A 45032-nucleotide genomic window follows, 5' to 3' on the forward strand; every position below is an offset into this window, starting at 1 on the left:
GTTGAGCTTGTTGAGCTTGTTGAGCTTGTTGAGCTTGTTGAGCTTGTTGAGCTTGTTGAGCTTGTTGAGCTTGTTGAGCTTGTTGAGCTTGTTGAGCTTGAACCATGGTTTTCATAATTTCATCAGCTGGTGCACTTAGTTCGTGTGCTTTTTTGCTGTCATATTTGGTGGCAAGTTCTTTTAAAATTGCGTAAGACAAATAACTCGTAAATGCTGGATTCTCAGATTTAGCCTTGGATGGAAGTAGAGAAACGCAAGCGGCATGAAATAAACCATGTTGTACGTATGTTGCATTGTATGCAGGATCTTTAGCTTTATCAGGATCACCTAAATAACCAATTTTGAAGCCAATTTCAGATGCAGCACAGGCATTGGTCACTTCAGAAGAGGGATTGCGATAGTCAGCATTTTTTTTGAAATATAGCACTTCTGCGATCGACATCATTTCATCTTGAATTTCTTTGAGTCGGCCATCTAAGTTTGGGACTGCAAAATAATTTTTTAACTTAAATAGTGTTACAGTGCCTTCGAGCCATTTTTGGGGTTGTTCTGTATAATTCAAATTTGTATAACAGGCAGAAGTTTGCAGGGCGGCTTCAACAAATTCTTTGTTTTTTCTTGGATTTTTCATATCTTGATCAGCCCCTAAATATCCCATTTTGTAGGCTTTTTCATAGGTATTACATGCAGGCGTGATAAGTGTCTTTTTTTGATATGTTTTTGCTTTTTTTAGCAGCTCTATTTGATTCTTTATCGTTGGTTCAAGTTCAGATGCATAAGTGGAAGCAGTTACAAATAAAGCGGTGTAACACAATAACTTTTTATACATCATCAGTCCTTAGGCAAAAAAATTCCATAATGTAATGACTTTACTGATGCTGTTTAAATAGTTCAATGACTCAATAAAAGAAAATCATTGTAAAAGATGACCAATTTCAATCTATTGTTCAAAATTGAGATCATGATGGAATTATCAAAAAAGCCCCCGAGATGGGAGCTTAGCTTTATCCTGAAATATACTGTTGAAGTTGTTCGATCAACACTTTTTGGTCTTCCATCGCGGCTTTAACTAAGTCACCAATAGATACAATTCCGACGAGTCTATCGTCTTCTAATACTGGCAGATGGCGAATATGACGTTCTGTCATTAAATCTAAACACTCATCTACGGTGTTGGTTTTACTTACAGATAAAACCGTACCAGTCATAATTTCTGAGACTGTAGTTAAGTCAGATGTACGTTGCATAAGTGCAATTTTACGCGTGTAATCCCGTTCAGATAAAATTCCAACAAGTCTTTCATCCTGTACGACAACAACGGCACCAATACCTTTTGTTGCCATTAATGTGATTGCTTCTAAAACCGTAGCATCAGGTGTGATGGTAGAGATTTCTGAATTGTTTTTATTTTGTAGAACTTGAGCTACTGTTGTCATAAAGTTTCCTCTTATTGGTTATTCGTCCATGTATAAGTTAATAACTGAAATCTTAAATCTTTACAATTGTTTTAGTAGAATTTTCTGCTAAATAGATGGGCTCAAATGATTTTGAAAAAATAGCATCTGCATGTGTGGAATAGTGAGCTTAAAGTGGCGATCTCGATGATTGCAGAGTGCAGGTGTGACTTTTAGTCGCGTTAGGGTTGGGAGTAATGAATTTTTAAAATCATCAGGCGTTATTTTTCGAGGCTGATAGTGCGGCCAGTGAATTTTTGCATAATGTAAAGCCTGCACTGAATTGAGCCAGAAGGGGAATATGTATTCTTGATTGATTGATCGGATGGCCCAACCTTGATGTTCTGGATTGTACAGTCCCCACAGTACTCCACAATACATCATGGTTTTAAGGATATTAACTTTGAGTAAAAAATGCTTTGAATTTGGTTGCAACTGTACAAAGGTGTTCATGATCGTTCAATGATTCAATACCAATGATGATAAGTTCAGTCTAATGTTTTTTTCTTAAAGTTTAGTTGCATTAATTTAAAGTTTGGTAAGCAAATATGTAATGAAAAAGCTAAAAAAACGCCACGAATGTGACGTTTATTTATGCTTGCATTGTGGCCATGTTTTGCCAATACTGTGCTTTCAAAGAATCACGTTCTACACGGAAACCTTGAAGATAGAGTTCAGCTAGAAACATCGCTGCTTTACCGTGACCCGCACGTGCTGCATTCTCAAGTTCTGAAACTGCGTCTGTAAAATTCATTTCAAATTGAATGGTATTTACAGCATTCGAATACATATGTTCGAGGTCTTGTTGAGAGAATTGTTTAATCATATAAAACTCCTTATTCTAATTATGATTAGTACTACAGTTATAAAGACCTAAATTAGGTCAAAATGGAATATAACAAAGTAATATTAAACTAATATTACAATTTGCGTTAATTGTCAAATAAATTTTCAAGATAAATCTTTTAAAAAATACTTACAGGATTAAACTTTTATCATTTTATATTGGGTTTATGATAAAACTGTAAATAACTATAAAGGAGAATGACTTATGACTAATACCATTGATGGTTTCACATTTGGCAATCCACCAGAGCCATCCGATATTATTGCGCTTGCACATCATCATAAAAAACAACTTGATGAAGCAATTTTTCATCAAGAAATCCATTTAGGTCACTACTGTTTAGAGCAGCGTAAACGTGTGCATGATTATACGCAGACGCTTGATCCTGCAGCAAAAGCTGAATTTTATCGCTACTATGACGGCGAATTAAAACGTATCGCCGTCATTGACGAAGAACACCCTGATGATGCTGAAGGTGGTTTAAGTGTTTTCACTATTTTTATCGTACTCGCGGTGATCGCTGCTATCTTATATTTTGGTGTTGTGCAGAATGTTGTCTCTTAAAGGTGAATAAGCGCCATTTTTTGCATAATGGTTCTTGTTTAAATCAACGTTAACACTATATTTTTAAAGCATCTCGGATTACACTTAAGCTAATCCGAGGTTGTACATGCTCCATTTAAAAAAAATTTCGTCTGATCTTTTCTCACAATTAAATATTGAGCAGATTCAAAATGCTTTCATCATAGGCATTGTACTTTTTATTCTTATTGTCTCTAGTATTGCACTGAATCGTCCAATTAATTCAGCTCACTTTGAACAAGTTCAAGCGCTCGCGGCTCAAAATCGTTTAGAGCGAACGCATGAAATGGCAACTTTGTTACTTGCAAAACCTAAGATTAAAAATATTGAATTTTATCGTTTGCTGAATGCTTATCATATCGAGAATGCTCATATAAAAATTTATCCAGCGATTGAAAAGTTGGATTAGTTTTCAATCTTATTCAACTTGAGCCCAAGATTTTGATTCAGTATTTCTTCGATCTCCTTGGCAGTGACACGGTCAGAGACAGCAATAACAGTCATTTGATCGGGGTGTAAATGTTTTTGTATTGCATTTTGAATATCTTGGCGAGTTAATTTTCGAATCTGCTCCTGATACTCATTTAGATAATTGGAATTAAGTCCGTAAAATCCAATTGATGCGATTTGGGCATTAATATTTGCATTGCTATTTAAAGTCATTGGAAAAGACCGAAGAATACTTTCTTTATTTTCTTTAAGTAAAGAGTCAGTAATCGGCTGTTTTTTGAAGTCAATGAATACTTGATGTGCGAGCTTTAAGCTTTCAAGCAATTGGTCTTGTTGTGTCGCATATCCAAAACTAAAAACGCCAGGTACTTGTGGTGTAGTCAGCGTACTCGATGCACTATAAGTGAGTCCTCGTTTAACTCGTAACTCTTTTGATAAGATTGAATTAAAACTCCCACCACCAAACATTCTGTTGGCAACTTCCAAAGCGGCACGATCTGGATGTGCTCGTTCTAAAGATAAATGACCCAATAATGCATGTGCTTGTAGACTTTCGCGTTTTAGTACTGAAATTTTAAAACCTGATTCACTTACGGGAGTTGGAAGGTCAGGCTGCCTTTGCCCTTGCGGTAAATTGATACTAATCAGTTCCGAGATCTGTTGAGCTTGATCTTGAGTGAGTTGTCCTGTGATTGCTATATTGGAATTTTGAGCGACAAGCAATCGATCCCTAAATTCTTTGAGTAATTCAGGCGTAATTTTTTTTAAACTACCGACTGTCCCAGCTGTTGGTTGAGCATATGGATGATCCCCATACAGCATACGGTACAGTTGTATTGACATTAGTCTGGATGGATTCTCTTGAAGTTGTTTTTGCCCAATTTGAGTATTACTGAGCGCGAGATTAATGCCTGATTGTTTAAAGGTGGCATGCTTGATTAAATGCAGTAGTAAGTTCAGTGCAGGGTCAAATTTTTCAGGATCATTTAACACTCTTAGTCGAACAACAAACATATCACGATAGGCGTTGAAAGAATATTTGGCGCCTAATCCCTCAAATGTGGTGGTAATCTGTTTGGCACTGAGCTGATCTGTTCCTTCAAGCATAAGGCGAGCTGCCATATTGGATATACCGTAAAGTCCTTGACCAATGACTTCATCTCGTGCAGATCCAGCATTAAATGTAATTTGAATGTCGACCATTGGCAGATCATTCGTTTCGACAAATAAGGTTCGTACATTTAAAGAGTTTTTAAGTTCTTGAACAAAAGGCGCTTTATAATTTTGGGAAGATTTTGTGATCTCTTTTAAGCTTAACAAGTTTTTAATCGAGCTTAGACCACTGGGATCTTCTTCGATGATCTGTTCAATTGGTTCCGCTTCTATAAGTTCCTCCGCATGCGACAGTGAACTCAAAATGGCACTAAACAACACACTCGTTAAAAATAGAGAAGACAAATAATTCATAAAACACCTAGTTATTGTTTTTCTGTTCAGGATAAAGATGTAAAACGCTCAAATTGTCACGATTAAAATAAATATTGGCAATGCGTTGTAAATCATAAGGTGTGACTTTATCGAAGTAATCAGGGAGTTGATCAATCATGCGATAGTCTAGATCATTGATGCTGAGCAAACCAATGAGTCGAGCTTGCCCAATAACATCATCTTGGCTAAACACTAAATTGGAAATGAAATTCGCCTTGACCCGATTGAGTTCTTTTTCATTGACCAATTCTGATTTGAATAAATCTAGTTCCTGCTGTATGCGTTTTTGCGCTTGCTCAAGACTAATACCTTCAGCTGGTATGGCAGAGATTAAAAATAGGCTATCCCCACGATTATATGGATCATAACTCACATTAATTGAAGTCAGAATTCGCTTATCTCGGATCAGTCTCTCTTGTAGACGTGCTGAAATTCCGCCGTCCAATAGATTTTGAATAATGGTTAAAGCGTAGGCGTCTTGAGGGTTTTTTGCTGTTTTAATGGAATTGACATTCCAAGCCATAAACAAGTTGGGAACATGTACAGCCTGATATTGCTGCATGAAGCGATATCCAATTCTTGAAAATTCAAGCACATCATTTCGCTCAGGAACTGATTTTTTGGGAATCTTATTAAAATATTTTTTGACATCTCGAATGGTTTGTTCAGGATCTACATCCCCAATAATGACCAATGTTGCATTATTCGGCGCGTACCAAGTTTCGTACCATTGCTTTAAATCATTCAATTGAATGTTATTCAGATTTTTCATTAAGCCAATCACTGGTTGGCGATAGTGACTGGTCGGGTATGCTATCCATTTAAATCTTTCAAAAGCAAGGTTTCGAGGATTGTCCTCTGTTCGTTGCCGTCGTTCAGCCATTACAACTTTAATTTCGGGTTCGAAATCTTCTTGGCGCAGAACTAAATTTTGCATTCGATCTGCTTCTAACTCTAATGCCAGTGGAAGATATTTTTTAGGATAGAATTGATAGTAATTGGTGTAATTTGTGGATGTGAATGCATTGACACTACCACCATAAATTCGACTAAGGCGTGTAAATTCATCATTCGGTACTTTTTTAGTGCCTTTGAACATCATATGTTCTAGAACGTGTGAAATACCGAGTAAATTCCCTGACTCGTCACTACTGCCGACGGCATACCAAATTTGGCTAATTACTACAGGTGCGCGGTGATCTTCTCTAATAATGACTCTTAAACCATTATCCAGTGTTGTTTCGACGGTGTTTCGAGAGAGTTGAGCAGTTTGCTGATTTGCAAATGTCATCATCGGTGCTGATGTAATCGCAGCAATGATGATTGTTTGTTTGAAAATGAGTTGCAGAGAGAATTTGAGCCGGCTGAGAGACACAATTAATCCGAATAATGACTTTAAAATTATTCTTGATGATGTCGTATATTTATTCAAGATTGAACTGTTGCAATTTGGTTGATCGTTTTAAAAGTAATTGCAGATCGTGAATTTAAAGCAATCTATGCTAAACTCCATTCTTTTAATCGCAATGCTTTTCAAGGAATCGGCATGCAAGAACAGCAAAATAAATTCTTGATTGATGCGGATATTGGTGATGACGATGTCACCTTACCGAGCCTCCCGGCCGTTAATGTGCCTATTATCGAAAACAATGAAGTAGAAAAGCTGGAAACGGTGCCGGCCGTTGAAGAAACAAAACCGAAAGGTGGTTTCTTCAGTCGTATGAAAGAAGGCTTATCAAAATCTCGTAAAAATTTAGCTGATGGAATGATGAATATTCTAGTCGGTGGTAAAGAGATTGATGATGAGCTGCTCGAAGAAGTTGAAGAGCAATTATTGGTCGCAGATATTGGGGTAGAGGCGACGAAAACAATTATTGCCAATTTGACTGAAAGAACTGCGCGTGGCGATTTGATCTACTCTCATTCTCTCTATAAAGCTCTTCAAGAAGAATTAGTTGCTTTATTAGCACCACGTGTCAAACCGTTACATATCGATCCGAATAAAAATCCCTATGTGATTTTGGTTGTAGGTGTAAATGGTGTAGGTAAGACAACCACGATTGGTAAACTCGCAAAACGATTGCAAGGCGAAGGTAAAAAAGTCATGCTCGCGGCAGGCGATACTTTCCGTGCTGCGGCGACTGAACAGCTACAAATTTGGGGTGAACGTAACGATATTCATGTCGTTGCACAAGGTCATGGTGCAGACAGTGCTTCTGTAATTTTTGATGCTTTTGAAAGTGCACGAGCGAAAGGGATCGATGTATTGATTGCAGATACCGCAGGGCGTTTGCATAACAAAGGTCACTTGATGGAAGAGCTCAAAAAAGTAAAACGCGTTATGCAAAAAATTGATGCGACTGCACCGCACGAAGTGATGCTTGTTGTGGATGCTGGCACAGGACAGAACGCGATTAACCAAGTTGAAATGTTTGATGAAGCTGTAGGTTTAACGGGTCTTACTATTACTAAATTGGATGGTACGGCAAAGGGTGGTGTGCTATTTAATATTGCGAGCCGTACACATGTGCCAATCCGATTTATTGGTGTAGGTGAAAAGATTGATGATTTGAGACCGTTCTCAGCAAAATCATTTGTCGCTGCATTATTCGATAACGAAAAATAATTATTCTTGGGTTAATTTAAAAAGCTCCTTATACGGAGCTTTTTTTATAAATACTTAAAATTCATAAAGTTATTCAAATATGAGAAAGCCGAATTTTTTGACTCAATACATTAAATATGCAATTTGTTCCAAAAATAGAACACTTTGTTATAAAGATAAGGCTGAAAAGGTTTCGTAATATGAATAAGATAGCATCATCGTTAGCACACAATGAATGTTAAAAATAAGGAATAAGTTATGTCTTTTCTAAATCAAATTAAAAATCGCCGTACCATCTATTCAATTGGTAAGAATGTTTCTTTAGACAATACTCAGATTGGAGAAACCATTAAAGAAGCGGTACGTCAAAGTCCATCGTCATTTAACTCACAGACATCACGTGTTGTAACACTTTTTGGTGAGTCACATGACAAATTTTGGAATATCGTTTTAGAAACTTTACGTAAAATTGTTCCTGCAGAAGCATTTGAGGGAACTCAAAATAAGATCAATAGCTTTAAAGCGGGTCATGCAACTGTATTGTTTTATGAAGATCAAGATACGGTGAAAGGTTTACAAGAGCAATTCCCACTTTATGCTGAGAATTTCCCAATCTGGTCTGAACATTCAACAGCTATTGCTCAATTTGCGGTTTGGACTGCATTGTCAGAAAAAAATATTGGAGCATCATTACAACATTACAATCCAATTGTGGATGAAGAAGTGTCTTCAACATTTGAAATTCCAGCTTCTTGGAAACTTCGTGCTCAGCTTGTGCTCGGTTCAATCGAAGCGCCCGCTGGAGATAAAACGTTTATTGATGACGAGATTCGTTTTAAAACTTTTAATTAATCCAAATCATATAAAGGCACTTCGGTGCCTTTTTTTATGACGAGTTCTGTCATTAAATTGTCATCGCTTGGTAGCATAGTAGTCATATCTAACAATCTAATATTGAGTTATTTATGAAATTAAAAATTGCGTCTGCATTGATATTTACGGGTTTGAGCAGTCAAATTTTTGCAGGGGCGACCTTGGTGGTTCCAGAGGAACTGGTCGTAATTTCAGTGAATAATCAAGAGGTTAAATCAGGACTATTTAAATCAAAAAAACAATACCAAATTGATGTGAATCAACCTTTGGTGAATGTTCGATATAATCAATACTTTGAACTACCTTTAAATAATCATGAGATCGTAAAGTCGGATATTCTTACTTTGAAATTGCCAACCCTAGAGGATAATAAGTCATACAAATTGGATTTAATTCATCCACCACGAGATTTGGACCAAGCAAAAACATTCGCCAAAAATCCTCAATTGGCAATTTATAATCAAAATAATCAACTCATTTCAAATAATCTGATTGTTCAAATGACCTCGCAAAGTTTGCTAGGCGGTACGATCAATCAGATATTGCATAATGAGCCACAAGCTAGCCCAATGATCAAGTCAAGTTCACCATCAATAAATAATCAAACAGTGGAACAAGCTGACATTAAAAATACAAATTCAAATACTCATGATGGTCAGACGTTGATTGAAGTATGGAAAAATTCTTCAAAGCAGGAACGTCAAAAATTTATGACTTGGCTTGCAACGCAATAAAACATTTAATATTTCAAAACAGATATAAAAAAGCCCTCATAGAGGGCTTTTTTATAAATTAAGTGAACAGCCAAGTATAGTAACCATAAATCATCAATGGCCATGCTACAAATGGACTAAATAAATACTTCCATATCCAATAACGTGGTATAAACCCTACGCCATGGATAAATCCACCAGATATTCCAATCATAATCAGCATCATGGCACGATGACTGTAATTACCACTTGCATCCAACATCAGACTTGGGTGGATGAGTAATATGGTAGCGAGAGGCAATGCCATCAGAAATGAAATGATCATTGCAAATGAGTATTTACGTTTTTCAGAATTTGACATCGCAAGCTCACTCATCTCATTCACCATCTAAGTCTTGATGTTGTTCCATGTAAATGGCGGCAAGTACACTCGCGAAACATGCCATTAACACACCTAGTATCCATGCGAAGTACCACATAATTTTCTCCTAACAGTGATTCGGTTTTAATACAGACTATGCGTGTGGTCTTGAATATGTTTCTTGGTAATCACACCCCACATTTTGTAGTAACACCAAGTGGTGTATGCCAAGATCAGTGGAACAAAAATACATGCAGCAACAGTCATTACTGAAAGCGTCATTTGGCTAGATACTGCATCCCACATCGTCAAGCTAATGTTTGGATGAATACTAGATGGCATCAGGAATGGGAATAGGGCAAAACCAGCAGTGAGAATTGTGCCAATCACAGCGAACGATGTACCCACAAAGCTAAGTCCCGCTTTATTTTTAGACGATGCTAAAAACACAATTATTCCTCCGATAATTGCCATCACCGGTGCCAATATTGTGATTGGATAAATAGAATAATTGTTCATCCAGCCATGATTGGCATTAGTGAGTACTTCTTTAGCAAGTGGATTAGCTACACCATTCGTATCATAAGGTGTTACAAGCGTGTAGCCTTCGATATTGCCGAAATACAACCATGCACCAGCACCGAGAAAACAGATGAGAAAAAGAATACTCATATATCGTGTAGCTTGAGCAGATCGTGTTCTTAATGCACCTTCAGTGCGTAGCATTAACCATGCACCACCATGCGCAGCAAGCATCGTCAAACTGACCAATCCACAGACCAAGGCAAATGGATTTAAAAGTGCAAAGAAGCTTCCTGTGTAAGTTGAACGAACAGTTTCATCAAGTGTAAAGGGGATGCCAAGGAACATATTGCCAAATGCAACACCAAAAACGAGTGCTGGTACTGCGCCGCCAATACATAAGCCCCAATCCCAAGCATTACGCCATTTAGTATTTTCGAGCTTAGAGCGATAGTCAAAACCAACAGGTCTAAGGAATAAAGCAAATAATACGAGTAACAGCGCCCAGTACATACCCGAGAAAGCTGTTGCATATACCATTGGCCAAGCTGCGAAAAGTGCACCACCCGCCGTAATAAACCAAACTTGGTTTCCATCCCAATGTGGTGCAATCGTGTTGATAGCAGCACGACGCTCTTCATCATCTTTACCGACGAACGGCATCAGTGCCATAGAGCCCATATCAAATCCATCAGTCAAAGCAAACCCAATAAGGAGGACGCCGACCAATACCCACCAAATGATTTTGAGAAGTTCATATTCAATCATGTTAAATCTCCTCAGTTGACTTATTGGCTGCTGCTAGTTTTTCGAAATGATACTTTCCAGTATGTAAAGAGCTTGGTCCTAGTCTTGAGAATTTGATCATTAAATACATTTCTATGATGAGCAGCACTGTATAGAAAGCAGCGAGTGCTAAAATTGAACCCCATACATCCGCTGAACTAATACTTGATGCAGATAGGTGTGTTGGTAAAACTTCACCAATAGTCCATGGTTGACGACCAACTTCAGCAACGTACCAACCTGTTTGAGCTGCAATCCATGGAAGTGGAAGGGCGATCAGTGCAAACTTGAGCAACCAAGTTTTATTTTCAGCATTACGTTTCATGACAGCGTACGTTGCAAGAATGAACAACAAGAGCATCAAGAAACCTGACGCCACCATCGCTCTAAATGCCCAAAATAAACTTGGAACATGAGGGATAGTATCTAAAGCTGCAGATTTAATTTGTTGTTCAGTAGCATCAACCACAGTTGGTGTGTATTTCTTCAACAATAGACCATAACCCAAATCTTTTTGAGTCTCGTCAAATGCAGCTTTGAGTTCTGGTGATTGATCTCCAGCACGAAGTTGTTCAAGCTGTGCATAAGCGACCATACCATTACGGATACGTTGCTCATGTTGTGCGATTAAATCTTTGATCCCTGTGACTTGTTCAGTTGTAGAGCGAGTCGCAATTAAACCCATGACATATGGAATTTTCACAGCATAGTCTGTTGTTTGCGTCTCGGGATTGGGGATACCAAATAATGTGAATGCAGCTGGTGCTGGATGTGTATCCCATTCTGCTTCAATTGCAGCGAGTTTGGTTTTCTGAACATCACCTAATTCATATCCTGATTCATCACCCAGTAAAATTACGGATAATGTCGAAGCAAGACCGAAAATAGCAGCAATGGCAAATGAACGACGGGCAAAGGCCAAATCACGTTTTTTAAGTAAGTAATAACTTGAAATTGCCAATACAAAAATTGCACCAGTCACATAACCCGCAGAAACAGTATGGACAAATTTAACTTGTGCCACTGGGTTAAATATTAGTGCGGCAAAATCTACCAGTTCCATACGCATGGTTTCATAGTTAAATGCGGCCCCGACAGGGTTTTGCATCCAACCATTTGCAACCAAGATCCAAAGTGCTGACATATTAGAGCCTAAAGCCACTAACCATGTCACACATAAATGTTGGACTTTAGAAAGACGTTCCCAGCCGAAAAAGAATAAACCAATAAAAGTAGATTCTAAAAAGAAGGCCATTAATCCTTCGATTGCTAATGGCGCTCCGAAAATGTCACCTACATAATGTGAGTAGTAAGCCCAGTTTGTACCAAACTGGAATTCCATCGTTAGTCCAGTGGTTACCCCTAAAGCAAAGTTGATCCCGAATAACTTACCCCAAAACTTGGTCATGTCTCGGTAAATCTCTTTACCTGTAATGACGTAGGTGGTCTCCATGATGGCAAGGATAAATGCCAAACCTAGAGTGAGGGGTACAAATATAAAGTGATACATTGCGGTCATTGCAAATTGAAACCGCGATAGATCGACCACGCTTTCAGAAATCATCAACGTGTCTCCTTCATTTTAAGTTCGCTGCCCGTAATTCGTTCAGCGACTTGATGGTCAAAGTTTTTGGGAATGGTAGGTGCATCAAACCAGATATTTTTAATCACGATAAGAATGATTACTTTGATAATTAGAATCAGAGTAATCTCTTTGATTAAATTTTTATTTAAACTTGAAGGTTTAATCACCATATTTAAATGCATTATTTGAATCTATTTTAATTATTATTATCTTTTTTTTATTTAAAATAAATACTTTATAGTTATAAATATTTTTAGTATAAAAAATATAATAAAAACAGTTGTTTATAATTTTATTTTAAATAAAATTAAATCCGACTAAAATGGTTATATTTAAAAATAAAATAGACTAAATTACTTGGTATTAATATTTTAATTCCAACTAAAATAATAGGATTGTTGTTTTAAAGCTTATTAAATTGGTTGGTTTTAAATCTGATTAAAATGGTTGGTTATAAAGATTTTATTAATTTTATATAATCGTTGAGTTGATTGGATTTAAATTTAATAGGCGTCAAAAATACCTTGAATGAACTATTTTCAAATCAAATGCATATAATTGAAGTGGGGTGTTAATAGCTCATTAATGCTGATCAACATTGAAAAGTTGATTTGTTTTTGCAATTTTTTTAGCAATAAAATGAGATCTTTTTGCACGGATCAGGAGGATTTGAGATTGAAATTCAAGTTCCCCAAACTCTGGTTCAACTTGTACATAATGTAATTGACCGAATTCATCGCGAACGCGTGCTTGAGCAGAGAAGCCAGGTCGTGCATTACCACTGGAAACAGTTGCTAGTCGACCAAGCAAATTTGAGTGCTCGGATTTGTACTTGGGTTTGATCACTTGATCCAAACAATGAATCATAAATACCGTAAAGAAGATTGCGATAATTAAAGCGGGTAATAAAACATAGTACCAAGCTAGAAAGGTTTTCTGGCTTGCAAATACAATGAGCTGAAGAAAATATCCAGCAAAACTAAAATTGATCAGAAAAAAAACAAGAATGAGAACTTTGGAAAATTTAACTTGAAGCAAAGGAAGGCGAATAAGCCAATAAGGTGTTAATTTTTTTATAAATTGACTAGGTCTTAAGCCAACAAAATAGCCTAAGGTTTCAGCCATGCTGAGCATTAGCAATGCAAACACGCACATATGAAATGGCATTAAATCAATTTCCATTAAAAATGCCAGCATGTCATTCACCTCATGACTTAAGATTCTAAGTAAATTCCACCATCAGAATGAACTTTAATCTCGACTTTTTCTAAAGATTCACCTTGGCATGGGCCTGAAATGCACACACCAGTTTCTACATCAAATAAAGCACCATGAGTAGAGCATTCAATGAACTCTTGATCACGATCTAAGAATTGATTTTCAAGAAACTCGAGCTCAACTTGCAAATGTGGGCATACATTTTGATACGCATAGAAGCAACCATCTCGTTGCGTAATGAAAATGTTGTCACCATTTTCAGTTTCAAAAGATCGAGATTCTCTTTCAGGAATGTCTTCAGTCATGCAAATTTTATTCATTTTATGCGACTTCTATTTGAAATTCTTTAAGAAGTTTAGCGTAATCAGCTACGTCTAAACGTGGACCAAATTGAGCAACCACTTGGCTTGAGATTAAAATAGCCAATTCAGTCGCTGTTTGTAAATCTTTACCAGCATTTAATGCATATAAAAATGCACCAGAGAAAGCATCACCAGCACCGTTCGTGTCTAAAGCAACAACTTTACGTCCTTTCACTTGAAGTTCAGTTGATTCCGTTGCTACAAGAGCGCCGTCTGCTCCAAGCGTAATAATGACGGTAGAGCTTAATTTTTTAAGTGCAGCAAGAGCATTTTGTAAGTCATCAGTTTGTGTATACATCAATGCTTCTTGTTCATTACAGAATAGAACATCTACACCATCATCTAATAATTCGTCCAAGCCTGTACGCGCGTACTGCACCATAGCAGGATCAGAGAGCGTTAACGCAATTTTAACATTATTTGCTTTCGCAATTGCACGCGCTTGCTTCACGGCAGCTCGTGCCGTATCACTCGTAGAAAGGTAACCCTCTATATATAACCATTTAGCGGTTTTTAGCGCTTCAAAATCAATTTGTTCATTACTGAGTTCAGCTGTAATACCTAAGAAAGTATGCATGGTACGTTCTGAATCAGGACTGACCAAAACCATGCAAGTCCCAGTTACGCCTTCACTGATCGAACGTTCAGAGGTTTGTATTCCTGCATCATTTAGACCTTTTAAGTACAACGCTCCAAGATCATCATTGCCAACACGGCATCCATAAAACGCTTGACCACCTAAGGCACTAAAAGCCACTGTTGAGTTAGCTGCAGATCCCCCAGAGGCTTGACCTTTATATTCTTGAGAATTTTTTAAGCTTTGAAATAAACGGGCTTGAGTTTCCCCATCTGTAAGCTGCATAGTACCTTTTTGCAAATTTTGCTCTAAAAGAAATTCATCAGATACTTTGAATTCTTGGTCAATGAGGGCATTGCCAATCGCAAAAAGGTCAACTTTAGCCATGTCTAAATTCACATCACGAAAAAAGAAAACGATTTTACACCAATGCGATTGAATTCAGTAGCGTATTGCTTGATTTTCAAGCTTTAACCCGCATTTAATCGAAATGAATTATTTAATTCCGATATAGTTCTATTGATTTAGTTTTAATCTGACTATTTTACTCGGAAAATAGTTAGAGTTTGTTGTATAAATGATGAATTGTATTGAACTATCAGTATAATGATCTTTGTTAAAATTTATGTAAATTAAGGAGCACACATGACCGTAGATGTTACTGAAACCATTCAAAACACCGTTCATCCCGCGTTTCAGTTGGTACGTCAACATCATGTAGCCGCACTCGATATATTAGTTTCAGAATACCGTCATAAAGAAACTGACGCTGTGCATTTTCATCTAGCAACTGAACATGATGAAAATGTTTTTTTAGTTGCTTTCCGTACACAACCGATGGATTCAAAAGGCGAAGCACACATTCTTGAGCATACTGCATTATGTGGTTCTGAAAAATTTCCTGTACGTGATCCATTCTTTTTAATGATCCGTCGTTCTCTAAATACGTTTATGAACGCATTTACAGCTGCCGATTGGACAGCTTATCCATTTGCGACACAGAATAAAAAAGATTTCCAAAACTTACTTTCCGTCTATTTGGATGCAGCATTTGCAGCCAATTTAAACCCTTTGGATTTCGCTCAAGAAGGTATCCGAATTGAGTTGGAAAATGGTGAGCCTGTTTACAAGGGTGTGGTTTTTAATGAAATGAAAGGTGCAATGAGTTCGCCTTCAGATCAGTTATATCACCAACTTGCTCATCATTTATTCCCTAAAACGACTTACCACTATAATTCAGGTGGTGATCCTAAGGATATTCCTGATTTAACTTACGAAGAGTTAGTCAGTTTCTATAAGTCACATTATCATCCAAGTAACGCTATTTTCATGACTTTTGGTAATCAATCTGCCTATGAGTTACAAGAGCAGTTTGAAACTTTAGCGTTATCTAAGTTTAAGAAAGGTCAAACCTTATATTCGACACCAGAAGAGCGTCTAGAAGCACCTATTGAGGTGACAGAGACTTACGCGGTAGATGCTGAAGATTTGAAAGATAAAACCTACCATGTACTGGCATGGTTACTTCCTGAATCTAGTGATATTCAACTTCGTTTAGGCTTACGTTTGGCTGAAGGGATCTTATTGGAAGATTCTGCTTCACCATTACGTCACTATTTAGAAACGTGTGGTTATGCTCAATCTACAGGACCAATTTTAGGTCTTGATGATTCTAACTATGAAATGACTTTCTACTGTGGTATTCAAGGTTCAAATCCTGAACATGCAGAAACATTCAAAAACGGTGTGTTGAATGTGCTGAACGAGGTTGCCTCGAAGCCTGTAGATCAGTCATTGGTTGATGCGATTTTGCATCAAATTGAATTACACCAACGAGAAATTGGTGGAGATGGCACGCCTTATGGTCTAAGCCTCATCCTCAATGGTTTAAGCAGTGCAATTCATCATAATGATCCAATACATGTTTGGGACGTAGATTCGACCATTGAGCAAGTGAAAGAGCAGTTGAAAGACCCGATGTGGTTGCCTAATCTGATCAAGACCCATTTGATTGATAATCCGCATCGTGTACAGATGACGCTTGTACCAGATGCGAATAAGTCGAAATTAGAGGCTGAAGCAGAAAAACAGCGTTTAGCTGATATAGGCGCACGCTTAACAGATGATGAAAAAGCGGAAATTGTACGCCAGACTGAGGCATTAAATGAAAGACAGGCAACTCCTGATAACTTAGATTTATTGCCGAAAGTTGGTTTAGACGATATTCCTGCCGAACTTCCAGTCGTTCAAGGTCAATTGAGAGAAATCATTTCTAATAACTTAGATACACCCTTGAACTTATACCATGCTGGTACTAACGGAATTTATTATCAACAAGTGATTATTCAAATTCCTGATCAAGTCGTGAAATCACCTTACTTTAACTTACTCTCCGTGCTCATGGGGGAGGTTGGTGCAGGTCAATATAATTATTTAGAATTACAGCAATTACAAACAGCGGTAAGTGGTGGCCTTGGTATGGGGGCATCTCTACGTAGTAAAGTTGATGATAAAGGTAAAATTAGCGCATTTTTAACGCTGACAACCAAATCGCTTGCCCACAAACTAGATACGATTCAATTGTTAAAACTGGCATTTGAGAAACTGCGTTTTGATGAAAAGGACCGTATTATTGAACTTTTACAACAGCGTAAGACGCGTTGGGCATCCCGTTTGTCTGGTTCTGGACATAGCTATGCCATGCAGATTGCTTCTCGTAATATGAGTGCATTGGCATTGCGTGATTATAATAATACCGGCTTAGGTGCGCTTAATTGGCTGAGCGAGCTTGTTCAAAGCATTGAAACAGATGAACAAGCATATGCGAACCTCATTCAAGAGTTGCAAAATATTCACCGTTTGTTGTTACTCGCGCCTAAACAGTTCCTACTGGTCTGTGAAGAGCAACAGTCTGAACGTTTAATTGAAGAAATTCAAAATGTTTGGGATAAACTTGAAGTGAAGCGTGAGCCAGTGCGTCTTGCTGAAGTTAATTTTGAACAAACGCAAAATGACGAAGCATGGCTGATTCAATCCAATGTCCAATTCTGTGCTTCTGCTTATCCAGCAGTTGAAGTTTCTCATCCGGATGCAGCACCGTTAATGGTGCTTGCGGGTTATCTACGTAATGGTTTCCTACATAGTGCAATCCGTGAAAAAGGAGGCGCTTATGGTGGTGGTGCAAGCTATGATGGCAATGCTTGTGCATTTAGATTCTATAGTTATCGTGATCCACGTTTAGCAGAAACTTTCCAAGATTTTGAAGCAAGTATTGATTGGTTATTGAATACTGAACAAAAACCACACCAACTTGAAGAGGCGATTCTTGGTCTTGTATCGAGCATGGATAAGCCTGGTTCTCCAGCAGGTGAAGCAATTACTGCATGTTATGCATTATTGCATGGACGTACGCCTCAATTCAGAAAAACTTTACGAGAGCGTTTGCTCAATGTAACGTTAGATGATCTAAAGCGTGTAGCAGAAACGTATTTAGTGAATCAAAAACCAACGAAGGCTGTTGTAGCACCAATGGCTAAAAAAGAGCAACTTGAAGAACTTGGGTTTTCAATAAAACAAGTGAATTAAAATTAAAAATGGGGCTTAGCCAATGCGAAATAGAATAAAACGTTCACCAATATGGTTGGGTGTGTCGTCGTTTATGTGTTTGCCTATACAGACAGTTTGGGCAACAGATGTGGTACCAGCGAATCCAGCGTCACCACAAGCGTGCGTTGCACTTGATTCAAATGCAGAGCGTTTAGCCTGTTATGATGCATTGTTCAAAGCCCCTGAACTTGAGCAACCTGCGTATGTTTCTGAGCGTCAGGCCGCGCGTGAAATACCAGCACCGCAGGTTGAACCTCAGGATTTAAAGTCTAAAATTGAGCAAAAAGTTGAAAACTTGTTTTCGGTGGAAGGTTCTGTAATTACACCAAATTCATCATTGCTTGATAAACGATGGGAATTGGCTGAAGACAGTAAATTAGGTACATGGAATATACGTGCACATCAACCTGTATATTTACTTCCTGCATTTTGGACGTCTGATAAGAACGAATTTCCATCGAGCCCAAATCCTCAAAACACCGTAGAAGATGATCAAAATTTAAAGTCTTTAGAGTCCAAGTTTCAAATTTCACTCAAAACTAAAGCTGTTGAAAACTTAATCGGGAATAATGGCGATATTTGGTTGGGTTATACCCAGTCATCTCGTTGGCAGGTTTACAACTCTGAAGAATCACGACCATTTCGTGAAACGAATTATGAACCTGAAGCAAGTATTGTGTTTCGAACCAACTATGAATTTTTAGGTTTAAATGGTCGCTTACTCGGTTTAACGCTAAATCATCAATCAAATGGACGTTCGGATCCTTTATCACGTAGTTGGAACCGTGTGATGCTGAACTTAGGATTTGAGCGTGATAATTTCGCTATGATGATTCGACCTTGGTATCGAATCGAAGAAGATTTTAATGATGATAACAATCCTGACATTAAAAACTACATTGGTCGTGGTGATTTAACGACTTTTTACCGTTGGAATGATCATGATTTTAGTTTGATGTTAAGACATTCACTTAAGGGTGGGGATGATTCTCGAGGAGCTGTTCAATTTGATTGGGCATTTCCAATCAGTGGCAAACTTAGAGGTCATTTTCAATTATTCGATGGGTATGGTGAGAGTTTGATTGATTATAATCATCGTGCTACCTATGCGGGTATTGGCGTCTCTTTAATGAATGCTTTCTAAATAAAAAAACCACGTTTAGGCGTGGTTTTTTTAGCGATCTTATTGCGATTGAATTAGGGGAACTCCAGTCACTTTCTGTATCTCATCAAAGTTGACGTCATGAGCCAGTTCTATCAATTTTACCCCTTGAGGCGTGATATCCAAAACCCCTAGATCTGTAATCACGCGATGAACGACTGCTTTACCTGTAAGGGGCAGTGAACATTGCGGAACAATTTTTGGGGTGCCATCTTTGGCACAATGTTCCATCAGCACGACGACTTTTTGTACGCCAGCCACCAAATCCATTGCTCCTCCCATACCTTTGACTTTTTTCCCTGGAATCATCCAATTCGCAAGATCACCTTGCTCAGAGACTTCCATAGCGCCAAGTATAGCTATATTCACGTGCCCACCACGGATCATGGCAAATGAATCAGCACTGGAAAAGAATGCAGCGCCTGCTCGCGCCGTAACAGTTTGCTTACCCGCATTAATCAGGTCAGCATCTACGGTTTCTTTTGTTGGAAATTCGCCAATTCCCAGCAAACCATTTTCAGATTGGAGCCAAACATTGATATTTTCAGGAATATAGTTCGCAACCAATGTTGGCAATCCAATCCCTAAATTGACATAAAATCCATCTTCGAGTTCCAAGGCAGCTCGTTGTGCCATTTCATTACGCGTCCATGCCATAACTTATGCCTCCGCCTTTAAGGTCATTTGTTCGATTCTTTTTTCTGGTGTGGTGTTAAGAACGATACGATTTACATAAATGCCAGGCAAATGTATTGAATCGGGATCGAGCTCACCGATCTCTACAATTTCCTCAACTTCAGCGACTGTAATTTTCCCAGCCATCGCACAAACGGGATTAAAATTTTGAGCTGTTTTCCTAAAGATTAGGTTACCTGCCTTATCTGCTTTATACGCTTTGACCAAAGCGACATCTGCAGTTAAAGAGGGTTCTAAAATATATTCTTTACCATTGAACTCACGTACTTCTTTACCTTCTGCAATCAACGTACCTACGCCTGTTTGGGTAAAAAATGCAGGAATCCCAGCTCCACCAGCACGGAGTTTTTCAGCCAAAGTGCCTTGAGGGGTTAGCTCGACTTCAAGTTCACCATTTAAGTATTGTCGCTCAAATTCTTTATTTTCTCCGACATAGGAAGAGATCATTTTTTTAATTTGTTTTGTTTCGAGTAGTAATCCCAAACCAAAACCATCTACACCTGCATTGTTTGAAATACAAGTCAGCTCTTTAGCTCCTGTTTGTTTCAGGGCAGCAATCAAAGCCTCAGGAATACCACATAAGCCAAAACCACCAACAGCTAAGGTTTGACCATCTTGAATGATATCGTTCAGTGCACTTTCAGCACTTTCATACACTTTGTTCGTCATTGAACACCTCATTGTATTTTTATTTTGTTCATCCTGAATCAGCTTCTGATCTTCATTATTTCATAATGCTGATACGTACTAAGCACATTTTTTTTGCCAATACGCATTGGCATAGTTAGATGGATTGTTTCGTTGCAAAACTTGACTAATGTTACGACTCGCAAGCATCAGGGCATCTAGGTCAATGCCAGTCTCATAGCCCATATTGGACAAGAGATAAAATAAGTCTTCAGTGGATACATTACCCGAAGCACCTTTGGCATAAGGACAACCGCCAAGTCCTGCAATCGATGAGTCAAATATGCGGATGCCTTGTGTCAGTGATTGATAGATATTGGCAATTGCCATGCCGTAGGTATTGTGAAAATGACCTGCTAAAAGTTGTGTTTCAATTCGTTCCAAACATGCATTCCAAACTTTGGCAACTCGATCAGGTGTAGCTGTGCCGATGGTTTCACCCAAGGATACTTCGTAGCAACCTAGATCGATTAACTTTGCACTGACTTCAGCAACCTTAGATGGATCAATTGGACCTTCATAAGGGCAGTCGACGATACATGAAACATATCCACGTACTTTAATATCATGTTGTTGAGCAAGCTGTAATACATCAGCAAACTTCTCAAAACTTTCCTCAATTGAACAATTTATATTCTTTTGAGTGAAGCTTTCAGAAGCAGCGGTGAAAACCGCAACTTCTTTACAGCCTACAGCTAAAGCTGACTCGAATCCCTTAAGGTTTGGTGTCAGTAAGCTGAACTGGATATCTTCATCATGTGGTAGGCTAGCATAGAGTTGATCACTTTCTGCCATTTGAGGTACCCACTTTGCAGATACACAAGAACCGACTTCGATATTCTTCAAGCCAGTTTTCATCAAATCAAGAATAAGATTGCGTCTGTCTTCGAATGTTAAAGGTATTTTTTCATTCTGAAGACCGTCACGAGGTCCAACTTCAACGATTTTCACAAAATTATCGTGATTTGGTGTGGTTTGATTGGTTGTTTTCATCATGCCGCATTCTCCTCAGCAGCTTGAAACTCAACCAGCTCATCACCAGCTTTCACTTGATCACCTTGTTGGAAATAAGCTGCGACTACGACACCATCAAATGGTGCACGTATAGCGTATTCCATTTTCATTGCTTCTAACGTTAATAACACTTCATCTTTTTTTACACGTTGATTTGCTGAAACAAATACTTGTGTCACTGCACCCGGCATTGGTGCTTTTAGATTTGAGTCAGATGAGGCTTGATCATCTGTATTAAAATTAGGTTTGATGAGTTCAAATTTAAAAGTCTGCCCATTTTTAAAGAGGGTGACCGCATCATTGGTTTTTTTGAAACTGATTTTCTCTTGACCAAAAGAGGTATAGATCGCTATGAGATTTTCATTGAGCAACTGACCTGAGATAGCGTAGCTTTGGCCATCAAGCTGTGCTTCGAACCCTTGCGAAGTTGAGATAAATTCAACTTGATACGTTTGTCCGAGATGTTCAAGTTTTATCGGTGTACGCGCATCAACATTATTTCTCCAAAGGGGTTTTGCTTTCCAAACTGGATGGCTTGTACGCTTGGATTCATTTAACTGAGAATGCAGTTCAATAAATGCTGCTGTGACAATTGTTTCAGCCGAAGAAGGGGTAGTGGTTTTAAATAGGAACTCATCTTCACGCTGAATTAAATTGGTATCTAGATTGGCATTTTTGAAAGAGTCACATGCCACTAAGCGATCTAAAAATGCAATATTGTTGCCTAAGCCTTCGACATGAAAGTGGCTCAAAGCATGATGCATCTGGACGAGAGCTGCTTCACGGTTTTCTCCCCATACGATGAGTTTAGCAATCATTGGATCATAGAACGTTGTGATCTCATCACCTTGCACAATGCCACTATCAACACGGACACATTCATTTTGAGTCGGATAATGAAGATAATTAATTTTTCCAATTGCTGGGAGAAATCCTTTCTCTGGCTCTTCTGCATAAACACGAGCTTCAAGGGCATGGCCATGAATTTTTAATTCAGACTGTTGTTTTGGCAAAGGTTCACCATAAGCAACACGTAATTGCCATTCAACCAAATCTTGTCCTGTGATCATTTCCGTCACAGGGTGTTCAACTTGAAGGCGAGTGTTCATTTCCATGAAGTAAGCTGTACCATCTTGCTCAACAATGAACTCAACCGTTCCAGCACCGACATAGTCTACTGCTCGGGCAGCATTAATCGCAGCTTCACGCATCGCTTCGAGTTTAACTTCGGCCATTTTAGGGGCTGGGGCTTCCTCTAGGACTTTTTGGTGACGGCGCTGCACAGAGCAATCACGTTCAAAGAGGTGAACATAATTGCCATGTTTGTCACCAAAAACTTGCACTTCAATATGACGAGGATTGACAACATAACGTTCAATTAGAACGTCATCATTGCCAAAGCTTGATTTCGCTTCACTTTTGCATGAGTTCAGTGCAGGAAGAAAGTCTTCAGCACGCTCAACTAAGCGCATGCCTTTACCACCACCACCTGCACTGGCTTTAATCAGCACAGGATAACCAATCTGATCAGCTTGTTGTTTAAGAAAATCTGCATCTTGATTGCTGCCATGATACCCAGGTGTGAGTGGTACACCTGCTTTTTCCATCAATGCTTTAGATGTTGCCTTTAAACCCATGGCTAAGATGGCAGCCACTGGAGGCCCTATAAAGGTGATGTTGTTTTTTTCACAAGCTTCCGCAAATTGATCATTTTCAGATAGGAAACCATAACCTGGATGGATGGCTTCAGCTCCTGTTTTAAGTGCAGCTTGAATAATACGATCTGCTTGTAAATAACTTTGTGCAGCAGGGGATTCACCAATATAAATAGCTTCATCGGCTAATTTGACATGCTGCGCTTGGGTATCTGCATCTGAGTAAACTGCAACCGTTGCGATACCTAATTTTTGTGCACTACGAATCACACGACATGCAATTTCGCCACGGTTTGCAATGAGAATTTTTTTAAACATATTGAATTCCTTTTTATTGTTCTGCCGTTGCTTGAATCCATGCTGGGCTTTGTTTATTTAAAAAAGCAGTTAAGCCATTTTTGGCTTCATCACCTTGACGTACGTGCGCAATGTGTTGGGCGGTTTGAATCAGTAAATCTTCTGTGACTTCTTGATGATCAACTAAACGAATCAAAGACTTTGATGCAGCTTGAGCTTCAGGGCCACCAAGCAAAATTGCATCAATGATTTCCGATACGGTGGCATCCAACTGTTCTGGCTGACAAACTTCATGGACGAGACCAATATGCTTTGCTTGTTCTGCAGAAATACGTTCAGCAGTGAGAAAATATCGAGATGCTTGACGAGCACCGATGGCACGGATCACGTATGGACTAATCGTTGAAGGTGCTAAACCTAATCTCACTTCTGAAGTGGCAAACTTAGCATCAGCGGAAGCGACACAAATATCGCATGCTGAAGCAAGCCCCATGCCGCCGCCAAATGCAATACCATGGACACGTGCGATAGTCGGTTGTTTCAGCGTGGCTAAACTTTGTAACATTTTGGCAAGTTTTAATGCATCCTCTTCATTTTCCACTTTTGATGCTTGACCTGCTTGTTTCATCCAATTGAGGTCCGCACCTGCAGAAAAGCTTTTACCACGACCTGCCAAAACGACAACACGAACGTCATCATTAGCATTTAAAGTTGTGAAACAGTGATTCAGCTCTTCTATCACTTGTGTATTGAATGCATTGTGTAATTCAGCACGATTAATCCATACGGTCGCAACTTGGCGTTCAATTTCAAGCTGTAAAAATTCATAACTCATGTCATTTTCTCCTTACATGCGGAACACGCCGAACTGAGTTGGTTCAATGGGTGCATTCAATGCAGCAGCCAAACTCAGACCTAAGACATGACGTGATTCTGCTGGATCAATCACACCGTCATCCCACAACCGTGCAGATGCATAATAAGGGTGTCCTTGCTTTTCAAATTGATCACGATAAGGTTGTTTGAATTGATCTTCTTCTTCAGCTGACCAAGTTTCACCACGTTGCTCAATTTGATCACGCTTAATCGTGGAGAGAACACTAGCAGCTTGTTCACCGCCCATCACGGAAATACGTGAATTCGGCCAAGTCCATAAGAAGCGAGGAGAATATGCTCGACCGCACATTCCATAGTTGCCTGCACCAAAAGAACCACCGACCACCAAGGTGATTTTAGGAACATTTGCGGTCGCTACTGCCATCACCAATTTAGCTCCGTTTTTGGCAATACCTTCATTTTCATATTGGCGACCAACCATGAAACCGGTGATGTTTTGGATAAAGAGCAGTGGAATATTGCGTTGCGTACATAATTCGATGAAATGCGCGCCTTTCTGTGCAGACTCTGAAAATAAAATTCCGTTATTGGCAATGATTCCGACCTTCATGCCGTAGATAGATGCAAAACCTGTAATTAAGGTTGTACCAAAACGAGCCTTAAATTCATCAAGTCTTGAACCATCCACGATACGTGCAATCACTTCACGGATGTCAAAGGGTTTGCGTGAGTCACTCGGAATGACACCATAGAGTTCTTCAGCACTATAAAGTGGTTCTTCAATTTCGGTCTTAAATGCTTTCGGTTCGATATTTAGGTTTTGAACAATATTGCGTGCAATTTGAATCGCATGTTCATCACTTTCTGCAAGATGATCTGCGACACCAGATAAACGGGTATGAACATCGCCACCACCAAGGTCTTCAGCAGTCACCACTTCACCTGTTGCAGCTTTTACCAAAGGTGGACCACCGAGGAAAATCGTACCTTGATTGCGGACAATAATCGTTTCATCGGACATGGCAGGGACATATGCGCCACCCGCAGTACAACTCCCCATAACCACGGCTATTTGTGCAATACCTTTACTCGACATGCGTGCTTGGTTGTAAAAAATTCGTCCAAAATGATCGCGATCAGGGAATACTTCATCCTGCATTGGCAGAAATGCACCGCCTGAGTCGACCATATAAATACAAGGAAGATGATTTTGTTCAGCAATTTCTTGCGCACGTAAATGTTTTTTTACAGTTAAAGGATAATATGTACCTCCTTTAACTGTTGCATCATTGGCAACGATCATGCAAGTCACACCATGCACTTGACCAATACCTGCAACCACACCTGCAGCTGGAACATCGTCAGCATAAACTTGATAAGCAGCGAGTTGACCAATTTCAAGAAAGGCAGTTCCTGCATCAATGAGTTGATCGATGCGCTCACGCGGTAATAATTTGCCACGTGCTAAATGTTTCTGACGTGCTTTTTCTCCACCGCCTAAGGCAATGGTGTGAGCTTGTTTTTTTAAGTCTGCGACCAATTCAAGCATCGCAGCTTGATTGATTTTAAACTCTTCACTACGTGGATTGATTTTGCTTTTAATTTCGTTCATCAATGACTTCCTTGTATTAACTTGAATTATTTGGTTTCGTTGAATAACTCACGACCAATTAACATGCGTCGAATTTCAGAAGTTCCTGCACCAATTTCATAAAGTTTGGCATCACGCCATAATCGACCCGTGCTGTAATCATTGATATAACCATTGCCCCCAAGGGTTTGAATTGCTTCACCAGCCATCCAGGTTGCTTTTTCAGCTGAGTAGAGAATGGCACTTGCTGCATCTTTACGTAAACCACGATCATGATCAGCTTTGTCACACGCTGCACCCACGGCATAAACCAAAGCCTTGCTTGCCAACCATGTAGAATACATATCCGCAATTTTGCCTTGCATGAGTTGGAATTCACCTAAACATTGACCGAATTGCTTACGTTCATGGATATATGGAATAACAACATCTAAACATGCATCCATAATGCCTAGAGGTCCACCACTGAGAACTGCACGTTCGTAATCCAATCCACTCATGAGCACTTTTGTACCGTTACCTACACCGCCCATGACGTTTTCTTTAGGCACTTTGACATTGTCAAAGAATAGGGGATAAGTATTTGAACCACGCATCCCGAGTTTGTCTAAGTGGCTACCATGACTAAAGCCATCCATACCTTTTTCAATGATGAAAGCGGTCATGCCTTTGGCACCAGCATTGATGTCGGTTTTGGCGTAAACCACCAACACGTCAGCATCTCCACCATTGGTAATCCACATTTTTGAGCCATTAAGTACAAAGTGATCACCATGCTCTTCAGCACGTAATTTCATACTAACGACATCTGAACCCGCATTCGGTTCAGACATTGCCAAAGCGCCGACATATTCGCCAGAAATTAATTTAGGAAGATATTTTTGTTTTTGTTCTTCGCTACCATTACGGTTAATTTGATTCACACAAAGATTTGAATGTGCCCCATATGAAAGTCCAATGGAAGCAGATGCTCGTGAAATTTCCTGCATGACAATGATATGAGCCAAATAACCCAGATTGACACCACCGTATTCTTCACTCACGGTAAGTCCAAGTAACCCCATATCACCAAATTTTTTCCATAAGTGAGCTGGAAATAAGTTGTCTTGATCAACTTGTTGAGCAATAGGTGCGATTTCCTTTGCACAGAATGCAGCTACAGAATCACGTAAAGCGATTAGTGTTTCGTCTAGTCCAAAGTCGATACTCTGTAAATTCATTTTCATTCATCCTAAAATTTAATTTTTATTTCCAGTGAAGCATTTTGTCCTTGCTTGAGAAATACAATACAGTTATTTTTTAAAAAAGTGAATATAGATTCAGAAAATGATTTATAATTCATTTTAGTTGATTGGGTGAACAATTATGAGTTATAAAAGATCCACTTTGATGCAAGAGCGTATGGAGCAAAATCGTCAATCGATATTGCAATCCGCGCGCGAACTTATTGCGGGTGGTGGTTTTAAAGATGCACAAGTGCAAGCGATTGCAGATAAATCTGGTGTCTCGAGTGGTTTGGTCTATCGCTATTTTGAGAACAAAAATCAGATTTTGATTGAAGTGCTTTCACAGGCCATCAAAGGTGAGGTCGATATTCTGAATCAGATTGCAAAAAATGATTGGACTTCGACTGAGAAGTTGACAAAGGCCGTCACTGCTTTCGTAAAACGTGCTCTGAATAGCCCTCAACTTGCATATTCACTCATGTTTGAGCCCGTAGACCCAACGATTGAGCATGAACGTTTTAGAAGTAAGCAACTGATAAAACAATCCATTAAGGAGATTCTTGCCGAAGGAAAGGTCAATGGTGAGTTCGAATTTGAAGATTTAAATACAGCTGCATTATGCGTGGTTGGTGCGATGACATTCGTTGTGATTGAACCTTTAAATCCATCGCGTAATGTGATGTTTGATGACGGTTATAAAGGTTATTTCGTTAAGCAAATTGCAGACTTTTGTGTCAATGCAGTTAAGGCAAAGGAGGAAAATTAATTTAATTCACACAAAAGGATGTCGTGTTTAAACGAGTAATCGCGTAATTAATAACGAAATATTGGATTGATATAAGAAAATAGAATCAAGGAGTATGATTCAATGACGCAATTACGACTCAGTTATGCCTATGGCACCAGTGAGCAACCCTTATTGGGTATGACCATAGGCCATAAATTTGATCAAGCATGCCTACAATATGCCGATCAGGATGCTGTGGTCAGTGTGCATCAAAATGTACGTTTGACCTATCAGCAGTTACAAGAGAAAGTAAATGCTTTTGCATGTAGTTTATTAAAAATCGGTTTAGAAAAGGGAGATCGTCTAGCGATTTGGTCCCCTAATTGTGTGGAATGGACGATCGCACAATTTGCAGCCTTCAAGGCTGGAATTATTTTGGTCAACTTAAATCCTGCGTATAAAAGCTACGAGCTAGAATACGTACTCAATCGAGTATCTTGCAAAGGATTAATCATTGCATCGACCTTTAAGACGACCAATTATCAAGAAATTTTGACGCAAATTGCACCAGAAATTTTGCATACGACCAATGGCGTTTTAAATGCTGAAAAATTGCCGCATTTAAAGTATTTGATCAAAATAGATGATCAACAACATACTGGGTTTTATCGCTTTAGTGATTTATTGGTTGAACCGACTTCAGAGCAGTTAGATCAACTTAATGAGATAGCATCTGGTCTTCAATTCGATGAAACCATCAATATCCAGTTTACCTCTGGAACGACAGGTAGCCCCAAAGGGACCATGCTGACACACAATAATATTCTGAATAACGGGTATTTTGTGGGAGAGGCAATCAAACTGACTTCTCAAGATCGAGTTTGTATTTCTGTACCGTTATTTCATTGCTTTGGTATGGTGATGGGTAATCTCGCCTGTATTACACATGGATCAACCATGATCTATCCATCAGCTGTATTTAATCCTCTTGATAGTCTTAAAGCGATTGAACAAGAGAAATGTACCGCGGCATATGGTGTGCCTACCATGTTTATTGCCATGCTTGATCATGAGCAATTTGACGAATTTGATTTGACTACATTGCGTACTGGCATTATGGCTGGCAGTCCATGTCCAAAAGAAATCATGAAGCGCGTCATTGAGCGTATGCATATGCGAGATATCACGATTTGTTATGGCATGACTGAAACAGCGCCAGTAAGTGCACAAAGTTCGATCAAAGATTCGCTAGAACAACGAGTGAGCACTGTTGGTCGAGTTCATCCACATATCGAAATTAAAATAGTCGATGAACACGGTAAAGTAGTGCCTCGTGGCAAACTCGGAGAGTTGTGTGTACGAGGATACTCAGTCATGCTGGGCTATTGGGATGAAGAAGAAAAAACACGAGAAGTCGTAGATGTCGCAAAATGGATGCATACCGGTGATATCGCTGAAATGGATGATGAAGGCTTTATCAAAATCAAAGGTCGCATTAAAGATGTTGTGATTCGGGGAGGTGAGAATTTATTCCCTAAAGAGATTGAAGACTTCTTATATAAACATCCTGCTGTTAGCGATGTCCAAGTGATTGGACTTCCTGACCCGAAATATGGCGAAGAGTTATGTGCTTGTATTATTTTGCATGAAGGACATGAATGTTCTGAACAAGTGATCAAAGATTACTGCAAAGCCAATATCTCACATAATAAAGTGCCACGATATGTACATTTTCTTAAAGAGTTCCCAATGACTGCTTCTGGTAAGGCTCAGAAGTTTAAACTCCAAGAATATATGCGTGAGCAACTCAATATTTTTGATGAGAGTGCTTAATCGTCATTGAGTAATATTTTTAACTTCAAGCTAGAAAAACAACAAAGCCGAACTTAGTTCACTAAGTTCGGCTTAATTTTAAAAAATAGTAGAAGAGCGATATGGCAAAGAATTTTGATCACCCAAAAATCGTAGAAAACTATGATGAACATATCAGGCAGCTCATACCAGGATATGAACTGATGCATCTACATATATTAGCGCTGCTTGAAACTCATCTCAAAGAAGAGGCTAAAATTGCCATTGTCGGGTGCGGAACTGGATTTGAACTGAATTATTTATTAGATCATTTTCCAAAGGCGGAGTTTGTTGTGTTTGATCCATCGGCAGCGATGCTTGAAAAAACAAAACAGATCGTTCAGTTTAAGCAGCAAATGCACCGAGTCATAATTCTGCAAGGTGACACGACGGTGCTCCAGAAATATTCTGAAAATTTTGATGCAGTATTGAGTATTTTGGTTTTTCATTTTGTTTCACATGCATACAAAAAGAGTTTTTTAGGTGATATTTACCATGCTTTGAAACAAGATGGTGTGGTTCTGAGTTTCGATCTGATGCAATTCGAAGAACCAAATGATCAGTTAGTATTAAAAAATTTGGTGACAAAAATAGGATTAAGTGAAAAACAAAGTCAGGTCATGTTGGAAAGAATACATGATGACTTTAATTTAATGACGGTGAAAGAGATTAAGAATCTATACCTTCAGGCTGGTTATCAAAATTTAAGAACTTTTTGTCAAATGTCTAATTTTTATGGATTAAAAGCAGTAAAGTGATAATTTCATATTTAGAATAACTTATTCATTTTATCTTATATGAAAATCGTACAAATGGTTATATATCTAAAATGAAAAAGGATTATGATAAAAGTATTGTTTTATGAATATAAGGATTGTTCATGACCACAGAGACTCAATTTCCACAAACTTCAAATCGCGGAATCGCGGTATACAGTAATAACGCTGAAGCGATTGGTAATACACCGCTTATTCGCATTAATCGTGTAGTACAGGGTGGGGCTACAGTTCTTGCTAAAGTGGAAGCACGTAACCCAGCATTTTCAGTAAAATGCCGTGTTGGTGCTGCTTTGATTGCAGATGCAGAACAACGTGGTGTGCTTAAAGCAGGCATGCATATTGTTGAACCGACGAGTGGTAATACAGGGATTGCGCTAGCTTTTGTTGCTGCTGCTAAAGGTTATGACATCACACTGACTATGCCTGCAAGTATGAGTATCGAGCGCCGTAAAGTACTCAAAGCATTGGGTGCTCATTTAGTATTAACCGATCCAGCTAAAGGGATGAATGGTGCTGTTCAAGAAGCAGAACGTTTAGTTGCTGAGAACCCAGAGCTTTATTATTTACCTCAGCAATTTGAAAACCCAGCAAATCCTGCCATTCATGAAACTACAACTGGACCTGAAATTTTTGAAGCAACGGGTGGTAAGGTTGATATTTTAGTGGCTGGTGTAGGTACGGGAGGTACGATCTCTGGTATTTCGCGTTATTTTGAGAAAGTTAAAAATCAAGCCCTTTACTCAGTTGCAGTTGAACCAGCAGACTCACCAATTATTGGACAAGCGAAGCGTGGCGAAACACTCACTCCGGGACCACATAAAATCCAAGGCATTGGTGCAAACTTTATTCCTAAAAACCTAGATTTAGATTTGGTGGATGAAGTTATCGCGGTTGAAAATCAAACAGCAATTGATTTTGCTCGTCAATCTGCAATCAAAGAAGGGATTTTTGTGGGGATTTCAAGTGGTGCAGCATTAGCGGCCGCTCATGAACTTGCTCAACGTCCTGAAAATGCAGGTAAAACCATAGTGGTGATTTTACCTGATGCTGGAGAGCGCTATTTATCTTCAGTTTTATTCGAAGATATATCAGCAGATTAATGAGAAAGTCAAAGCATTCTAAAAAAACGGTCTTCATGGCCGTTTTTTTGTGATTTATTCGATTCAAACAATTTTAAACTCTTTTTAAGTTACCAATCATTTTAAATTTATTACATCACACGACTATTTTCACAGTTTTGAACGCGATATCTTTAAGCGAATTTTTTCTAATAAAAAAATGAATGAACGACTTTAATCATCCTATTTATATTATCGGCGCTGGTGTTGCAGGATTAAGTTGTGCTCAGCATTTAAAATCAGCAGGATTTAATGTTGTTGTTTTAGAAGCACGTGATCGTATAGGTGGGAGAATACATACACAAAACATTGATGGTCATTGTTTTGACCTTGGTGCATCATGGATACATGGTATTGATAATAATCCGATATGGAAAATTGCAGAGTCCAATCGGATCAATACTCAAGTTTTTAATTATGATCAAGTGGATTATTTTCATGCCAATGGTCAGCCATTTACCGAACAAGAGAGCTTAGAATTTGAAAAATGCCTTCGTGATGTTCAGAAGGTTTTTCAAAATAAATCAAAAGAGCAGGATATCTCCGCTTTTGAGCAACTTGAGAATTTTTTAGGAACGATACGTTTTCAACTTCATTATTTTGATCGAGACGTCATCACACAAAAAATTAAGCAGTATTACTCAAGGCTTGCCAATGATCCTTTTGCGACTGATTTAGAGCAATTAGCCCATAATTTTATGGATTTTGAAGGCTACTTCTCAGGCGATGAAGTGATATTTTCAAAAGGTTATGAAAAGATTGTTAAAGTTCTGGCTACTGATTTAGAGATTCATACGAATGCAGATATTGTTGAAATCGATCATGACTCTCATCAAGTGCAGATAAAAACAGCATGTGGACAGCTTTACATAGGTTCTCAAGTTGTGGTGACAGTTCCACTCGGTATTTTAAAGCAAGATAAAATTAAGTTTGAGCCGCCTTTGCCTAGTGGATTAGTCCGATCGATTCAAAAGCTGGGTTTTGGATCTTTCAATAAAATATTTATACAATTTTCAAAAGCTCTAGAATTTAATGGGAATGCACTTAAACACAATACGGCATTTTTTTGGGATGAGCGTGAGCTGTATAGTATTTTAGATTTTAGTCGTTTATATAATAAACCGACTTATCTACTTCTCGTTGGAGGTACAAAGTCAGAATGGGTTGATCAAGCAACGGATCAACAGGTGCATGAATATATCAAGAAAATATTGAAGATTTGCATGCACTCCAATGAAATTCAGAACATCATAATTACCCGCTGGGGGAGTGATCCGTTTAGTTTAGGTTCATTTAGTTTTCCAAAAGTTGAACATACTAAAGATGATGTAGAGATCTTTAAAAAAGAGCATCCAGCGCAAGTATATTTTGCAGGTGAACATTGTCATACCGATTATGCAGGCACTGTGCATGGTGCATATCTGTCAGGTCGTGATACTGCTAATTTAATTATTCGTAATGGCTTAAATATAAAGCTGTAACTGATGTACAGTTACAGCTTTATTTAGTTAGTATGAGTGAGTTGAGAAATTAACCTGAACTCACATTAATACATGTCCATATTCTTCGCGAAGTTTTCTTTTTAGCATTTTTCCAGTGCCGCTAAGCGGTATGGCATCGACAAAAATCACTTTATCTGGAGTTTGCCATTTAGCAATTTTATCAGCATAGTAATCAATGAGTTGTTGTTCAGTGATTTGGCTATTAGGATGTTTAACGGCGATTAAGACAGGTCTTTCATCCCACTTTGGATGTTGTGCTGCGATGACCGCAGCCATCGCAATTTCTGGGTGACCCATTGCGATATTTTCAAGCTCTACAGAAGAGATCCATTCTCCACCAGATTTAATCAAGTCTTTGGCACGATCACTAATATGCAGATAGCCATCAGCATCTATAGACGCAATATCTCCAGTATCAAACCATCCATCACTGGTCAATGGTGAGTCGGACTGACCAAAGTATTTGTCAACAATCCAATGTCCTTTGATTTGTAAATTACCAATAGTCTCACCATCATGTGGAACAAGATCGGTTCCTCTTTCTTCAGACACTAAACGAATCCTGACTCCAAACGGCGGGCGACCTTGGGAAAGACGTAGATTTGCTTGTTGATCCTGAGAAAGTTGTTTATGTTTGGCTTTGAATTGATTGGCAGTGCCAAGTGGACTAGCTTCAGTCATCCCCCATGCATGAATGGTTTCACAATCATATACATCACGGAATGTCGCTAACATGCTTGGTGGGCAAGCCGAGCCACCAATGACATTACGTTTTAAAGAGGTCAGTGAACTGTTCATTGCTTTTGCAGCAATCAACAAGCTTTGCCAAATGGTAGGAACACCAAGTGCAACAGTCACTTCATATTGATCAATGAGTTTAACTAGACTCTCACCATCAAGACCCGGCCCTGGTAATATAATTGAAGCACCTACCATCGCTGCGGCATAAGGTGTTCCCCATGCATGAACGTGAAACATCGGAACTACAGGTAAAATAATATCTTTGGCTGATAGATTGAGTGAGTCAGGTAAGCTGGCCGCTAAACTGTGAAGAACAGTTGAGCGATGAGAATAGAGAGCACCTTTAGGATTGCCTGTTGTTCCAGAGGTATAACATAGTGAACTTGCAGTGGTTTCATCAAATTCAGGCCATGTATATTCTGCAGTTTGACGTGCAATTAAATCATCGTAGAACAAGACTTCGGGTAAGGATTGACGAATCTTTTCATCAGGTGCATCTAAGCAAATGAAATGTTGCACAAGGGGAATATGTGCTTTTATTCCTGTAATCAAAGGTAGGAATGTTTTATCAAAAATAATCGCTTTATCTTGTGCATCATTAATAATGAAAATCAGTTGTTCTGGAAATAATCTTGGGTTAATGGTGTGACAGATTAAACCACTACCAGAAATAGCATACCAAGCCTCTAAATGACGATGATTGTTCCAAGCTAATGTTGCAATACAATCGCCGTGAATGAGTTTAAGTTCATTCAATGCCTTTGCACCACGTTTAGCATTATCCGATACATCGCCCCAATTGGTTTCGTAAAGTGTGCCATCGGTGTTTTTTGAAACGATCAGGGTGTCTTTATGAAATTCAGCAGCATGTTCTAGTAAACTGCTGATTAATAAAGGTTGAAACATCATACGTCCGTGCATGCAAAGCTCCTGCTATTGATCATTTAAGTTGTTATTTTGAGTTGATTATACTTATGTAAGGTGAGTGCTCACGATTAACGTAACACTCACTGATGACCTAGAAATACACTAAATTATGCAGTCAGTAAAGAACCAACTAATTTACGGATTGAAACCAAAGGTTTACGCTCTGGAATGATGACCCCAGCAGTTTTAAGGTCTGACACGAGTTCAGCGCGGAAGTCATTATAGTCAACCTCTGCTGCATGACGTTGACCGCCTTCAAAGTTGTAATGTGGATGATCTAACTCATGCTGAATCGCTTTTTTCATATCAGCAGGACGTTTATATTTTCCTAAGATTTCCTGACATGCCAAATTGGCTTGATGATCTGAAATTGGCCAAATACAACCTAGTGGCTGGAATAAACCAATGAAATAAAGATTGTCATGTTCTGCATGCATCATTTTACGGTAAAGCGGTAATTTTTCAGCATGTTGGAAATCTATAAAATCTTTATCGAAGAAAGGGAAGACGGTCCAGAAACCAGTACAACAACAAATAATATCAAACTCTTGTTGAGTACCATCGACGAATTCTACAATTTTACCATTGAGACGCTTGATCGCTGGTTTTGGTTTGATTTTACCGTGACGCACATAGTCAATGAAGTCAGAGTTCGCCGTTGGATGTTGTGTCAGCATCGGTTTGTCATTTACAGGCAAGCCAAAATCTGCGTAATTTCCACTGAATGCTTTTACCAATTTGGTCAGAATTTTTTGGCGCATTTTGGGCGGAAGTTTTTCCATTGACTTGACGAGTATGTCTGCGGGATGTCCAAACATAAATTTTGGAACAAACCATTGTGGACTGCGCATCGATATATACACATCTTTTGAGACACGTGCTGATTCTACGGCAACATCACAGCCTGAATTACCTGCACCAATGACTAAAATTTTCTTTCCACGCCAGTCGTCATTTACACCTTTAAAATCATGTGAATGCATCCACTTGCCAGTAAATTCACCTTCATACTCAGGGTATTTCGGTTTCCAGTGATGACCATTGGCAACCATTAAATAGTCATATATTTTCTGTTGTTCTTTACCTTGATCATCGGTGTAATCCACCACCCATTTTTTATTTTCATTTTTATGAATATGGTTAATAGTGTGATGAAATTTAATCTTGTCATATACACCAAAATGTTTGGCATAATTTTCAAAATACTGCTGCAAATGATCATGTCGTGGATAATCAGGGTAACTGTCTGGCATTGGATAATCTTCATATTCAGACATTGTACGCGAGCTAATAATGTGTGTATTCTCATAGACTGAAGAATGACCAGTTTTAGAATTAAACACCCAATTCCCACCGACTTTGTCATTCTTCTCGAAGATATCGTATGCAATACCATTTTGTTGACAATTTTTAGCAGCCGTAATTCCTGACGGACCTGCACCAATGATACAGACTGTGTTCATATTCATATCCTTGAATGATGTTCTTTTTATTCATAACCAACTATAGTTGGTTTTATGACTATAATCGATTTATTTTTAAACAGCAAGACAGGGGATTTGTTTAAATGCTTTTTGATGAAATTAAGCTTCCTGTACAAAAAAGAAGTAAAGCAAGGTTAGAACTTGTATTAGAAACAACGAAGAAAATATTAGAAGAACAAGGCATCAATCACTGTACTATTCCCGAAATTGCAGCACAGTCCGATCTTCCTAAGATTACGATTTATCAATACTTTCCAACAGTTAATCATTTGTTCAGCATATTGGTGAAACGTTATTTAGATGAACTGCAGGCCTATGTTTTGTTTAAAAATGAGTGCTATCAAACTTGGTCAACACGTGATATTTGTTTGGATCTAATTTCTAAGGTGGCTGAGTTCTACAATTCAAATCCTGCTGCAAGTATTTTGATTCTGGGTGGGCCAGTACATGTTGATGGTTTTAATTTACAGGAAATCGTCATTGAGAAGATTGCTCATGATTTACAAGCGGTATTTGAGCAGAAAGTTCATCCGCTGAAATTGAATAGAAAAGAGGAAGCGGTGTATTTGGTTGAAATGGTTTTTGCATTAATGAAACACAGCTACTATCAGCATCAACAAGTCACTGATGACATTCTAAAAGAATGCCATTTCATCAGTGAATTTTACTTAAGCAGTAAGGGATATAACTACCACCTTTAAAAGTTTATTTTAGTTTTTCCAAAAAATGTTGATGCGCTGTGATGAGTTGATCAAAAACGGGCGAATGGAATAGATCGAAGTGACCGCAGACGAACTCACGATATTCACCTTGTTTTAGTTTTTGTGCGAGTTTACGTGTTGCTTTGATAGGAATAAGTGAATCTAGTTCCGCACCTGACACAAAAACAGGGCATTGAATTTTATGTACGATCATTGTTGGTCGGTATAAACCAATGGTTGCAACGATTCGAGCTGGTACAGCATTTTTCCAATGTATCCCGTCTGGGATCAGTCGATAATATGCATCATAGCAATCTTCACCCGCCAAAATGGCAAACCGATCTTTTGCAACTACAGGCATGGTTTTGACTCTACCTATTTTTGCTAGGGCTAAATCTTGTAATGCAATCATGGTTGCAGGCAATAAATATTTTTTCGGATACAGTGTCAAGCTCGCTAAACCATCAACGTGTGGAAAATTAGAGATCACTGCTTTAAAGGTGTGTTCACTTGCTAATGTTAGAACATGCGCACCACTGAACGAATACCCCCATAAAATGATATTTTTTTTCGGGATATAGAATCGGGATTGAATATAGTCGATAACGACGTTCCAATCCTGAAGTTGACTATTTTTATCGACAAGATGCTGAACAGGACCACTGCTTAATCCAAAACCAGAATGATCAAATACGCATAAGTTATATCCCAATTCTGCATAAGCTTCAGCGAAAGAGTTTAAGCCACAGCTTTTTTCTCCACCTAAGCCATGAGCCATAATGATGATACTAGAATCTTTTGTGATCGGCTCTGGCATATATAAATCCGCTTGGATTTGATAGCTGCCATTCGGAATGAGTAATTCTTGAGTTTGCATCGTGGTTATCCTTAACACTTTTTTATTTTTTAAACCCAACTCAGGTTGGTTTAAGCATATCGTTATGCAGTATAAAAGTCTATTTGATGTCAAATCGTTCAGAAAATTTTAAGCCTGATTGATTTAAATACATTTTTATTCGATGTATTCGTATGAGTTTTTTCTATCGCAAGCAATGTATCGCCTTAATCTTGAGCTATTTCATTTTGGTCAATCTATTTCCAGTACATGGTGCAGTCGACATGAAATTGATTCAATTAGGCTTAAATTCAAAAGGAGTGTTCTATTTAAAAGATGCATTTTGGCCAAGTGTAGTCGGGCATGAATGGGTTAAATATGTGCTAATCGCGATGTACTGCAGTATGCTGATATCTGCAGTCATGGTTGCTCATCCCAAATCGAGAAATCAACGTTTGGAAACCTCTAAAAATTACATCACAATTTTTGCAGTTGCTTTAATTTCAATTATTTTAATAGCGTTGTTCAAATCACAGTCGAACTTGATGTGTCCATGGGATGCAGCTCAACCTCAGGGAATGACAGTTGTCTGGAGTCTCATTAGTAAAGTTGGGCATTGTTTTCCTGGAGGTCATGCTTCTGCAGGTTTTGCATTATTGAGTGCAATTCTCTTGGGAATGCTTATGGGATGGACACAAATGCTCAGAGGAGCGCATTTTTTTAGTCATAATCTTTGGACTGGTTGGCTGATTTGGATGTTCAATGTCGTAATATTTAGTCTAAAAGAAAAGGTTAAATTAGCCTAAGCAATTAATGTAGTTTAATTTCCACTCTCACCAATAAACCACCTAATTGAGGGCTGCGATCAAAGATAAGATTACCCCCCATACGTTCTACCGCTTTTTCAACAATTGATAAACCTAAGCCACTACCAATTTCTTGATGTTGCTCAACTCGATAAAATCTTTTTTTAATACGTTCATAGAGATCTGCTGAAATTCCTGGGCCACTATCTTCGACTTGAATGATAGCTATATCATTCTCTTGAAATGTCGAAACATTAATGATGCCATTGGGAGGCGTGTATTTAATCGCATTCTCTATTAAGTTGGTTAATATTGAATCTATAGCAGATGAATAATTTATAATTTGAACGTGTTCATAACGTTCCATACCTAAATCGATTTCTTTGGCTAAAGCTAAATGAATCAATTGTTCAATAGATTGATAAGCACGTTCATCTAACCGAATACTCATTTTTTTCTCGTTACTGGCATTCAATGAATCTTGTTGAGCGAGATTTAAAAGCTGTCCGACCAAATGCTGAGTTCGGTGTAAACCATTATTCATTTTGATTAATGATTCGTGATGGGGGAGCTCTTTGAGTAAAATTTTAGTTTGAAGATTTAATGCTGTAATTGGTGTTCTTAATTCGTGAGCGGCGTCTGCAATAAATTGTTTTTGTTCTTGTTGGGCATCAGAGATCCTTTGAAATAATTGATTGATTGCTTGAATGCTGGGTACTAGCTCAATAGGGTACTGTTGAGGGTCAATTACGGTCAGCTCATTTGGTTTACGTGTACTTAATTCGGATTTAAATTGCTCAAATGGAGCAAAATTTCTTCTAATTATAAAACCTAAGCCATAAATCGCGAAGGGCATAATGATTAAATAAGGTAAAAACATGTTGATTGCGAGCTCTATGGCTAAAGCTTGTCGAACAGAGTCTTGTTGGCTCACTTGAACTTGAACAGTTTTCAATGGAATCACATAGGTATGCCATTTACCATAATGATTAGTGTGATGATAAAAACCTGAGTTAGCGACGGGCTCAACCAACTGTTTAAACTTTTCGTGTAAATGTGATTGTTGGTCATAGGCCCAAACATCTACAAATAAATCTTCTTCATGGTACTGTTTTAAATGTGAAAATTTACTCTTTACAGGATCTGGATTAAATTTTGCAACACGCTCTGCCAGATTTTTCAGCTGAGCATCAAGTATTTCATTTGTTTCTTCTAAAGCTGTTCTATAGGCTGAAAAAACCAATATGCATCCCATCACCACACTAAAAATTGAGGTAAATACAACAAGTTGCTTTTGTAAAGAGTAGGGTTGCGTCATGTATCAATTCTTGATTTATGGTGTAGGCTGACCTAGCCGATAACCTAATCCTCGCACATTACGAATAAAATTTTTACCTAATTTTGAGCGTATGCGATGAATATAGACTTCAATGGTATTACTGCTGATTTCATTTTCAATATCATACAGTTTTTCTTCAAGATTAGACTTCGAAAAAATCTTATTTGGATAAGTTAAGAGTGGAATTAATAAAGCCCACTCACGGTTTGAAAATTCAACCGTCTGATTTTCAAAACTCGCGATATGTTGTTCAAGATCTAACCTGAGTCCGCCAAATTCTAAAATTTGTTTTATCTGAGATGTATTTTGTTGAGATGCACGTCTGAGTATGGCGTGAATACGCGCTAATAACTCCTCAAACTCGTATGGTTTTACTAGATAATCATCAGCGCCTTGATTTAATCCATCGATACGGTGCTGAAGTTGATCTCTTGCTGAAATAATGAGTACAGGAATTGAAGGAAATAGTGAGCGAAGATGTTTGAGTACTTGCATGCCATCCATCATAGGTAATCCAAGATCGAGCAGCACTAAATCAAATGCTTGTTGATTTAATTGTTTTAAGCCATCGATGCCATTATTGACCCAGACTACTTCAAATGATTGATATTGGAGCAACTTTTGAGATGACTCTGCAATCATAAAGTCATCTTCAATCATCAGGATTTTATTCATATTAGGCTCTGTTCTGTAATTGAGGTTTGCATTGTTGGCTGAGGTCCAATGCGGGTTGTAATGTTGTAGTATGAATATTCAATAAACTTAACATGGTGTGAAAGACATTGTCTTGGCTAAGTACATCATTTTTCTGAGATTCAATGCATCGTACAGTTGACGCTTGATGTTTTCGCCATGCTGTTGAAAACGACATGATCATCGGGACATGAGTTTGTTGTGATGGTGCAATTTGATAAGGGGCGCCGTGTAAATAGATTCCATGTTCACCCGTGGATTCACCATGATCTGATAAATACCATAAAGCGGATTGAAATTGAGTTTGTTTGTTTAATAAATTGATTGTCGAAGCGAGAATATGGTCTGTATATACAATTGAATTATCATACGTATTGATCAGAGCTTGTTGACTACATCCCTGAATTGCGCTGGTGTTACAGGTCGGCTGAAAGGGTGTGTATTGATGAGTGGACCGTTTATAGTAAGCTGGGCCGTGACTTCCCATTTGATGGAGTACGATAAGTCTTGGCGTTTTATCATTTTTGGGAATGGCTTGAATATAGGCATTAAGACTAGCAATCAATATTTCATCTTTACATTCACCCTTAGAATCGCACCATTGCTTACGAATAGATTCGGGAATTTCATAACGCTCAACCCGATTACAAACTTCTTTGCATCCTGAATTGTTATTGATCCACGTTACTTTGTAGCCCGCACGTTGAATAATATCGAGTAAGTTCTCCCGTTGTCTTGCGACTTTTTCTGTATATGCTTGTCGAGTCATACCAGAAAATAAACAAGGTACGGATACCGCCGTTGCAGTACCACAGGAACTGACGTTACGAAAATTGATTATATTTAATTTGCTTAATTCTGGATTTGTAGCTCGATCATATCCATTCAACTGAAAACTTTCTGCACGTGCTGTTTCTCCTATCACTAAAACCATCAGTTTTGGAGTTTGATGGGTCGCCGTTTGAATAAGTTGGTGTGCATCACGTCCGTAGGGGTGAATAGTCGTATTTTTGGGAGGTTGAAGATGTTTATAATAACTGAAGGAGGCTGCAACGACATTTTGAGGACTGATCATCCCTTTCAACTCTCTGTTTTCTCTAAAAATAGCTGCATAGTCAACATAATATAAATAAGCGCAACCTAACACTAAAACTAAACTGATTGCACTGTGTAACATTTTCCTGCAAAGGGTATGAGAAAACGTTGATTTTTTGATATTCACCCAATAAATAAAAAAAAAGAGGCGCTAAAATAAAAAATACAACCCAAATAAATAATCTTATATTTATCAGATCAAATGCTTCCATCGTATTGGTTTGCATCATATTTTGAATCTGATCAGCATTAATAATAATGCCTAAACTACTTACAAAATATGCAGACATACCGCCTAATACAATCCAGATACTTGCAAATATCTTTACGTTCAATCTCCAATGAATAAGATTGAAAATAAAAAAATAAGCGGCTGTGATTAAGACAGATGAACCTATTAAAAAAAGAATTGCTGGGTAACCTTGATAAGGTGTGAGTGAAGTAAGTTGTTTGTAGAACGCAATATTTAAACCAATGCCAACCCATATTGAGAGTACTAAATTGAATAGTGCTAGGCTTATCGTTGGTTTTTTCCATTGCTGAATGATAGATGTGTAGCGCATGCGATGAGTTCTAATATTTAACTACGCTGAGATTAGGTTTTATTTCTTAAAATTTACTGAATAAATGATTGAAGTCTAGGGCATAAAAAAAGCCAGACTGGTGGAGCAATCTGGCAAAGCGTCAAGATGAGTCACCCGTGACAAGTGATGTTTCCTGAGTTCAGGTTTGAGTTGTTCCGAACTTAAGCCTGAATAAATTCAGCCACAGCTTGGTTAAACGCCTGTGGTTGTTCAACATTCGAAATGTGCGAAGCATTAATCTCAACAAGTTGACTACCCGCAATCGCTGCTTGCATAAACTGACCATCTGCCACAGTGGTCACAGGGTCTTGTTGACCTGCAATAATCAATACAGGAATCGAAATCTGTTTGAGTTGTTCACGCACATCCGCCTTAGCCAAAGCTTCACAGCAGCTTGCATAACCTTCAGGGCTGCCAGCTCCTAAGTCGTTTGAAAGTTTTTCAATCACTGCTGGGTTGCTTTGGATAAAGGGATCTGTAAACCAACGACCTGCAGCCGTTGATGCAATCGGTGCTAAACCTTGTTCACGAACCAATACGGCACGATCATTCCAAGCATTTTCATTGCCAATTTTAGCGGCGGTATTACACACAATCACATGACTAAAGCGTTGAGGATGATTGATCGCTAACCATTGGCCTGTCAAACCACCCATCGAAATACCACAGAATGCAGCTTTTTCAACATTTAAATGGTCGAGTAAATTCACCACATCTTGACCAAGTTGATCAATGGTATATGGACCTTGAGGCGCGTCCGATGCACCATGACCACGCGTGTCATAACAAATCACATAATGAGAAGCTTTAAAAAACTCAATTTGTGATTGCCACATGCTGAAATTTGTCCCTAAAGAGTTAGAGAAAACAAGAGCAGGTTTGCTTGAATCACCAAAAGTTTGATAATTGATTTGCGCATCATTTGAAGAAAAAGTAGGCATAGAATCCCTCCCGACCTCCCTTGATAAAAGGGAGGGGGTTTTTAATAGTTAAACACGTTCAATAATTAAAGCGATGCCTTGACCCACACCGATACACATAGAGCACAATGCATATTTGCCACCAGTTGCTTCAAGTTGGTTGAGGGCAGTCGTCACCAAACGCGCACCTGATGCACCCAATGGATGACCCAGTGCAATTGCACCACCATTTGGGTTTACACGCGCATCATCGTCGGCTAAACCTAGGTCACGTGTACATGCCAATGCTTGTGCTGCAAACGCTTCGTTCAGCTCAATCACATCCATTTGCTCTAGTGTTAAACCTGTTTGTGCTAACAGTTTTTTAATCGCAGGTGCAGGACCAAAGCCCATAATGCGAGGTTCAACCCCAACAGTGGTTGCACCAATTACTTTGGCACGAGGTTTTAAATCATATTTTTCAACAGCTGCATCAGACGCAATCAGAATCGCTGCCGCACCATCGTTAATGCCTGATGCATTACCTGCGGTTACTGTACCGTCTGCTTTTACAACAGGTTTTAACTTGGTTAAGGCTTCTAAAGTGGTTGATGCACGTGGATGTTCATCTTTTGCCACCACAACCGCATCACCTTTACGCTGTGGAATAGTCACAGGCACGATTTCTTGATCAAAGAAACCACGTGCTTGCGCTGCAGCCGTACGTTGTTGGCTGGTTAAAGCAAATTGGTCTTGATCAGCGCGGCTAATGTTGAACTGTTCAGCCACGTTTTCAGCCGTTTGCGGCATGGTTTCAACACCATACATTTCTTTAAGCTTCGGGTTGATAAAACGCCAGCCCATGGTGGTGTCTTCAATCTTTTGACTACGACCAAATGCACTCTCAGATTTACCCATCACAAATGGGGCACGTGACATAGATTCAACACCACCTGCCACAATCACGTCAGCTTCACCAGCTTTAATGGCACGCGCGGCCATTGCTACGGTATCGAGTGATGAACCACATAAACGGTTGACTGTGGTTGCAGGTACTGTATAAGGAATACCTGCTAAAAGCGCCGACATACGACCGACGTTACGATTATCTTCACCGGCTTGGTTGGCACAGCCAAATAAAACGTCATCGACGACATTCCAATCCACAGAAGGGTTACGTTCCATTAAGGCTTTTAATGGCACTGCACCTAAGTCATCCGCACGGACAGGCGCTAAACCACCGGCATAACGACCAAAAGGCGTACGGATGGCATCAATGATGTATGCGTTTTTCATTTATTTATGTCCTAAATCTTTGAATCCCTCCCGACCTCCCTTTGAAAAAGGGAGGAGTCCACCCGCTTAAATTAATTGGATGGATAGTCCCTCCTTTAATAAAGGAGGGATTTAGGGAGGATTGATAAATTAGCCTTGAGTCGCATCAATGAGTTTGGCACCCGTCATCGATTGAAGTTCTTCAAAAGATAAGCCTTCAACTTTCTCAATGACTTTCATGCCATCTGCCGTCACATCAATCACACAAAGGTCCGTATAAATGCGGTCCACACATTTCAAACCTGTCGCAGGATAAGTCAGCTCAGCAACGATTTTAGGCTCGCCTTTTTTAGTGACATGATCGGTGGTAATAAAGACTTTTTTCGCACCTACGGCTAAGTCCATTGCACCACCCACAGCAGGGATGGCATCAGGTGCACCGGTATGCCAGTTTGCAAGATCACCATTTTCAGCGACTTGGA

At 38.8% G+C, this 45032-nt stretch carries 43 protein-coding genes and 1 pseudogene; 14 read left to right on the forward strand and 30 right to left on the reverse strand.

Annotation, left to right across the window (positions count from 1 at the left end):
- The 4 genes from AC1M84_RS13415 to AC1M84_RS13430 form a co-directional block, all read right to left on the reverse strand.
- Window positions 1-829, reverse strand: an 829-nt coding sequence (locus AC1M84_RS13415) for a hypothetical protein (protein WP_481595163.1), incomplete at its 3' end; no start/stop codon positions are given.
- A gap of 175 nt (window positions 830-1004) precedes the next feature.
- Entirely contained in the window at window positions 1005-1436 is a 432-nt protein-coding gene (locus AC1M84_RS13420; protein WP_481595164.1) for a CBS domain-containing protein, read from the reverse strand.
- Between the two features lie 87 nt (window positions 1437-1523).
- The gene (locus tag AC1M84_RS13425; RefSeq protein WP_035266570.1) at window positions 1524-1907 is read right to left on the reverse strand and encodes a DUF2750 domain-containing protein; all 384 of its coding nucleotides are present in this window, start codon (window positions 1905-1907) and stop codon (window positions 1524-1526) included.
- 139 nt (window positions 1908-2046) lie between these two features.
- Window positions 2047-2280: an SEL1-like repeat protein gene (locus tag AC1M84_RS13430; protein WP_035266572.1), complete on the reverse strand. Its 234-nt coding sequence runs from the start codon at window positions 2278-2280 to the stop codon at window positions 2047-2049.
- Window positions 2281-2505: 225 nt separating this feature from the next.
- Here AC1M84_RS13430 and AC1M84_RS13435 point away from each other — a divergent pair, with 225 nt between their 5' ends.
- The gene (locus AC1M84_RS13435; RefSeq protein ID WP_481587962.1) at window positions 2506-2865 is read left to right on the forward strand and encodes a hypothetical protein; all 360 of its coding nucleotides are present in this window, start codon (window positions 2506-2508) and stop codon (window positions 2863-2865) included.
- 106 nt (window positions 2866-2971) lie between these two features.
- The gene (locus AC1M84_RS13440; RefSeq protein ID WP_180028944.1) at window positions 2972-3292 is read left to right on the forward strand and encodes a hypothetical protein; all 321 of its coding nucleotides are present in this window, start codon (window positions 2972-2974) and stop codon (window positions 3290-3292) included.
- On the opposite strand, the gene AC1M84_RS13445 is transcribed toward AC1M84_RS13440, so the two are convergent.
- The gene (locus tag AC1M84_RS13445; protein WP_481595165.1) at window positions 3289-4800 is read right to left on the reverse strand and encodes a M16 family metallopeptidase; all 1512 of its coding nucleotides are present in this window, start codon (window positions 4798-4800) and stop codon (window positions 3289-3291) included. The two genes, AC1M84_RS13440 and AC1M84_RS13445, sit on opposite strands and share 4 nt — an antisense overlap.
- A gap of 7 nt (window positions 4801-4807) precedes the next feature.
- Window positions 4808-6115 carry a M16 family metallopeptidase gene (locus AC1M84_RS13450; RefSeq protein ID WP_481595179.1) on the reverse strand — a complete coding sequence of 436 codons (1308 nt, stop codon included), beginning with the start codon at window positions 6113-6115 and terminating at the stop codon, window positions 4808-4810.
- Window positions 6116-6367: 252 nt separating this feature from the next.
- On the opposite strand from AC1M84_RS13450, the gene ftsY reads away from it, so the two are divergent.
- The 3 genes from ftsY (at window position 6368) to AC1M84_RS13465 (ending at window position 9033) form a co-directional block, all read left to right on the forward strand.
- Window positions 6368-7447 carry a signal recognition particle-docking protein FtsY gene (gene ftsY / locus AC1M84_RS13455; protein ID WP_035266635.1) on the forward strand — a complete coding sequence of 360 codons (1080 nt, stop codon included), beginning with the start codon at window positions 6368-6370 and terminating at the stop codon, window positions 7445-7447.
- A 237-nt stretch (window positions 7448-7684) separates the two neighbouring features.
- The gene (locus AC1M84_RS13460; protein ID WP_481593954.1) at window positions 7685-8278 is read left to right on the forward strand and encodes a nitroreductase family protein; all 594 of its coding nucleotides are present in this window, start codon (window positions 7685-7687) and stop codon (window positions 8276-8278) included.
- Between the two features lie 113 nt (window positions 8279-8391).
- Window positions 8392-9033, forward strand: coding sequence for a DUF2057 family protein (locus AC1M84_RS13465; protein ID WP_481590863.1), 642 nt, complete (start codon window positions 8392-8394; stop codon window positions 9031-9033).
- A gap of 58 nt (window positions 9034-9091) precedes the next feature.
- Here AC1M84_RS13465 and AC1M84_RS13470 read toward each other — a convergent pair whose 3' ends face one another.
- The 8 genes from AC1M84_RS13470 to AC1M84_RS13505 all read right to left on the reverse strand — a co-directional run bounded on the left by AC1M84_RS13470 (window position 9092) and on the right by AC1M84_RS13505 (window position 14810).
- Window positions 9092-9388, reverse strand: a complete 297-nt coding sequence (locus AC1M84_RS13470; RefSeq protein WP_092768427.1) for a cyd operon YbgE family protein — start codon at window positions 9386-9388, stop codon at window positions 9092-9094.
- A 1-nt stretch (window position 9389) separates the two neighbouring features.
- Entirely contained in the window at window positions 9390-9491 is a 102-nt protein-coding gene (cydX, locus tag AC1M84_RS13475; protein ID WP_035266590.1) for a cytochrome bd-I oxidase subunit CydX, read from the reverse strand.
- A 26-nt stretch (window positions 9492-9517) separates the two neighbouring features.
- Window positions 9518-10663 (reverse strand): cytochrome d ubiquinol oxidase subunit II, encoded by a 1146-nt coding sequence (gene cydB, locus AC1M84_RS13480; RefSeq protein ID WP_481595166.1) that lies wholly within the window; start codon window positions 10661-10663, stop codon window positions 9518-9520.
- A 1-nt stretch (window position 10664) separates the two neighbouring features.
- Window positions 10665-12245, reverse strand: a complete 1581-nt coding sequence (locus AC1M84_RS13485; protein WP_035266593.1) for a cytochrome ubiquinol oxidase subunit I — start codon at window positions 12243-12245, stop codon at window positions 10665-10667.
- Entirely contained in the window at window positions 12245-12436 is a 192-nt protein-coding gene (gene cydP, locus AC1M84_RS13490; protein ID WP_481595180.1) for a cytochrome oxidase putative small subunit CydP, read from the reverse strand. The genes AC1M84_RS13485 and cydP overlap by 1 nt, the downstream gene beginning before the upstream one ends.
- A 412-nt stretch (window positions 12437-12848) precedes the next feature.
- Entirely contained in the window at window positions 12849-13463 is a 615-nt protein-coding gene (locus AC1M84_RS13495; RefSeq protein ID WP_035266601.1) for an OB-fold-containig protein, read from the reverse strand.
- Window positions 13464-13480: 17 nt separating this feature from the next.
- Window positions 13481-13789: a Rieske (2Fe-2S) protein gene (locus AC1M84_RS13500; RefSeq protein WP_171076765.1), complete on the reverse strand. Its 309-nt coding sequence runs from the start codon at window positions 13787-13789 to the stop codon at window positions 13481-13483.
- A gap of 16 nt (window positions 13790-13805) precedes the next feature.
- On the reverse strand, window positions 13806-14810 hold the full coding sequence (locus tag AC1M84_RS13505) for an adenosine kinase (protein ID WP_481595167.1): 1005 nt from the start codon (window positions 14808-14810) through the stop codon (window positions 13806-13808).
- Between the two features lie 258 nt (window positions 14811-15068).
- Here AC1M84_RS13505 and AC1M84_RS13510 point away from each other — a divergent pair, with 258 nt between their 5' ends.
- Both AC1M84_RS13510 and AC1M84_RS13515 read left to right on the forward strand, forming a co-directional pair.
- Window positions 15069-18008 (forward strand): insulinase family protein, encoded by a 2940-nt coding sequence (locus AC1M84_RS13510; RefSeq protein WP_481595168.1) that lies wholly within the window; start codon window positions 15069-15071, stop codon window positions 18006-18008.
- A 73-nt stretch (window positions 18009-18081) separates the two neighbouring features.
- Window positions 18082-19173, forward strand: a complete 1092-nt coding sequence (locus AC1M84_RS13515; RefSeq protein WP_481595181.1) for a phospholipase A — start codon at window positions 18082-18084, stop codon at window positions 19171-19173.
- Window positions 19174-19212: 39 nt separating this feature from the next.
- Here the strand turns inward: AC1M84_RS13515 and AC1M84_RS13520 are convergent, their stop codons facing one another.
- The 7 genes from AC1M84_RS13520 to AC1M84_RS13550 all read right to left on the reverse strand — a co-directional run bounded on the left by AC1M84_RS13520 (window position 19213) and on the right by AC1M84_RS13550 (window position 27188).
- Window positions 19213-19848, reverse strand: coding sequence for a CoA transferase subunit B (locus AC1M84_RS13520; RefSeq protein WP_092768415.1), 636 nt, complete (start codon window positions 19846-19848; stop codon window positions 19213-19215).
- Window positions 19849-19851: 3 nt separating this feature from the next.
- Window positions 19852-20556: a CoA transferase subunit A gene (locus AC1M84_RS13525; protein ID WP_092768413.1), complete on the reverse strand. Its 705-nt coding sequence runs from the start codon at window positions 20554-20556 to the stop codon at window positions 19852-19854.
- A gap of 78 nt (window positions 20557-20634) precedes the next feature.
- Window positions 20635-21567 (reverse strand): hydroxymethylglutaryl-CoA lyase, encoded by a 933-nt coding sequence (locus tag AC1M84_RS13530; protein ID WP_481593967.1) that lies wholly within the window; start codon window positions 21565-21567, stop codon window positions 20635-20637.
- On the reverse strand, window positions 21567-23561 hold the full coding sequence (locus AC1M84_RS13535) for an acetyl/propionyl/methylcrotonyl-CoA carboxylase subunit alpha (protein WP_481593948.1): 1995 nt from the start codon (window positions 23559-23561) through the stop codon (window positions 21567-21569). Before AC1M84_RS13535 ends, AC1M84_RS13530 begins: the two co-directional genes overlap by 1 nt.
- Window positions 23562-23574: 13 nt before the next feature.
- The gene (locus AC1M84_RS13540; RefSeq protein WP_481587950.1) at window positions 23575-24375 is read right to left on the reverse strand and encodes an enoyl-CoA hydratase/isomerase family protein; all 801 of its coding nucleotides are present in this window, start codon (window positions 24373-24375) and stop codon (window positions 23575-23577) included.
- A 12-nt stretch (window positions 24376-24387) separates the two neighbouring features.
- A complete protein-coding gene (locus AC1M84_RS13545) occupies window positions 24388-25989 on the reverse strand; it encodes a carboxyl transferase domain-containing protein (RefSeq protein ID WP_481587949.1) in 1602 nt (533 codons plus the stop codon).
- Between the two features lie 26 nt (window positions 25990-26015).
- Window positions 26016-27188, reverse strand: a complete 1173-nt coding sequence (locus tag AC1M84_RS13550; RefSeq protein WP_481595169.1) for an isovaleryl-CoA dehydrogenase — start codon at window positions 27186-27188, stop codon at window positions 26016-26018.
- 145 nt (window positions 27189-27333) lie between these two features.
- On the opposite strand from AC1M84_RS13550, the gene AC1M84_RS13555 reads away from it, so the two are divergent.
- The 5 genes from AC1M84_RS13555 (at window position 27334) to AC1M84_RS13575 (ending at window position 33150) form a co-directional block, all read left to right on the forward strand.
- Window positions 27334-27960: a TetR/AcrR family transcriptional regulator gene (locus AC1M84_RS13555; protein WP_092768402.1), complete on the forward strand. Its 627-nt coding sequence runs from the start codon at window positions 27334-27336 to the stop codon at window positions 27958-27960.
- Window positions 27961-28062: 102 nt separating this feature from the next.
- On the forward strand, window positions 28063-29754 hold the full coding sequence (locus AC1M84_RS13560) for an AMP-binding protein (protein ID WP_481595170.1): 1692 nt from the start codon (window positions 28063-28065) through the stop codon (window positions 29752-29754).
- Between the two features lie 101 nt (window positions 29755-29855).
- Window positions 29856-30530 carry a class I SAM-dependent methyltransferase gene (locus AC1M84_RS13565; RefSeq protein ID WP_481592301.1) on the forward strand — a complete coding sequence of 225 codons (675 nt, stop codon included), beginning with the start codon at window positions 29856-29858 and terminating at the stop codon, window positions 30528-30530.
- A 122-nt stretch (window positions 30531-30652) separates the two neighbouring features.
- Window positions 30653-31651 (forward strand): cysteine synthase A, encoded by a 999-nt coding sequence (cysK, locus tag AC1M84_RS13570; RefSeq protein WP_481595171.1) that lies wholly within the window; start codon window positions 30653-30655, stop codon window positions 31649-31651.
- 182 nt (window positions 31652-31833) lie between these two features.
- The gene (locus AC1M84_RS13575; protein WP_481595172.1) at window positions 31834-33150 is read left to right on the forward strand and encodes a flavin monoamine oxidase family protein; all 1317 of its coding nucleotides are present in this window, start codon (window positions 31834-31836) and stop codon (window positions 33148-33150) included.
- Between the two features lie 60 nt (window positions 33151-33210).
- Here the strand turns inward: AC1M84_RS13575 and AC1M84_RS13580 are convergent, their stop codons facing one another.
- Both AC1M84_RS13580 and AC1M84_RS13585 read right to left on the reverse strand, forming a co-directional pair.
- A complete protein-coding gene (locus AC1M84_RS13580; protein WP_481595173.1) occupies window positions 33211-34833 on the reverse strand; it encodes a long-chain-fatty-acid--CoA ligase in 1623 nt (540 codons plus the stop codon).
- A gap of 113 nt (window positions 34834-34946) precedes the next feature.
- Window positions 34947-36302, reverse strand: coding sequence for a flavin-containing monooxygenase (locus tag AC1M84_RS13585; RefSeq protein ID WP_218947418.1), 1356 nt, complete (start codon window positions 36300-36302; stop codon window positions 34947-34949).
- Window positions 36303-36406: 104 nt separating this feature from the next.
- On the opposite strand from AC1M84_RS13585, the gene AC1M84_RS13590 reads away from it, so the two are divergent.
- Window positions 36407-37024: a TetR/AcrR family transcriptional regulator gene (locus AC1M84_RS13590; RefSeq protein ID WP_481595174.1), complete on the forward strand. Its 618-nt coding sequence runs from the start codon at window positions 36407-36409 to the stop codon at window positions 37022-37024.
- 4 nt (window positions 37025-37028) lie between these two features.
- On the opposite strand, the gene AC1M84_RS13595 is transcribed toward AC1M84_RS13590, so the two are convergent.
- On the reverse strand, window positions 37029-37901 hold the full coding sequence (locus tag AC1M84_RS13595; RefSeq protein ID WP_481590880.1) for an alpha/beta hydrolase: 873 nt from the start codon (window positions 37899-37901) through the stop codon (window positions 37029-37031).
- Window positions 37902-38053: 152 nt separating this feature from the next.
- On the opposite strand from AC1M84_RS13595, the gene AC1M84_RS13600 reads away from it, so the two are divergent.
- The gene (locus tag AC1M84_RS13600) at window positions 38054-38665 is read left to right on the forward strand and encodes a phosphatase PAP2 family protein (RefSeq protein WP_481595175.1); all 612 of its coding nucleotides are present in this window, start codon (window positions 38054-38056) and stop codon (window positions 38663-38665) included.
- A gap of 4 nt (window positions 38666-38669) precedes the next feature.
- On the opposite strand, the gene AC1M84_RS13605 is transcribed toward AC1M84_RS13600, so the two are convergent.
- The 6 genes and pseudogenes from AC1M84_RS13605 to AC1M84_RS13630 all read right to left on the reverse strand — a co-directional run.
- Complete coding sequence (locus tag AC1M84_RS13605) at window positions 38670-39983, reverse strand: ATP-binding protein (RefSeq protein WP_481587940.1); 1314 nt, start codon at window positions 39981-39983, stop codon at window positions 38670-38672.
- Between the two features lie 15 nt (window positions 39984-39998).
- Window positions 39999-40679 (reverse strand): response regulator transcription factor, encoded by a 681-nt coding sequence (locus tag AC1M84_RS13610; protein WP_179999736.1) that lies wholly within the window; start codon window positions 40677-40679, stop codon window positions 39999-40001.
- Window position 40680: 1 nt separating this feature from the next.
- Window positions 40681-42355, reverse strand: a pseudogene (locus AC1M84_RS13615) (phosphoethanolamine transferase).
- 182 nt (window positions 42356-42537) lie between these two features.
- Complete coding sequence (gene pcaD / locus AC1M84_RS13620) at window positions 42538-43317, reverse strand: 3-oxoadipate enol-lactonase (protein ID WP_481595176.1); 780 nt, start codon at window positions 43315-43317, stop codon at window positions 42538-42540.
- Window positions 43318-43365: 48 nt separating this feature from the next.
- Window positions 43366-44571 carry a 3-oxoadipyl-CoA thiolase gene (pcaF, locus tag AC1M84_RS13625; RefSeq protein ID WP_481595177.1) on the reverse strand — a complete coding sequence of 402 codons (1206 nt, stop codon included), beginning with the start codon at window positions 44569-44571 and terminating at the stop codon, window positions 43366-43368.
- Between the two features lie 129 nt (window positions 44572-44700).
- Window positions 44701-45032 (reverse strand): CoA-transferase (locus tag AC1M84_RS13630; RefSeq protein ID WP_481595178.1); only part of this gene is annotated, 332 nt, incomplete at its 5' end.

This window comes from Acinetobacter sp. 24-47-66, from assembly GCF_056779755.1.

What these genes read in the sequence shown, in the direction of transcription:
- AC1M84_RS13420 (WP_481595164.1), bottom strand. Translation starts at nt 1,436, where the DNA reads ATGACAACAGTAGCTCAAGTTCTACAAAATAAAAACAATTCAGAAATC.
- AC1M84_RS13425 (WP_035266570.1), bottom strand. Translation starts at nt 1,907, where the DNA reads ATGAACACCTTTGTACAGTTGCAACCAAATTCAAAGCATTTTTTACTC.
- AC1M84_RS13430 (WP_035266572.1), bottom strand. Translation starts at nt 2,280, where the DNA reads ATGATTAAACAATTCTCTCAACAAGACCTCGAACATATGTATTCGAAT.
- AC1M84_RS13435 (WP_481587962.1), top strand. Translation starts at nt 2,506, where the DNA reads ATGACTAATACCATTGATGGTTTCACATTTGGCAATCCACCAGAGCCA.
- AC1M84_RS13440 (WP_180028944.1), top strand. Translation starts at nt 2,972, where the DNA reads ATGCTCCATTTAAAAAAAATTTCGTCTGATCTTTTCTCACAATTAAAT.
- AC1M84_RS13445 (WP_481595165.1), bottom strand. Translation starts at nt 4,800, where the DNA reads ATGAATTATTTGTCTTCTCTATTTTTAACGAGTGTGTTGTTTAGTGCC.
- AC1M84_RS13450 (WP_481595179.1), bottom strand. Translation starts at nt 6,115, where the DNA reads ATGATGACATTTGCAAATCAGCAAACTGCTCAACTCTCTCGAAACACC.
- ftsY (WP_035266635.1), top strand. Translation starts at nt 6,368, where the DNA reads ATGCAAGAACAGCAAAATAAATTCTTGATTGATGCGGATATTGGTGAT.
- AC1M84_RS13460 (WP_481593954.1), top strand. Translation starts at nt 7,685, where the DNA reads ATGTCTTTTCTAAATCAAATTAAAAATCGCCGTACCATCTATTCAATT.
- AC1M84_RS13465 (WP_481590863.1), top strand. Translation starts at nt 8,392, where the DNA reads ATGAAATTAAAAATTGCGTCTGCATTGATATTTACGGGTTTGAGCAGT.
- AC1M84_RS13470 (WP_092768427.1), bottom strand. Translation starts at nt 9,388, where the DNA reads ATGAGTGAGCTTGCGATGTCAAATTCTGAAAAACGTAAATACTCATTT.
- cydX (WP_035266590.1), bottom strand. Translation starts at nt 9,491, where the DNA reads ATGTGGTACTTCGCATGGATACTAGGTGTGTTAATGGCATGTTTCGCG.
- cydB (WP_481595166.1), bottom strand. Translation starts at nt 10,663, where the DNA reads ATGATTGAATATGAACTTCTCAAAATCATTTGGTGGGTATTGGTCGGC.
- AC1M84_RS13485 (WP_035266593.1), bottom strand. Translation starts at nt 12,245, where the DNA reads ATGATTTCTGAAAGCGTGGTCGATCTATCGCGGTTTCAATTTGCAATG.
- cydP (WP_481595180.1), bottom strand. Translation starts at nt 12,436, where the DNA reads ATGGTGATTAAACCTTCAAGTTTAAATAAAAATTTAATCAAAGAGATT.
- AC1M84_RS13495 (WP_035266601.1), bottom strand. Translation starts at nt 13,463, where the DNA reads ATGCTGGCATTTTTAATGGAAATTGATTTAATGCCATTTCATATGTGC.
- AC1M84_RS13500 (WP_171076765.1), bottom strand. Translation starts at nt 13,789, where the DNA reads ATGACTGAAGACATTCCTGAAAGAGAATCTCGATCTTTTGAAACTGAA.
- AC1M84_RS13505 (WP_481595167.1), bottom strand. Translation starts at nt 14,810, where the DNA reads ATGGCTAAAGTTGACCTTTTTGCGATTGGCAATGCCCTCATTGACCAA.
- AC1M84_RS13510 (WP_481595168.1), top strand. Translation starts at nt 15,069, where the DNA reads ATGACCGTAGATGTTACTGAAACCATTCAAAACACCGTTCATCCCGCG.
- AC1M84_RS13515 (WP_481595181.1), top strand. Translation starts at nt 18,082, where the DNA reads ATGTGTTTGCCTATACAGACAGTTTGGGCAACAGATGTGGTACCAGCG.
- AC1M84_RS13520 (WP_092768415.1), bottom strand. Translation starts at nt 19,848, where the DNA reads ATGGCATGGACGCGTAATGAAATGGCACAACGAGCTGCCTTGGAACTC.
- AC1M84_RS13525 (WP_092768413.1), bottom strand. Translation starts at nt 20,556, where the DNA reads ATGACGAACAAAGTGTATGAAAGTGCTGAAAGTGCACTGAACGATATC.
- AC1M84_RS13530 (WP_481593967.1), bottom strand. Translation starts at nt 21,567, where the DNA reads ATGAAAACAACCAATCAAACCACACCAAATCACGATAATTTTGTGAAA.
- AC1M84_RS13535 (WP_481593948.1), bottom strand. Translation starts at nt 23,561, where the DNA reads ATGTTTAAAAAAATTCTCATTGCAAACCGTGGCGAAATTGCATGTCGT.
- AC1M84_RS13540 (WP_481587950.1), bottom strand. Translation starts at nt 24,375, where the DNA reads ATGAGTTATGAATTTTTACAGCTTGAAATTGAACGCCAAGTTGCGACC.
- AC1M84_RS13545 (WP_481587949.1), bottom strand. Translation starts at nt 25,989, where the DNA reads ATGAACGAAATTAAAAGCAAAATCAATCCACGTAGTGAAGAGTTTAAA.
- AC1M84_RS13550 (WP_481595169.1), bottom strand. Translation starts at nt 27,188, where the DNA reads ATGAATTTACAGAGTATCGACTTTGGACTAGACGAAACACTAATCGCT.
- AC1M84_RS13555 (WP_092768402.1), top strand. Translation starts at nt 27,334, where the DNA reads ATGAGTTATAAAAGATCCACTTTGATGCAAGAGCGTATGGAGCAAAAT.
- AC1M84_RS13560 (WP_481595170.1), top strand. Translation starts at nt 28,063, where the DNA reads ATGACGCAATTACGACTCAGTTATGCCTATGGCACCAGTGAGCAACCC.
- AC1M84_RS13565 (WP_481592301.1), top strand. Translation starts at nt 29,856, where the DNA reads ATGGCAAAGAATTTTGATCACCCAAAAATCGTAGAAAACTATGATGAA.
- cysK (WP_481595171.1), top strand. Translation starts at nt 30,653, where the DNA reads ATGACCACAGAGACTCAATTTCCACAAACTTCAAATCGCGGAATCGCG.
- AC1M84_RS13575 (WP_481595172.1), top strand. Translation starts at nt 31,834, where the DNA reads ATGAACGACTTTAATCATCCTATTTATATTATCGGCGCTGGTGTTGCA.
- AC1M84_RS13580 (WP_481595173.1), bottom strand. Translation starts at nt 34,833, where the DNA reads ATGCACGGACGTATGATGTTTCAACCTTTATTAATCAGCAGTTTACTA.
- AC1M84_RS13585 (WP_218947418.1), bottom strand. Translation starts at nt 36,302, where the DNA reads ATGAACACAGTCTGTATCATTGGTGCAGGTCCGTCAGGAATTACGGCT.
- AC1M84_RS13590 (WP_481595174.1), top strand. Translation starts at nt 36,407, where the DNA reads ATGCTTTTTGATGAAATTAAGCTTCCTGTACAAAAAAGAAGTAAAGCA.
- AC1M84_RS13595 (WP_481590880.1), bottom strand. Translation starts at nt 37,901, where the DNA reads ATGCAAACTCAAGAATTACTCATTCCGAATGGCAGCTATCAAATCCAA.
- AC1M84_RS13600 (WP_481595175.1), top strand. Translation starts at nt 38,054, where the DNA reads ATGAGTTTTTTCTATCGCAAGCAATGTATCGCCTTAATCTTGAGCTAT.
- AC1M84_RS13605 (WP_481587940.1), bottom strand. Translation starts at nt 39,983, where the DNA reads ATGACGCAACCCTACTCTTTACAAAAGCAACTTGTTGTATTTACCTCA.
- AC1M84_RS13610 (WP_179999736.1), bottom strand. Translation starts at nt 40,679, where the DNA reads ATGAATAAAATCCTGATGATTGAAGATGACTTTATGATTGCAGAGTCA.
- pcaD (WP_481595176.1), bottom strand. Translation starts at nt 43,317, where the DNA reads ATGCCTACTTTTTCTTCAAATGATGCGCAAATCAATTATCAAACTTTT.
- pcaF (WP_481595177.1), bottom strand. Translation starts at nt 44,571, where the DNA reads ATGAAAAACGCATACATCATTGATGCCATCCGTACGCCTTTTGGTCGT.